Below are 57,671 nucleotides of genomic sequence, written 5' to 3'. Positions count from 1 at the left end.
CTCCTTTTCGGTCTTCCGATAGTTTTTCAAAAGGCACGGGCGTCACTTCAATATGGATATCGATTCTATCCAATAAGGGCCCGGAAATCTTACTTAAATAGCGTTGCATTTCGGCAGGACTTGAGGTTACTGGCGCATTGGGGTCGTTAAAATACCCACCCGGACTGGGGTTCATGCTCGCCACCAACATAAAACTACTAGGATAAGTGACCGTAAATTTCGCTCTGGAAATGGTAACTTCCCTATCTTCCAAAGGTTGCCTTAAGACTTCCAACACGCCACGTTTAAACTCGGGAAGTTCATCTAAAAACAAGACACCATTGTGCGATAAGGAGATTTCACCCGGTTGTGGAAACGCGCCACCGCCGACTAAAGCTACATCTGATATGGTATGATGTGGGCTCCGAAACGGCCGTTGTGCCATGAGTCCCGTATGCGCTTGAACCCGACCAACAACAGAATGTATTTTTGTGGTTTCTAAAGCTTCATGCAAGGTCATCGGCGGTAAAATGGAAGGCAAACGTTTTGCCAACATGGTTTTACCTGCGCCGGGTGGCCCTATTAAAATAATGTTATGTCCGCCCGCCGCTGCAATTTCCATACACCGCTTGATGCCTTCTTGTCCCTTAACATCCGAGAAATCGTGTTCAGGAAAATCCAGATTTTTTTCAAACTCTTCACGGGTGTTGATGATGGTTTGTTCCAGTGGTTCGCCTTTATCAAAATAATGTATGACTTGCTTGATATTATCAACACCAAACACTTTTAAATCGTTTACTATTGCAGCTTCTTTGGCATTCTGACTTGGTAAAATAAAGCCTTCAAAGCCCTCTTCCCGAGCTTTAATAGCAATGGGCAACGAGCCTTTAATAGGTTGTAAACTTCCGTCAAGGGATAGTTCGCCCATTATTAAATATTTCTCTAAGTTTTCAGCTTGAATTTGATTGGATGCTGCCAGAATACCGATAGCTAAGGTTAAATCGTATGACGAGCCTTCCTTGCGTAAATCGGCCGGAGCCATATTAATCGTTATCTTTTTTCCGGGGATTTTATAGCCATTATTCTGAAGCGCGGCAGCAATTCGGTAATTGCTTTCTTTAATGGCATTATCGGGCAAACCTACCAAATGGTAACCAATACCAGCATCTACATTAACTTCCACAGTAATCGTAGTGGCTTCCACACCAAAAACGGCACTTCCAAAAACTTTTTTAAGCATACATGAATTTTATCGCTTAAAAGTAAGAAAAGTATTTTAAATTTTATTCATTACCGTGTTCGCAATGACAAATCTGTTACGCTAAATGTTAAGGTTTTTTATCTGAAATTAAAATAATGTATTTTTATTTTTCCAAATGCTGGACCAATTAAACTAAACACCATGAATAAATCTATTTTATTGCTATCTGCAATCCTGTTTTTAAATTACAGTTGTAAAAAAACAGAAACCAAAAGCGAGCAATCCGAAACCACCGCATTCATTAACGAAACCGTTAAAAAACGTATTGATTCTACCTTAAAAAGTTTTATAGATGAAGGTAAAGTCGCAGGTATATCCACCCTAATTTTTGAGAAAGATAAAGAAGTACATTATGCTCAATTTGGTTATGCAGATCGTGAAGACAGCATTCCCATGAGCAGAAATACCATTGTGCGTATTTATTCCATGACAAAACCGATTGTTGGCGTAGCACTTATGACTTTATATGAAAAAGGGGCGTTCAAATTAGATGACCCACTTACAAAATATGCCCCAGAATTCGAAAATATGCAAGTATATGCTGGCTATGATAGCATCAATAAAAAAGTCCTTCTAGAACCTTTGAAAAGACCTATCACGATTCGTGATATTACAAGATATACCGCAGGTTTTGAAGGACGCATGCCGGGTGTACCTCGCTTACAAGGAAAGGACGACCCAACTAATAAGGAAAACACGTTACAAGAAATGGCAGAAAAATTAGGAAAGCAACCATTGGCTTTTCAACCAGGAACGAGATGGGCTTATGGTGTATCGGTAGATGTTCAGGCTTTTTTAATAGAGCGAATTTCGGGAATCCCTTTTGAACAATACTTAAGAGAAAATGTATTAGATCCGTTAGGAATGAATGAAACCAGATATTTTATTCCTGAAAAAGATAGGTATAGGTTTGCCGCCACTTATAATTACAATCGTGAAACAAAAGAAATGACGAGGATGCCAGACACCATCACCCAAATTTTAAATTATTATAAATGGCCATTAAATCGAGGTGCCTTAGGACTGACTTCTACACTTGATGACTATCAGAAATTTGGACAAATGTTAATTAATGAAGGCTCTCTAAATGGTGTGACGATATTAAAACCCGAAACTGTAAAATTAATGCGAACGAATCAGTTGGATGAGAGCATCAAAGAACGTATGTGGCTTCCAGATAGAGGGCAAATGGGGTTTGGAGTTAATTTTGGTGTGAGAGTAGCACCTCCTGTTGATGCTGAAGAAAACAATGGTGTTGTGGGCGAGTTTTTCTGGGATGGCGCTTTTAGCACCTTATTCATTGGCGACCCCGTAAATGATATGACAGTGGTGATGTTTGTACAATTATCACCATACGATCAAATCCAATTACATAAAAAATTTAGGGATGCTATTTATGGCAATTTTGTCCCTGAAGCTAAAAACTAATCAGAATAAAATCGTCATTGCTAAGAAGGAACGACTGAAGCAATCTTTTTATTTTGAGTTTTAATTAGTGGGATTACTTCACTGCGTTCGTAATGACGTAATACCTGCGTTCGCAATGACGTAAAAAAGAATCCCGCTTTCGCGGGATCCTCAACATTTAAACACTTTTGACCAATAAAATTATTTAACTATGAACAGATTAAAGAATTTTAATTTAAAAACTTAGGCTTTACAACCAACATAGCCCATGCCCAGTTTTGAGTATCTGATGCATTCGCTTCGGTGACCCCTTTTAACTCATACATGCCATCGGCAGCAAACATGTGAGAGTAACCTAATACCAAACTATACCCTTTAAATTTCTTTGTATATACTAAATCTACTTCCGTGCCCAAGGATTTTTCGCCACTTGCTAGTTCTTGTTCACCACTAAAGTTAAGTGCTTTGATCATTAAACTAGACGTTTCGCTGAATGTAAAGTTGGCACTAACGTGAACATCAAATAACCCAACAGTATTGGCATGGTTACCTACATAGAAGTAATCCATAAAACCATTGAATTTGTGGTTGGTGCCATATAATGGGAAGAACGACTCATTTTTAGTGGATGTTGGATCGTTACCGCTGATGATTTCGATACCAGCACCCAAACCAACTTTAGGAGATGCTTTATAACTAAAATCCAAACCTAAAAGATAAGCTCCTTTTATTTGGTCTCCTGTTTGAATGAATGCATTAGCAGCGACACCAAAACTTCCTTTTTTATAATCTAAATGTGTCCCCAAAGTTTGTAAACTATTTACTCCATCTGGCGTAACCCCATCAACTTCAAATTTTTGAAAGCCATTATTCAATAATAATAAGCTACCAGAAAGGTTTTCCCAAGACTGTTTTAAATAAGCATATTGCATGGTTTTATAGGTGAAGAATCCAGTAGTGTTATAAACAGTGCTTGCGGAACGGAATCCTGTGGGATCTGAATAATCCTGGCTAAAAGCCAAGGCCACATCTAGCATAAATTTATCTTTTCTGTATTGAATTAATGCGGCATCATGGTTACGTGCTTGCTGTGCCCAATCTAACCCCCCAAAAATACGTTCATCATCATAAGAAATGATTTGTCGTCCTAATTTTGTAGAAAACCCAGACCCTAAAGCAAGTTCTCCCCAAGCTTCAAAAACCGCAAAGGAATTATTTTGGTCATAAGGTAAAATTTGTCTGTTTTCACCCCAAACCATCACATCTTGTAAGCTTAAGTAAAATTTATAGGATTCAGTTGCATAACCTGCGTTTAAACGTATTCTGGTTGAAATACCAAAACCCGCATCTGCTGCATCTGGAATCAATGTCCCAAAACCATGGCGGTACTCTGTTCGTGGTCTGAATTCACCATCAAGTGAAAATTGTGCATTTGCAAATTGAACTATCCCTGCCAACATGCATACTAAAAGATATTGTTTTTTCATTTGTTTGATTTTAAGTTAATTATTTGATTGTTTTTGAGTTAGTTTTTTAGCTAATGTATAGGTAGTTATTTTTTAGTTTTATGATAATTATCATGCTTTTTAATGTTCTAAAAAGTCTATAAGATGCTTTCTGTATTTATAATAGTCGTCGTGATCCAAAACCGATTTTCGAGTTCTAGGCCGTTCAAAATCGATGTTTAAAATGTCACCTATTTTGGCTTTTGGTCCACTAGTCATCATCACCACCCTATCCGCTAAAAAAATGGCTTCATCAACATCGTGGGTAATCATAACAGCAGTGATTTTTTCTTTGTTCCAGATTTCAATAAGAATATCCTGAAGTTCACCTCTGGTTAATGAATCCAACATGCCGAAGGGCTCATCCAACAATAATACTTTTGGTTTAATGGCGAAGGCTCTTGCGATGCCTACACGTTGCTGCATACCTTGTGAAAGTTCAGTTGCTTTTTTATTGAATGCATCCTCAAGCCCTACTTTTTGCAAATAATACTTAGCAATATCTCTACGCTGCGATTTGGGTACATGCGGAAATACTTGATTTACTCCAAGCAACACATTTTCAAGTGCTGTCATCCACGGCATTAAACTAGGTGACTGAAAAATAACACCTCTATCAGGACCTGGCCCTTTGATGTGTTTTCCCAAAACTGAAATAGCACCTCCTGAGATATTGTTAAGTCCGGCAATCATAGACAACATGGTTGTTTTACCACACCCAGAATGCCCAATGATGGTCACAAACTCTTCCTTCATAATTTGAAGGTTCAAATCTTCCAAAACAATGTAATCGCCTTTTGGCGTTGGATATACTTTTTTGAGATGTACCAAATCCAACATCACGCCACTGGAAGGGTATACTATGCCATTTTCTGAATACGCATGCGTTTGATTATTTTCTAGTATGGTTGTGTTCATAATTTTCTTTTTTTAGTTACCAAACAAAACTCTTAGGCGCTACATCTGGCAAAGCATATTCCTTCTGTATTTGGGATTTACGTTCGTTTCCTATATCCATTAAATATTCGATGATGGCGTTACGTGTCTTTTTAAAATTAGGGTTATCGTTTAAAGCGGTTTTATCCCTTGGGCGTTCAATATCTATTTTAAATTCTGGTCCTAAAGTTGCTCTTGGTCCTGGACGTAAGGGAATAATCCGATCTGCCATATAAATACCCTCATCTACATCATTGGTAATCAATAAAGCCGTGCGTTTATCTTTACCCCAAATTCTCAAGATTTCATCCTGTAAATTGCCACGGGTTAATGCATCTAATGCCCCTAAAGGCTCGTCCATAATAATCATCTCCGGTTTCATGGCCAATGCCCTAGCAACCGAAACCCTTTGGCGCATCCCCCCAGATAATTCCTTCGGGCGTTTGTTTATTGCTGGTGTTAAGTTTACCATGTCTACGTATTCGGCAACAATAGCTTGTAAGTCTGATTTGCTTTTCTTAGGAAATGCTTCTTTTACCGCCATATATACATTTTGACCAACCGTTAACCAAGGCAGCAATGAATAGTTTTGAAAAATAACACCGCGCTCATGACTGGTTCCAATAACAGGCTCGCCTTTAAACAATACCTCGCCTTTTGTTGGTTCTAACAAGCCGTTTATAAGATTGACCAATGTGGTCTTGCCGCTTCCTGTAAACCCTACAATCGCCACAAACTCGCCTTCCTCAATCGTTAGGTTGATATTGGAAAGCACCTCGGTTATGTTGTCTCCTTGTCCGTAGGTTTTGTAAATATTATTTAATTCTAAGTATGCCATTTCCTTTTCTGTTTATTCGTTGATTCGTGTATTTGTTGATTTGTTAATGACGCATAAACGATTAAACAATTCCACAATTAAACACATTTCTAAAATCAATCATTTTTATTGAACGATACCATCTTTTGAATGGTTAACATAATTCTATCCAGCATAAAACCGATCAGACCAATAACAAACATAGCTGCTATTATTTTTGAGTTGGAATCATTTGCGCCATTTTGAAATTCCTCCCAAACAAACAAGCCTAATCCCGGACTTTGAGCCAAGAGTTCGATAGCAATAAGCACCATCCACGCCACCGACAACGTAATACGAAGTCCTGTAAAAATTAATGGTAATGACGATGGCAATATCACTTTGAATACTTTTTGCATGGGTCCTAACTTCAACACTTTAGCCACATTGATGTAATCTTTATCTACCGAAGAAACACCCATAGCCGTGTTTACTAATGTTGCCCACATAGAACATAGGCCAACACTTATAAAACAAATGATGAAAGCACTATCTGAACTGGAGTTTTTAGTGAATGTTTTTACAATCATAAAAACCAATAAGAACCAAACTACGGGCGATACAGGTTTAAAAATTTGTATCAACCAATTAACGGAGCTTCTTAATGTCGGACTTAAGCCTATCACTATTCCAATAGGAACAGCAATGAAAAGTGCCAATAAAAATCCTGCAAATACCGTAATGATACTGGTGAAGATTTGGTCGACAAATGATGGTCTTCCCGTATAAGTGATAGGTTTTTCACCATTAGCAATACGTTTTTCATTAATTGCGGCCGTTTTTTCTATAAATGCTTTCTTATCGGCACTAATCAAATAATGATCTGCCAATAATGTTTGATAAGCACCCCACACTTGTACTGGTGATGGCAATGCGTTTGGCTGACATGATTTATCACCAGAAGCAATACATGCTCTTAGTTTTTCGGCTTCCGCTGGACCTTGCTCTACCAAGGCTTTATTTATTAAATGATCTGCCTCTATCTCATGAAGCTTATTAGCACCCAAATACCACACTGCAAAGAATAATAAAACCGAAGCAAGGGGCATTATTACTTTGCGAAATATGTTTTTTAAGTCTTCTTTATCAAGCTTCCCTGTAAACACATTTTTTATTGTTTCTAAAAATCCTGCCAAACCTATAAACTTGGTCACGCTTCCTAATGTTATGCTCTGCTTCATTTTTTTTAAGTTTGAATTATTTATTAGAATTATATATCCTTGTTTCCGATTTTAAAGCTATTGATGTAACCAATAGGGTCTTTAGCATCATACTTGGTACCATCAATAAAGTCTGTTGTTGCTGGTTTATACCCGTCTGTATTAGGCACATCGGCAGCAGGCATGTGTCCTTCTTTCACCAACATATCAGCGGCCTTTTTCCAGATATCTGGGCGGTAAATATTTTTAATGGTTTCTTCGTACCATGCAGCTGGTTTCGCTTCAGGAATTTGTCCCCAACGACGCATTTGGGTCAAAAACCAAATACCATCAGAATAGAAAGGATACGTTGCATTGTATTTATAGAATACGTTGAAATCTGGTAAGTCACGTTTATCACCTTTTTCAAATTCAAAAGTTCCTGTCATGGAGTTTGCCAAAACCGCTTCATCCGCACCTACGTATTGTGACATCGATAATATTTTTACTGCTTCAGCCCTATTGCTTGGCTCATCCAACCATTTTCCAGCTCTAATCAATGCTTTTGTAATGGCGATAGCGGTATTCGGATTTTCCTCAACAAACTTTTTAGTCATTACAAAAACCTTTTCTGGGTTATTTTTCCATATATCATAATTGGTAACTACAGGCACACCAATACCTTTAAAAACAGCTTGTTGGTTCCAAGGCTCACCTACGCAATACCCATAAATAGTTCCTGCTTCTAAAGTTGCTGGCATTTGTGGTGGTGGTGTAACAGACAATAAAACTTCGGCATCAATTTGACCTTGTACATTATCTGCTGTATACATACCTGGATTAATTCCGGCTGCTGCTAACCAATATCTTATTTCATAATTGTGTGTAGACACAGGAAATACCATTCCCATTTTAAATGGTTTCCCAGCATTTTTATATTGTGTAATTACAGGTTTTAAAGCATCTGCTTTGATGGGGTGAATGGGTTTACCATCAGAATCAACTGGTACATATGGTTTCATTTTAGACCAAACATCGTTTGAAACGGTAATGGCATTCCCATTTAAATCCATTGAAAAAGGCGTTACCAATTCAGCTTGTCTACCAAAACCAGCACCAGCTGCAATAGGCTGTCCAGCCAACATGTGGGAACCATCTAATTGTCCGTCAATCACACGATCCAATACGTTTTTCCAGTTAGATTGCGCTTCTACCGAAACGAACAACCCTTCATCTTCAAAAAAACCTTTTTCTTTAGCTATGGCCAAAGGCGCCATATCTGTTAATTTAATAAACCCAAAGGTTAATTGTGGTTTTTCGATTGTTAATTTGCTTTCTACAGCAGTTTCTGTTACCGCTTCTTTCTTATCAGCTTTGCCACCGCAAGAAAATAACACTACAGAAAGAGAAAAAAGTAATGATGCTTTTGTAATTAGTGTTTTCATTTTTTGAATATTTTAAGTTAACTAAGTATTTATACTTATTTTTTACAAATATATAAGTAGTTTAAAATAATTTATATGATTATAACCATTAAAAAATAACTTTTTAAACCACTAAAATACCTGCAAAAAAATAGGTTTATTACATAATAATCTAATAAACAAATAATTAAATCGAATTTAGTTCTGAATTTAAATACTGATTTTTCTAAGTATATTTTGTTTGATTACTTAGTTTTACTAAAATAAATAAGGGATAATTATTTTTCTAGGGACTTCAACCATTCATCTTGGGACAAACCAATATATTTTTTATTGGTTCCATAAGGATCTTCGCTTCCTTTGAAATAATCCTGAATCGTTTTCATTGGAATCGTGTCCTTTAGTTTGGTTGGCACTTTATAGGTGTGGTTACCATGGAAATCATGGCATTGGATACATGTAAACCATTCTTCGTTGGCAATGAGTGTTTTATGATCTATATCCAGTGGATCATTCTCTACTTCTAATTTTTGATGGCAATTCATACAGTAATCTATGGAAGCTACCGTAACACGTTCTGAATGATGTTCAGAATGGCAAGTAATACATGTTCTGGCATCTATTTTCTTTACAGCTTCCTTAAAACGAGGTTCTGAAAAGCGGTAATTTGGATGACGGTCATTGGGCCTGTCATGGCATCCCAAACAATTGTTTAGAGTAACATCTTGTGTCCCGAAGTCAACGCCATCTTTTCTGGCACCAACAGCATGGGAGATATTTGACTGTAATTGCTGCCAAAGATTCCCTTTAGCATCTGCGTGGCATGTGAAACAAGACAAATCCTCATGACCTGCATTCATAGGACCAAGAGAGATATAGGTTTCTGAGGATTTCCTGGTAAAAAAATAGAAAATTGAAATCCCCAAAACCAATCCAATGATGCCTCCTAAAAACTGTCTTTTTCTTAACGGACTTACTTTAAACATAAAAAAAATAAATTTATACCAATTAAAACTCCAGAACGACCGCTTCGCTTTCCGGATAACTGATACAGGTTAAAATATGGCCTTTAGCGACGTCTTCTTCACTTAAAAAGTGCCCGTCAATCATTTTAATGTCCCCAGAAACACAGGTAGCTTTACATGTAGAACACATACCCGCCCTGCACGAATAAGGCAAAACAATGTTGTCTGACATGGCTTGTTGCAATATCGATTTATCGCCCCTTACTTTAATTTGATGTATTTTGCCTCCTAATTTTATGGTAACATCACTAATTAAGTCTTTACCAAACATTTTGACATGTGGACTTTTAAATACTTCAATCTTTATTTTTTCCCTAGAAATGCCATTATCATTTAAAATTTCCTTCACCTTTTCCATATAGCCAAACGGTCCGCATATCATATAAACATAATCACCATAAAAAAGACCATGTTTTAAGAAAATTTCATCAATGAGTTCTTTTGTTGCCAATCCAGAATAATAATTATCAATATTCTTATTAAGTGATGACACAATATGTGCAACATGAAAATTATCAGGATATTTGTTTTCAAGAGCCATTATTTCATTTTTAAAAATAATAGACCCGATATCCCTATTTGCATAAACCAATAAAACCTTTGAATTGGGTTCGTTTGCCAAAACCGATTCAGCAATGGAGTAGATTGGAGTAATGCCACTACCCCCTGCAAACAGCACATATTGCTTTTGTGAGTTTTTATTGGGCTCAATATAAAAGGAACCAGCAGGCTTATCTATTTCCAGTGTATCGCCCACTTTAATATGGTCGTGTATATAATTGGAAACCAATCCTTTTTCTACACGTTTGACCGTGATTTTCAAATCCTTATCCGTATAGGGATTACTGCTGAACGAATATGCTCTTTTATGCACAACGCTATCGATAGGTACATGAATGGTTAAAAATTGCCCCGGCTTATAAGATAACTTACTAAAGATATTGCCGTTTTTGAAACTCAAGCTTAATGCATCATCTGTTTCCTTTATAATATTTTTTATCTGAAGTTTCATAGGTTAGATTTTGTAAAAATTATTTATAATAAAACACCACACCTATGTGGAAGAACATGACTATGGTGACCATGATAGACAATGCCACATGCGCAATCATCCAACCTTTAAACAACCAATCGCTATTGTTTTTAATGACATCTAAATTGAGATAACCCAACAATGTATTTGAAAAAAATACATATGATAAAAACAACAAATAGCCATAACCTAAGCCCATACTGTGGATGTAAAATAACAACGGACTCAATGCACCAGCCCATTTGTGTATGAGCAACATGGTTTGAGCTTTAGTTCTGAATTTTTTAATGATTCTACTTAAGGATAAAAACCATTGCAATGTTATAAATAATGCTAATCCCAGACCAGACCAACGTTTATACATTTCGTCTTGCTGCAACGTTTTAAGCCATGTCCATTCCAATTTTAAAAAAAACTGTAAAATAAATAGAGATAACAGTATGAAGCCCAGTAGTGTAGATTTGTTATTTTTTAACATATTAATGTCAATGCTTTAGTTTTGATTCAAGGATTTACAGGTTTAAAATGACCTCTGTTTACTATTTTACCACGACTAATTTTTTCATTGTTTCGTAAGCTGTTAATTTCCTAACGCTATCCAAAAACACTTCTGCTGTTGGCAAATATTTACCATCCTTAGGCCATTTATTGCCAATTTCTGGTTTTTCACTATTTACAAATGCTTCTATCTCACTTAAATATTCCTTATAGGTATCTAAAGTGCCTTTAGCATAAGAATCTAATATCGCAACGGTTTCCTTATAGCTCAACGAGTCTTTAGGATATTGCCATGTGGTTGCCCCCATGACATCACCAAGTTTCCAATCCTTTTTAGGTGATTGCTTATGATCGTTATGGCAAGTAACACATGCTGCAGCACTAGCTAAATCCACAAACATGGCGGTGTGTAACTTGGTGTCCTCCTCATAGAAAAATTGGGGTTTTTGGTCGGCTTTTATTTTTTCAAATAATTCAGCCTGTTTACCAACAAATTTATTGGCGGCATTTACTGGAAAATCTGAACCTAAATACAAACCCAGTGGCACAGGGCTTTTTTGAATACTTGTCGCAATACCTCTTAAAAACAAGGCTGGTAACGGCCCCGCTTCCACATCATCCTTTCTCCAATCCTCATCAAACTTCATTCCTTGTAGTTTACCTTGACCCACAATCGCGGATGTATATAAAGTCCTGGTAATATCATTTTCTTTGGCAACCATTTCCAATACTTCGTCTACCGAAAATACAGGCTCATCAACTAAAGCACTTGATTTCTCCTCTGGAACACCTCCACAAGAGGTTAAAAAAACATTAATAGCAAATGCAAAAACGCTTATAAACGAAAACTGTTTTATATTTTTCATAGATGTAAAATTTATTTGTTTGTTAAAGGTCATGTGGTTGATTTTTAAGTTTATTAATTAATTTTTGTATGAAGCGTCTATCATAACTGTTGTCATGGTTCCATACACCGTAGCCCAAGCTTCTTTAACCTCAGGAGTGAAATCCTCACCCAAGCCTACTTTCAACGTATCTAATAATGCAGCGCCAACGGTATTGTAATGAGCTGGTTCTACTTTATAATCTACATGCCTTTTTCCTAAATTTTGGAGCACAGGAACTAATGCTTCCAGATTGCTTAATCCTGCTACTGCAGCAGCTAGCATGGTCATCAACTTATTACCTTGAACTTTCATCGCCTCTTCGCTATTAGGAAACAATGCTTTTAATGTGGGGTCTAATTCAAATAATTTTGAGTAAAATATGTCAGCTGCTGTTGCCGCAATTGGTTTTACTTTTTCAAATGAATCTTGTACGAGCGTGATTGTTTTTTGTTCCATTTTTAATATTATTAGTGGTTGTTAAGTTTACTTACAAATACGTATTAATACTTATTTTGAACAAAAATAAAAGGAGTTTATTAGAATAATAATGAAATAAGGCAGTGTAAAAAAAGTTTTTTTACATGCAAAAAACTACAAAAACGCAGTTTCCATATAAGCAGAAAGTCGTTTTTAAGTATTGTCCTGAAAAAATAAAATGAATACGTAGTGTAGAACGATTAGCTATCTAAAAAGTAGTTATGCTCGCTAATCTCTTTTTTAAGAAGTTCGATGTTATTAATACCTATTCGTTTGCCTTTTGCAATAATGAGATGTTCCTTTTTTAAGATTGAAAATATACGAATAACCTGTTCTTCGGTAGTTCCCGCATAATCCGCATATTCCTTCCTGCTTAAAACAACGTTTAAAAAGCCTTTGTTTTCTCCAAACTTTCTATTAATATATAATAAGGTATCAATAACGCGTTCCCTAACGGTCATTTGGGAAAGTGATTTTACTTTTGATTCGCTCCTATTGAGTTCATTAGCATAAAAAAGCATCATATCATAGGTAAACTCAGGAGTTTTATACAGTGCTTTCTGCAAACTGCTTTTGGAAAAATAGCAGAGTAAGGTGTCTTCAAGCGCAATAGCCCCAATAGAATAATACTCTTCTGTTCCAAAACCTCTGTGTCCAATGATTTCCCCTTCCTTAGCAAATCTTACTATTTGCTCTCTCCCATTGATGCCTGTTCTAAAAACTTTCACCTTACCCTTTAAGACAAAGAAAAGTCCGTTTACCGGTGCACCTTCCATAATAAATTGATGACCCTTTTTACAACGTATGTTATTTTTTTCATAAGGTAAATCAGATTCGGAAAGCGCCGTATAATTGCGTTTTATCAAGCAAGATCCATTTTCACAAATACTACAACTCAACCCTGAGAAAGGTCGTCTTATTGAATTTGACGGATGTGATTTTGCTACTTCAGAATCCATAAAAACTTAAAACAAAGTTATTTTGACAAAACAAATATACGTATTAATACTTATATTTTTATAAAAATACTTATTTTTTTGTAAAAAATATTAAATTTTCGTTATGTTTGTATATATATAACGAATTGTATGATTTCCATAGATGAGGCCATAAACCTAGTTAAAAGCAAAAGCAAACCATTATTTAAAGAAACGGTATTGCCCATTGAAAAATCGGGAGGCTACTTGCTGTCTAAAAATGTTTCATCTCCAATAGACATGCCTCCGTTTAGGCAATCGGCCATGGATGGTTATGCGTTGCATTTACATGAGGATTTAACATATACTTTAATAGGTGAAGTAAAAGCGGGTGATGGCCATCAACCTATAATAAATAAAGGTGAAGCGGTTAGAATTTTTACTGGGGCAGCGGTTCCAGATACTGCCAATGCGGTTATTATGCAAGAAAAAGTCATAATAAATGGCGCTGAATTGGTTATAGAAAATCCATTATCCGAACATCATAATATCCGTGCCATTGGTGAACAAGTTAAAAAAGGCGATTTGGCACTTTCAAAAGACACCAAATTAACGCCAGCAGCTATTGGTTATTTAGCTTCCCTGGGCATCTCGAAGGTGACTGTCTATAAAAAACCATCCATTGCATTAATTACCACGGGTAACGAACTTATAGAAGCTGGACAAGCATTAAGTCACGGGAAAATATATGAAAGCAATTCAAAAATGCTTCAAAATGCCCTTTACAATTTAAAATTTTATGATATTCATTTTTATAAAGTTGAAGATGATTATGTAAAAACTCTATCGGCTTTAAACGAAGTTATTTTAGAAAATGATTTAGTCATTATTTCTGGCGGAATTTCGGTTGGGGATTATGATTTTGTTGGGAAAGCACTCCAAGAATTACAAGTTGAGGAACATTTTTACACCGTAAAACAAAAACCTGGAAAGCCATTGTTTTTCGGAACAAAAAACGACACGCTTATTTTTGCGCTTCCTGGAAATCCAGCTGCTTCGCTGACTTGCTTCTACATATATGTTTACATCGCTTTACAAAAAATGATGAATAAAACAGACGTTGAATTACCAAAAGTCAAAGCAAAATCAACTAACGCATTTACAAGATTTGGAGATAGGCCACAATTCTTAAAAGCGATCTATAATCATGGTGAAGTAACGATTTTAGAAGGTCAGAGTTCCGCCATGTTACAAACATTTGCACTTTCAAATGCCCTCGTGTTTGTCCCTGAGAATGTTTCAAAGATAGAGATAAATGATACTGTTGATGTTATTCAACTACCAAATTAACTGATTATGGATTATAAAATCAAGAGCAGAATATGGATTGAATCTGAAAACAATGTGCTTTTGGGTGAAGGACGTGTGCAATTATTGAAAGCTATTAATGAAACTGGTTCGCTTTCAAAAGCAGCAAAATCCATTCATATATCTTATAAAAAGGCTTGGGGATTATTAGATTCCATCAATAAATCTGCTAAAAAACCAGTGACCATAAACAGTATTGGTGGAAAAGGTGGCGGTGGCGCCGAATTAACCGATTATGGAAAGGCATTAATTCTGGCATTCGATGATATTAATAAAAATTGCTGGAAATTTTTGGATAAGCAGTTGGAGAAAATCGAAAATCTATAAAATGCTAGAGATAGAAAACATATATTTATTTTTGTTACTACTGCCCATAGTGTCATTTTTATATGCAAGTGTGGGACATGGTGGTGCGAGTGGCTATTTGGCATTGATGGCACTATTTTCGTTTGCGCCAGAAGTAATGAAACCAACGGCACTCATACTCAATTTGTTTGTCGCAGGCATTTCGTTTTTCTATTATTATAAAGGTGGACATTTTAAAAAAAACCTCTTTATTCCGTTTGCTATAGCTTCCATTCCCTTGGCTTTTTTAGGTGGAACGATTGAAATTGATGCTTCCATTTACAAAAAAATCCTAGCAATTTTATTGGTGTTTGCCATTTTAAAGATGCTGAATGTTTTTGGAAAAGAGAAAGAAGACATAAAAAAAGTGAAACTCTGGCAAGGCTTGGTTGTTGGTGGTATTATTGGTTTCTTTTCAGGACTCATTGGAATTGGAGGCGGCATTATTTTAACGCCTATTATTTTATTGCTTCATTGGGGAAACATGAAAGAAGCTGCCGCGGTTTCGGCTTTATTTATTTGGGTAAACTCGGCTTCTGGACTTGTCGGACAACTAAGTAGCGGTGTCCATTTCGAAATTGAAACATTCGTATTGGTAGCTGTCGCTTTAATAGGCGGCATACTTGGCGGCTATTATGGCAGTAAAAAAATAAATAATCAAAAATTAAGATACATATTGGCTTTTGTTTTAGCCATTGCCTGTTTTAAATTATTTTTTACTTAGTATGATGGACAAAAAAAACATAACAGGTATCATTCTTTCCGGCGGAAAAAGCAGCCGTATGGGAACTGATAAAGGCTTTTTATTGTTTAATGAAAAATCTTTTATACAGCACAGCATTGATGCCTTAAAACCTTTTGTTGAAAATATTATGATTGTTTCAAACAATACAGATTATGATGTTTTTGGTTTGAAACGTTTAGAAGATACCATTGAAAATGCAGGACCTTTAGCTGGTGTTTATTCTGGATTAAAACAGTCTAAAACCGACTATAATTTAGTCTTGAGTTGTGATATTCCATTAATTAATTCAAATATCTTAGAAAAACTGATTGATGCTATTGATTATGATTCTGAAATCATTCAAATTGAAAGCCATGGAAAAACCATGCCATTAATCGCCCTATATAAAAAACAATGTGAATATATATTTTCAAAGTTTTTAAATGACGGAGAACGCCGATTGCAATATACAGTAAATCAATGTAAAACGAAAAATGTGGTATTAAATGATGAAGAAACTTTTTTTACGCAAAACATCAACACACCAGAACAATTAAATGCCATTTTAAAATGATAATTACCATAAAATATTTCGGACTTATTGCTGAAGTTACAAGTCAAGAAGAAGAAACTATTGATTTTTCTGGAAATACAATTGCCGACATTATAAACTTTTTGAATTCAAAATATCCTGATTTAAAAAACAAGGATTTTCAAGTGGCGCAAAATCAGGAATTGATTTCGGAAAAAACCAAAATAACTGGACAAGAAATTGCCTTATTACCACCGTTTTCAGGTGGATAAATAAAAATAAGAAGGAATGACGAATAGATACAGCAGACATATTATTTTATCGGAAATCGGACAAGCAGGTCAAGATAAACTATCTCGTGCTAAAGTGTTAGTGGTTGGTGCTGGTGGCTTGGGCTGCCCTGTTTTGCAATATGTAGCAGCTGCTGGAATTGGTACGCTAGGAATTATTGATTTTGATGTGGTTGACATATCCAACTTGCAACGTCAAGTGTTATTCGGAACCTCATCATTAGGAAAAAATAAAGCCTTAGCGGCTAAAATACGGTTGGAAGATTTAAATCCAGAAATTTCCATAATCGCTTACGCGGAAAAACTCACTTACCAAAATGCTTTAGAATTATTCAATAACTATGACATTATAGTAGATGGGTCCGATAATTTTGAAACCCGTTATTTGGTAAATGATGCCTGTATCATCACCAACAAACCTTTGGTTTTTGGTGCGATTTATAAGTTTGAAGGTCAGGTTTCTGTATTCAATTATCAAAACGGACCGAGTTACAGATGTTTGTTTCCAAATCCGCCACAAAAAGATACTGTACCAAACTGTTCTGAAATTGGGGTTTTGGGTGTTTTGCCGGGCATTATTGGCAGTATGCAAGCTAACGAGGTTTTAAAAATCATATTAGGCATTGGAAATGTATTATCAGGTAAATTGTTTTGCTACAATGCATTAACCTCGCAAACATCAAATTTAAAAATTAGCAAGTCAGAAGAACAATTTGAAAACGTTCTAAAAGAAAAACATCATTTCAACGAGAGACAATTAGAGATTGATTGCGAATTTCAATCTGATGACATCTCTATTGAAGATGTATTGGACTTTAAAAATATTCAATTCATTGATGTTAGAGAAGCTCATGAACAACCAAAAGTTAAAGGTTTAGAAATCATTAATATTCCTTTAAATCAATTGGGAAATAATCTCGAAAAGATTGATTTATCAAAAGAAAAAATGATTTTTTGTCAATCAGGAATAAGAAGTAAACACGCTGTTTCTTTATTAAGAAACTCAGGAATATCAAAATGTTACAGCATTAAAGAAGGTGCTTCAAACATCATTGAATTTTTAAAAGAAAAACAAGTACCCAATGACAGATAAAAAACCAAAAAACGTCTTTAAGCAAGGCCCTATTCCTTCGGAATTTATTGGAGAATCGATTGCCAAACACCAAACCAAAACGAGCATAGGCGCCCATAATATTTTTTTGGGACAAGTAAGAGCGGATGTTATAGATGGAAAAACAGTCTCCGCAATTGAATACACCGCCTATGAAGACATGGCAAACGTTAAATTTGATGCCATTCGCGAAAGCGCTTTTGAAAAATTCGAACTCACTTGCATGCATATTTACCATAGCTTAGGTATTGTAAATGCTGGAGAAATATGTCTGTTCGTTTTTGTATCATCGCCCAGAAGAAAAGTCGTTTTTAAAGCTTTGGAATACATCGTTGAAGAAATAAAAGCGCAAGTACCCGTGTTTGGAAAAGAGATTTTTGAGGATGATACGCATCAATGGAAAATAAACAATTGATTATTGTTTATTGACTATTTATTATTCAAGTACTATGAAAGAACAATTGAAAATAAGAACCAAAATATTTGCGCACAATTGCGTAAAACTAACACAGTCATTCCCTAATACCTATCTTTCAAACCATATTAAAGGACAATTAATTCGCAGCTCAACTTCTGTTGCGGCAAATTATAGAGCCACTTGTATTGCACAATCAAAGCCTAGTTTTATCGCGAAAATCAGTATTGTGATTGAAGAAGTTGATGAATCTCATTTTTGGCTGGAATTTGCTATAGATGAAAACTTAATTTCCAAAGAAAATGTGACGCTGTTGTTAAAAGAAGCTAGTGAATTAACATCCATTTTCATGGCATCCAGGAAAACCGCTAGCTCTAATAATCAATAAAAAATAATCAATATTCAATATAAATGGTCGATATTACAAACAAAAACACAACCCTAAGAACAGCAACGGCTCAAGCCATCGTCAAGGTGAGCAAACCCGAGACAATTGCTGCGATACAAAACGACACCGTTCCCAAAGGGAATGTGTTTGCTATGAGCAAAGCTGCTGGTCTATTAGGCGTAAAACGAACGCCAGATATTTTGCCTGATTGTCATCCCCTGCCTATTGAATTTACGGGAGTTGACTATGAAATAAACGGATTGGAAATTACCGTTTTGTTTACCGTAAAAACCATTTACAAAACGGGTGTTGAAGTCGAAGCCATGCATGGTGCGAGTGTGGTAGCTTTAAACATGTATGATATGCTGAAGCCTATTGACAAAGGCATCGAAATTCATCACATCAAATTATTGAATAAAAAAGGTGGTAAATCTGATTTTAAAGATCGTTTTAGAAAAGATTTAACCGCTGCGGTTATTGTGTGCTCTGATACCATTTCGGCTGGACATAAAGAAGACAAAGCAGGGAAAGCTATTATAAATATATTAGAGGCATGCGACGTTAAAATTTCGGATTATATTATTATTCCAGATGAAAAGGAGACTATTCAAGAAAAAGCAAAAAGCTATCAAAGTCAAGGCATCGATTTAATTATTTATACAGGTGGCACGGGACTTTCAGTAAGGGATGTGACCCCAGAAGCACTAATTCCGTTGCTAGACAGACGCATTCCCGGTATTGAAGAAGCCATTCGCAATTACGGACAAGATAGAACGCCTTACGCGATGCTATCAAGAAGTGTGGCTGGTACTATAAAAAATACTTTGGTGCTGGCATTACCGGGTTCAACCAATGGTGCCAAAGAATCTATGGAGGCTATTTTTCCATCGGTGCTGCATGTATTTGGGATATTGAGAGGGGCGAGACATGACTGATTGTTAGTTGTTAGTTGTTAGTTGTTAGTTGTTAGTTGTTAGTTGTTAGTTGAAAAATAAGTAATGGAAAATAATTCAAACATATTACAAGATTCATATGGCAGAGACCATGCGTATTTGCGTATTTCGTTGATTGAGCGTTGTAATTTGCGTTGCACGTATTGCATGCCCGAAGAAGGCGTACAACTATCGCCTAAAAGTCATTTAATGACTTATGAAGAAATATACGAGATTGCCAAAACCTTTGTTAAACATGGTGTTACCAAAATAAGATTGACTGGGGGCGAACCATTAATAAGAAAGGATATTCCAGTCATTTTAGAAAAATTGGCAACGCTTCCAGTAGAACTTTCTATTACTTCAAACGCTATAATCATTGATAAATTTATTGATGTCTTAAAAGTCAATAACGTCAATAAAATTAATGTCAGTTTAGATTCTTTAGATCGCGAAAAGTTTAAACACATCACACGTCGTGATCAATTTGAAAAAGTTTACAATAATATATTGCTTTTGGTAAATGAAGGCTTTAAAGTAAAAGTTAACGCTGTTTTAATGAAGGATTTTAATGATAATGAGATCATTGATTTTATAAATTTCACTAAAGACTTACCAATCTCAGTGCGCTTTATTGAGTTCATGCCTTTTGACGGTAACAAATGGGACATGAGCAAAATGGTGTCTTATAAAGAAGTAATGACTTATGTAAACGCGTCTTTTTCTGAAGACCAAATTGAACGCTTACAAGATGCGCCAAACGACACGTCTAAAAACTATAAAATAAAAGGGTATAAGGGGAGTTTTGCCATTATCAGTTCTGTTACCAATCCGTTTTGCGATTCCTGTAACAGATTACGCTTAACGGCAAACGGACAATTAAAAAACTGCTTGTTTTCTGCAACAGAATCCGATTTATTGACTACACTTCGACAAGGAAATCCCATTGAACCCATCATTCAAAAAGCAGTTCAAGCTAAGTTTAAAATCCGTGGTGGCATGGATACCTTAGAAAAACTTCAAGAGCCAAAATTGCACAACAATAATAGGAGTATGATTACGATTGGGGGTTGATTCGTTTGCTGCTGAGTTGTTTGTTGGTTAGATGATACTATTTCATCATTTTTAAAAATAAATGCAACTTTAATTAGGATAAATTTGTCCGTTATTATTTTGTGCCTTACTTTTGCAACGTTAATGATTAAATAAATTTAAACAGTCACGAATTAAAATAGGACATTTTTATCCTATTTTAAAGAAAGCATCACCAATGGTATACCACGTAAACATTATAAGCACCAACAACAAACGGATTGAAATTCCATTTAAGCGATTTCAATATCCAAATTTGATGGAATTGATTGTTGACACGTTTTACGAAGATATTGGTGAATGCTTGGGAAGAGGTTTATGTGGTACCTGCCATGTAAAACTCGAATCGGGTTCCATAAATGACAACATAGAACCAGTTGAAAAAGAAACGCTATTAAAACTTTACAATTCTGATATAAAGAGTCTGTTGGCATGCCAAATCATGCTGGATGAAAAAATAAATAATATGACTTTTAAAATAATAACTGATAATAAAACAAATCCTAACCCATGAACATAGCATCATTAGTAGAACAGCTTGTCTACCAAGAAGACAAACCAGCAGTGACCCCATTACTTACAACAAAAACAACCAAAGAAATAAGAATTGTCATGAAAAAAGGACAAACCATGAAAGAGCATAAAGCCCCCTACCCCATAGTTATTGAACTATTTGAAGGCAGCATCGATTTTGGTGTCAATGGTATAAAACAACTGCTCAAAAAAGGCGATTTAATTGCTTTGGATGAAAACGTACCACATGATTTAACCTGCGTTTCAGACAGCATCATTCGTTTATCACTTTCAATTTATGATGATGTTGAACGCGTCAATAATGTAAATAATTAATATAAACCAACTAATCAACATTCCAATGAAAAAAATATGGATTACATTTATTAGTGTTGTGTCAATATCCTTCATAATACTAATTTGGATAGGAACAGAAGTATACCAAACACAACCTCCCATTCCAGAAAGCGTTATTGTAAAAGAAACACAAGACATACTTTATACCAAAGAAGACATTCAAATCGGACAAAACGTTTGGGAATCTATTGGAGGTATGGAAGTCGGTTCCATTTGGGGACATGGTAGTTATGTGGCTCTGGATTGGACAGCCGATTGGATTCATAAAGAAGCCACATTTATGCTGGAAGCATGGGCTCAAAATGATTACAGCACCAATTACGAGGCATTAGATGTAGAAAAAAAGGCATCATTAAAAGCACGTTTAATCAAAGACATTAAAACCAATACGTTTAATAATGCTGACAAGTCAATCACCATATCAGAAAGTAGATCAGCTGCTATTAAAGAAAATATTAAGCATTACACTAATATTTTTTCTGAAGGCAAGGAAGAATATGCCATTCCCAAAGGCGCTCTTGTAGATCCCGAAAAATTAGAACAACTAAATGCCTTTTTGTTCTGGACGTCTTGGGCTGCAAGTACCAACAGGCCACATAAAGATTATACCTATACGTCCAATTGGCCTCACGAACCTTTAATCGATAATAACATAACAAGCGATTCATTAATCTGGTCGGGTTTATCTATTGTATTGCTATTATTATTCATTGGTATTTTAACATATTACTATTTATTAAATCACGAAAAAGGTGAATTACTTACCAAACCAGAAAGTGATCCGTTAACAAATTTAAAATTGTTTAAATCCCAAAAAGCGATATTAAAATATTTTATAGTCATCTCATTGCTCATTGGCTTACAAGTTATATTAGGCATAATTACCGTACATTACACCGTTGAAGGACAGGCCTTTTTCGGATTCGATTTATCTAGTTTTCTACCTTATTCGGTTACAAGAACTTGGCACACCCAATTGGCCGTCTTCTGGATTGCCGCTACATGGTTGGCTACAGGGTTATTTTTAGCGCCTATGATTTCTGGAAAAGAAATGAAATACCAACGCTTCGGCATTAACTTCTTATTTATCGCTTTACTTCTTATTGTATTAGGCTCCATGCTAGGCGAATGGTTGGGTGTGCACCAATTTTTGGATTTAACAACCAATTTTTTCTTCGGACATCAAGGTTATGAATACATGGATTTAGGTCGGTTCTGGCAAATATTCTTAGGTATTGGTTTAGTGCTTTGGGTAATCATGGTAAGCAGGCATATTTTTTACGCCATTAGTAAAAAAGATGAATCTAAACACCTTCTAATTATCTTGTTAATTTCCGTCATGGCCATTGGTATGTTCTTTTTCTCTGGCTTAATGTATGGGGAAAATAGCACCTTACCAGTCATAAATTACTGGAGATGGTGGTTGGTGCATTTATGGGTAGAAGGCTTCTTTGAAGTATTCGCAACCGTAGTTATTGCCTACATCTTCTCAAGACTAAAAATTATATCTGTAAAAACCGCAGGTCGTGTATCCATCGCTTCAGCATCTATATTTTTAGCTGGTGGCATCATAGGCACATTACATCATTTATACTATTCAGGAACTCCTGTTCAAGCGATTGCTTTAGGCGCTACGTTTAGTGCTTTGGAAGTAGTTCCATTAACACTTATGGGTTTTGAAATCAGGGAAAATTGGAATCTTTTAAAAAGTAAAGAATGGATGCAAAAATATAAATGGCCCATCTTTTTCTTCATTGCCGTTGCTTTTTGGAATTTTGTAGGCGCAGGTGTTTTCGGTTTCTTAATCAATCCTCCAATTGCACTATACTACATTCAAGGTTTAAATACCACCGCAGTACATGCACACACCGCTTTATTTGGGGTATATGGGATGCTGGGTATGGGCTTTATTCTAATATGCTTACGCTTTTATTCTGACAGAGTTTGGCAGAATAAAAAATTAACCCGTGCCTTTTGGTTATTAAATATAGGTTTGGTTGCCATGGTAGTTTTAAGCTTATTACCCATAGGTATTATTCAGGCTTACACATCTATTACAAAAGGTTATTCGTTTGCTAGGGATGCCGATTTATTATACTCACCAACGGTGCAAACATTAAAATGGATGCGTATGATTGGTGATATTATATTTTCTGTGGGTATCTTTTACTTTTGTTGGTTTACTATTGATGAAACCATTTATAATTTTAAAAGGAAGAATATCAAGTAATTTGATAATTGAAAAAAAACCTTATAAATGAACTATTTATAAGGTTTTTTTTATTGGATTTGTTTGGTTCTTTATTGAATTGTTTAGTCGTTTGTCCTAAGACGTTAAGTCGACAGCTAAACAATAAACGACTCAACAACTAAACATTTTTAACTAGAGTTTTCTTTTCAAAATTACTTTTTGGTGCTTCACAAAGTGAACATTCGTAGCTTTCAGGAAGGTCTTTAAATGGCGTATTTGGTTTTATGTTTTGAGTAATGTCACCATAGGTTTCATTATAAATCGTTAAGCAATCCTTACACTGATAAACTTTGAGTTCTACTTTTTCCTTTGAAACTGATTTTAAGGTATCGTGATCTTTCTCCGTACCTAATTGTTCAAAATACAGCTTACTTAATTCCATTAACAATTTAGGCAATTCCTCTTTATCAACATCTTGCACGTGCATGACATAATCCCGCGTATTTGGATCGAAATTTTTGGCATAAAGCAAATTATAGGTTGCACGAATATTAAAATCTTCCAATTCTTTTGGAATGGCGTTTTTCTTAATGACTATCGACGTGAAATAATTTGATTTTTTTGAGTAATCGGTAATTCCGAATGTTAATCCGTAGGTGCTTATATCATTCTTATCAAAATTTGAAACCAGATATTTTTTTAATGTAATCGCTTCTTTATTATTTACTGGTAGATGCCAATTTAGTTCTAGCATGGAATGGCGCACATTAATACCATAGCGTCCCAAAAACTTTTCCCATTGAAGCTTGGCGTTAATGGGGATGCCTTTCACAATAAATGATTTCCAAGGTGTGATGGATATTTTACCTATTTTACATTCATCACAAAGTTCGCACATGGCTTTTAAGAATGAAATATCATATTTATTGTTTCTCCAATAGAGTCCCAACCAATATTTATCCATCCCAATTCTATTCATCCCTTCATAATAAGGAAACGGATAAAAAGGGACATCCAATGGTTTATCAACTGTGCGGTTATTGGTATCGATAGCGTCACTGACCAATTCAAAAACGGTTTCTATGTCTTCTGGTTCTTCCTGTAAAATATGCTCAATGGCAGTTTCTATTTTATCCAGATCCCAACTATAAATAAGTGCTGGGTACATCTCGGTTTTATCCCATTCTGGCAATCTCACATATAAATACCAATAATCTTCATGCTCTGAGGCTATAAAATTTAAATGACCCGTAAATAAAGGGACCAAACGTTGTTTCGGATCGGTTATATTGACTTTTAATTTTAGTTTGGACCGAAATTGTTCCAAAATATACAAATACCGATCACTAGTAAGCCATGCAGTACTCGGAAAAATATCTGAACACACATAAGACGATACTATGTTTTGAATTTGCTCATGGTCCTTACCAACAATTTGAAGTTTATCAAACACCCCCAATTGTTCCTTTTCAGTCTCTTTGGGAAGCAAAATATCTTGCCTAGAACCAAATGAAATCGTTTTTAATCCTAAACTTTCAACACATTCGCAAATGTATTTTAGTTCGCCCGGCGATAACACTCCTCCTTTAATTATTAATCTGTTTAACCGACCCATTATAAAAGTACTTTTGTGTTCGTTAATATCTCCCTGACTTCTGTTTTACAACTTCCGCAGCCCAAACCTGCTCCCGTTTTATTACAAAGCTCTGCAAAATTCGTACACCCTGATTCAATCGCTTCTCTAATGTTCCCTTCACCAACCTGGCTGCAAGAGCATACCAATTTCCCTAATATGGGCTTGGTATTAGAGGAACCTCTCAACAAGGTATCTCTTTTATCCGCCATTTCAATCTTGCTTTCAATCATGGTCTTGAATTCGGCAAATTCATTTTTATCGCCCATTAAAACCGCCCCAATCAGCAAATCGTCTTTAACAATGCATTTTTTATAATAACGTTTGGAAATATCCGTAAATATAATTTCTTGGTAACTATCATCATTTTCGGGTACTTCAATATCTCCAATACTACACAGATTAAGGTCGTTAAACTTTAGAATATTCATAAGGACTGAACCATTGTAAGAACTGCTGATGTCTCCTGCTATAAAATTAGCCAATATGCTAGCCTGCTCTTCTGCTGCCGATGTAATACCGAATAATTGATTGTTATATTCTGCTATTTCACCAATCGCAAAAATATCTGGATTTGAGGATTGTAGATGCTGATTGACCCGAACACCGCGTCCACAAACAAGACCATTCTCTTTAGCCACTTCAATATTTGGTTGCGTTCCAATAGCATACACAATGGCGTGCGAGGTAATTAATTTACCACTTTTTAAGCTGATATTTAGTTGCTCTGTCTCCTCATCTTCAAACACCGTGCTCACTTCATTATCAAAATAAATTTGTATACCCCGCTCTTGAACATCTAAAGCCAATAATTTACTGGACACCTTATCCAATTGGCGTTCCATAAGCCTCGATGAACGCTGTATGATGGTTATTTGTATGTTTTTATGTTTCAGAGCAGCCGCTAACTCTAGTCCTAATAAACCACCACCAACAATGGTAACATGTTGACTTTCTGGAGGCAACCCTGTTTGTTCCAGATAGGCTTTAAATCGATCGGCATCACTTTTATTTCTCATGGTGAACCTGCCCGGTAAATCTATTTGAACATCTTTGGGTATAAAAGCGCGACTTCCTGTTGCCAAGATTAGTTTATCAAAATTGTGTACGTCACCATTGCTATCTACAACTTCTTTTTTTTCTTGATCTATTTTGGTTATGAATGTTTCTGGATACGCTTTTATATTGAGCTTACTCAACTCTACTTTTTTAATCTTTAAAAGTTGTTCCCAAGTCAGTTCTTCCGTAACATATTCCGGAAGCAACACCCTATTATAAAATAAATTAGGTTCTTTAGAAAACACCAAAATCTCATCCTTTTCGTTGTTCTCTCTATAATTTTGAATAAACCTAAAAGCGGCAGCGCCTGCACCAACCACAATTATTTTTTCTACAGGTTTTTTGTATTTAGAAACCGAAACGGTTGTAAATTTAAAATCTGGTTCTTTTGAAAACGGATCTACAACGGTATTGGTTAAATTATTCACCCGATTTAGGTCGTTCTCCAATTGTTTGCCCCAATGCATCGGTAAAAACACAACGCCTTTTCTTATGGAATCCGTTACTTTTGACCGTACCCTAACAACGCCATTTTTACTTTTTATTTCGGTAATATCTCCATCCTTAATCTTATTTACAAAAGCATCTACAGGGTTGATTTCTAAAACAGGTATGGGATAATGCGTCTTTAACCTCGACACTTTGCCTGTTTTGGTCATGGTATGCCACTGGTCACGAATACGCCCATTTGTTAATATCAATGGGAATTCCTCATTTGGCATCACTGAGGTATTTACAATACTTTTTGGAATGTTAAAAATAGCTTTTTGGGAAGGTGTATAAAACTTTTTATCTTGAAAAAGTCTTGGTGTTCCTTGGTGCCTGTATTCTGGAACCGGCCATTGAAAAGTACCTTCATTTTTTAGTCGGTCATAATTCAAAAATGAAATATCCATATTGGTTCCTTTGGTCATGGAACAATACTCGTTATAAATTTCTTCAGCACTATTAAAATTAAATCCTCTGAAACCCATACGCTGCGCAAAATCGCAAAGTATTTCAACATCAGGTCGAGCCTCTCCCGGTGGCTCGATTTCTTTAGGCAAATAAGAAATTCGTCTTTCGGAATTTGTCATCGTACCTTCCTTTTCCAACCATCCCGCGGCTGGCAATACCAAATCGGCATAAGCTACTGTATCAGACTTATGGGATATTTCCTGAACCACCACAAATTTGGCATTCACCATGGCCTTTTCTATTTTATTGATATTTGGTAGGCTGACCAACGGATTGGTACACATAATCCAAACAGCTTTTAATGTCCCATTTTCAAGCGCATCAAACATTTCTGTGGCCGTTAAACCTGGTTTAGGAGAAATTTTATCAACGCCCCAAAACTGTGCGACTTCTCTACGATGTTCTTCATTAGCTAAATCTTTATGGACAGCCAATAAATTAGCCATACCTCCTACCTCGCGACCACCCATGGCGTTTGGTTGACCCGTTAGTGAAAATGGTCCAGAACCCGGTTTACCGACTTGTCCTGTAATAAGCGATAAATTTATAAGGGACACATTTTTATCAGTTCCTACGGCACTTTGGTTAAGTCCCATCGCCCACATACTGATAAAACCTTTTGAGAGCCCGATGATATCGGCCGCTTTTCTAATATCTTTTTCAGGAACACCACATAAATTTGCCGCATCCTTTACGGACGTTGAAAAGATTAAATCCTTATATGCTTTAAAACCTTCCGTATGGTTTTTTATAAAATCTTCATCAATCAAACCACGTTCGAACAAACGTCTTCCAATAGCATTATAAAGAATCACATCGGTTCCCGGAATGAGTTGTAAGTGCAAATCGGCAAAACTTGCAGAATCCGTTTTACGTGGGTCTATGACAATAATTTGTACATGTGGATTTTTCTCTTTGTGCTTTTCAATCCTTCTGAAAATGATGGGATGACACCAAGCTGGGTTAGCTCCCGTGATGAGGAAACAATCAGCTAATTCTATGTCCGCATAAGAAACGGGCACAATATCCTCTCCAAACGCTTTTTTATAGCCCACTACGGCTGAACTCATACACAGTCTAGAATTGGTATCTATATTATTGGTTCCTAAAAATCCTTTGGTAAGCTTATTGGCAATATAATATTCCTCGGTTAAACTTTGTCCAGACACATAGAAAGCAACACTATCTGGACCATGTCTTTTTATGATGGATTTAAAAACACTACTCGCTCTATCCAATGCATCATCCCAACTAACGCGTTCACGTGGATGCGATCTGCTCCATCTCATTTCTGGATATAAAATCCTATCAGAAGTATCATTTACAACATAGTGCAGGTTCATCCCTTTAGAACAAAGCATCCCTTGACTGACTGGATGATTGGGGTCAGCTTCAACCAAAACCTTATTATCTGTATCTTTTTTTATGATAATACCACAGCCTACACCACAATATGAACACGTTGTTTTAGCTTCATTTTTTATCATTACAACTCTGGATTTTACACTAATTAAGAGAATAAATTAACGCTAAACAAAAATAACCTACATTATTCTGAATACTTTAAAAACAATCAAAAAAACTTATAATTTGACGGTTATTAAGATTCATTTTTAACTTTTATTGGGATAAGGTTTTCCAAGGATATATTGCCACTTTCAGCAGACACTTCTTCATCTTTCCTAGAAAAACGAATTGATAATGCTGAAATTGCAATGACGACAACCAAACATCCAATTAACAAATAACCACTTGAAACTGCAGCTGATGAAGCTGACGATTGAGCTGCATTCACAGCATCTGCAACTAACCCCTCACTGGAAGCGATGGCTGCTTTTTCGGCAATAGCCGATTTATATTTAAGTAATAATGCCGCTAAAAAAGCACCAACATTACCGCCCGCCCCAACAATTCCAGAAACCGATCCTATAGCCTTTTTATTAATGAATGGCACTACTGAGAATGTGGCACCTTCTGCCATTTGAACTGATAAACTAAATAAAATTAAGAATAAAATTCCTGGCACAATACTTGTAATTCCGGAAAAAGCAACCAACATAATCCCTTGTACGGCCAATATAAATGATAAAAATATGACCCTGCCACGCAAGCCTTTTAGTTTACCAAATTTATCTCCAAAATAACCACCTAACGTTCTTGCAAAAATATTCATCAAGGCAAATGACAATACAATGTTTCCTGCCATAATACGATCCAATTGAAATGTATTTTGCAGATAATCATCCATAGTGCCATAAACAGTCAATTCAATTCCAAAACAAGCGGCATAAACCAAAAACAGAATCCAAATTCTATAATCTTTTATGACTTTCTTGAATCCTATTTGATCTTTTTTAGTAGGTATCATTGTCCCAGAAGCTCTTAATTCCTTAAAGTTTCCTTCAGGCGTATCTTGCGTAAAGAAGAAGTAAACAAGTCCCATTAAAAAACAAATAAGTCCTGCAAAAATCATGGAATATCGCCAAGCTTCTGCTTCAGCAACACCAAAACCAACAACCATCGCAGCTATTAAAGGCATTCCTAAGCGGTTAGCACCGCCACCTAAATTTCCCCATCCAGCCGAAGTAGCATTGGCAGTACCAACAATATTAGGCGCAAACATTAACGAGGTGTGTACTTGTGTAATGACAAAAGAAGCTCCAATAAAGCCTATAAAAAGCCTACAAACTAAAAACTGGAAAGGTGTTTGTGCCAAACCACATAAAATAACAGGAATGGCACCTAAAACCAAAAGCCACGTATAGCATAATCTAGGTCCGTATTTATCACATAATTTACCAACTAACAATCTGGCGAACACCGTACCTGCAACTCCCAAAATAACGGAATTCCATTTTTGATCTGGAGTTAATCCTAAATCCTTAACCACATCTGGCATAAATGGCACAATACCAAACCATGCAAAAAAGCACATGAAGAATGATATGGAGGTAATCCAGAATGTTTGGGTTGGAATACTTTTGAAATTAAAAAGTTCAAGTTTAGTTGCTTTAGCAGATTCAAAATTTTTCATGTCAAACTATTTTATACTTACAAAAATAAGTATAATTACTTAATTTTTGACATTAAAAATACGTATTTTTAAATAAATATTAGATTATCAATAAAAAAATACGTTTCTGAGAATATTACAATATAATGACAGCAATTATTGATTTTTTTGAATTATAATGAAGATTTAGAGCATTAAACTAAATAAGCTGAAATTGATTGGCTTTATGATTTAGTTCCATGATATTTTTCACATCCAATTTCTTCATCAAATTGAAACGATGTACTTCTGCCGTACGTCTGCTGATATTAAGTTCTTCAGCAATATCCTTATTGTTTTTAAGTTGAAGTACCAGATTTAAAATTTGCTTTTCTCGTTTAGTAAGATTAAAAGGATCTTCAACAACTTCTTTTTTTGGTGTGTTTTTGACAACACCATTAACAAAATTATTCATGATGATTGAAGATACATCCCCAGTGAAATATTTACCCCCGGCAGCAACAGTATGCAATGCTTTTAAAAACTCATCTTTACTAGCGCCTTTAAGTAAATACCCATCTGCTCCTGCCTGTATTGCTTGAATAACATATTCTTCGGAGTCATGCATGGAAAGCACAAGTGTTCTAATATCTTTATATTTATTATTGCTATTAATGATTCTGACCACCTCAATACCATTAAGTTCCGGCATTCTTATATCTACAATCAGTATGTGTGGTTTGTTTTTAATAATGACTTCAATGGCTTCTTTTCCATTGGAAGCTTCATCAATTACTTTAATGCCTTGTTGGTCTTCTAAAAGTGCTTTTATGCCATCTCGAACAAGTACATGGTCATCTGCTAAAACAACATTAATAATATCCATTTTTTTACTTTTTATAAAAATAATTATAGCAAATTTAGTAAAATTTTACGTAGTGATACTTAATTCTTGTAAAGGTATGTTTAGTGTGACACGCGTGCCTTTATTCAACTCGGAATTAAGAAATAAACGTCCGTTAATATACTTAATACGCTCTTTCATAAATGTCATCCCCATACCGCCATCACCATTCTTAACATTCTTAACTTTATTGGGATCAAAACCCTTTCCATTATCATCAATCACAATACTTAGTATCTCATCACTATTGGAAATGGATACTAATATATGAGTAGAATCGGCATATTTTATGGCATTGTTAATAGCTTCCTGTGTGATTCTATAGATGTTTATTTCTGCAAGGGAATCCAGTCTTTGGCTAAAATCGGTCTTATTATATAGTACAATATTTTTTCCTGTTAATTTGGTCAACTCCGTTGTAAGTTTAGTAAGTGCAGGAACAATACCATGGTCGGCCAATTCAGGAGGTGTTAAATTAAACGTAGCTGTTCTAACCCCTTTGATGATGTTAGATGTCAGTTCCTTTAAATGTTCAATTTTTTTGGCCGTTTTGTTAATATCCGATATATCGATGCTTTCTAAATTAAACTTTAAACCCGTTAACATTTGTCCAATTCCATCATGAACATCTTTTGCAATGCGGTTTTGCTCTTTTTCTTGATTCTCGATAATCTTACTGGAAATAACTTTTTGCTGGTTCATACGTTCTTCAAAACTTTCTTTTGTTAAACGTTCAATCTCCATTTGGCCTTCTTTACGTTTTGTTATTTCGGAAGCAATGATTAATAATTCCGTTTTATCATCTGTCGGACTAAAAGGAATGATTGCCATTTCCAACCAAACAGGCTGATTATCTTTGGTAGTGGCCTTAACCTCTCCTTGCCATCCCGTTTTTTTATGGCTTTTAATCAAACCTTCAATGGCCATGCGCTCACTTTCTACAATGGATAAAACATCATAAAAATTCGTGTTGGCATTAAAATTATTGAATTTGAATAACCTTGAAAATTTATTTCCCATGTGTACAATAACACCATTTGATGTAATGCGGGCAAATAATAAGGTATCATCCATGGCCTGACTTAATGCCCTTAACTCTTTAATGGATTTTTCTTTGGCGACACTAAGCAAATCGGCATCATAAGCCATTTTTTTAGCTTTCTTTTCGGCTTCAATCAATTCGGCAAGACTTTGCTTTACCGTTTTTGCAGTTGGCCAAAAAATAAACAAAAACTCGGCTAATAAGAGCCCTAAAGTAACGAACATAATGAACATCTCCAGTTTTCGTAGCCACGTTACCTTTCCATCAGCTTCAAAATCATATTGATTTACAATGTCATCCATGATGGTTAAAAAACCGCTTTCCGTTTGTTTAACAGTATTAATTTCTTGCGCCAGCATATCTATAGGAAACGGTGGTATATTCTCGGTTTTTTCAATTATGGATTTAGCGGCATCTCTAATAGTATTGAACTTCGGATTTAATTCACTAAACATTTTTGAAATAGCAACACTATTATTTCCTGGCAAACCCAAACTATCATTCCCAATTTGAAGCCCATTATGTGAAAGCTCCCAAAGCGCAAGCGTTTCTTTAAGTTCGTCTTTTAATGCAATTCTCTTTTCTAAGTCGGTTTCTGTTGACATAGAAACAATTTCCTTTGTTAATTTCTGACTTAGCATACGTTGCCTACCAGCCACATTTATAATGGACGAATCACTTTCTTGATCGTGAAGATGTTTTCTTATAAGAATCTGACTAATAACTACCGATAGCGCTATGGTACTTAACGCAATAATGTATAAACGGCTTAATCGTTCAAAAGTACGTTGGTCTAAGGAGGAAATACCTTTTTTAGTCATTTAATATTGTGTTTATGCTATTGCTTGCTTTATTAATGACATGCTTTTTTCCGAAAAACTAATTTTTAATGCGGCATCATGACCTTTTTCGGACATCTTCACCCATGTTTTTTGAAGGATATCAATCACTTTGTCATCGTTATGTTTCTCTGCAAATTCTTCAAAATAATATTCTAAAAATACCAGACAAATCACATCTTCCAAAGTTTGGCTCCCATCATCTTTTTTAATGAGCTTTTTGTGGATTAAAAAGGAAACCCTATCGATAAATTCAGCATCATATCCTACTTCTTTTAAAATATCCGCTGCCAAATCAGCGTGCATTTTTTTTAATGTTTCCCGCCATTTTAAATAACCCACTCTATCCATAGGATATTCATCCCTTGCAATTTTCCATCTACAAATGTGTTGTGCACGTGCTGCAATTTGCAATTCTTCCGAAGCATGAGGTTCAAACTGCAATAATTTTTGGGACATGCGTTGGGAATATAATAATTCCTTGGAAATCTCTAAACCATGTACTTGATAGGTATTTATATCTTCTGAATTTTTGTTATCTATTAAAATAATGGCACTCTCAAATCGTGTTGGCTTCATAATGTTTTGTATTAATCTATAAAGCCAATATACACATTTTCATCTTCAATTTTAACAGGATATACCGCAATTTTTAAGTCGTCACCACCAAGATTGGAGCCATCCTCCAACGAAAAATTCTTTTTATGCATGGGACAAGCTACTTTAGGAATCCCTTCCTTATCGCCAATCATTCCAAAAGCCAAAACCATTTCCATTTTATGGGGACATAGATTTTGGCAAGCGTACCATTTAGATAATCTGGTGAAATTATAAACCGCTATTTGTTTGGTTTTATATTTTATACAAGCGCCGCTATTTTCTGGGAAATCTGAGACATGCCCAACATGAAACCACTCTTTGGCACTTCCTTCCGTCACTGTTTGGTACTGATTTAATATATCTTGCATTTTTGTTGATTTGTTTATTCGTTGATTTGTTTAATCATTTAACTGTGTAATTGTGTAATCGTTTAATTGTTTAATCGTGTAATCGCAAGTGCTAATTCAACAATTAAACGATTCAACTTTTAAACATCATTTACCAAGCTTTCGGCATTTTCATTTCCCGCATCGGCACAAATACCAAATTATCATCCGTATCATCCGAATTCACAAAATGTTTAAAGCGTTTTACCATATTTGGGTCTTCAATAGCTTGTTTCCATTCACACTCATACTTATTGACAAGGCTTTGCATTTCTCTGTCAAGCTCTTCTGCAATTCCTAAGGAATCCCCAATAACCACTTTCTTTAAATATTCAATACCGCCATCCAATTTTTCCAACCATGGTGCTGTTCTTACCAATGGCCCAGCCGTACGGATGTAGTACATTAAAAATCGGTCTAAATATTTAATAGCGGTGGCGTCATCCAAATGTTCCGCAAAAAGAATGGCATGCTTTGGTGTTGCTCCACCATTACCGCAGATATAAAGATTCCAACCACCATCTACCGCTATCAATCCAAAATCTTTTCCTCTAGCTTCTGCACATTCACGGATACAACCCGACACACCGCCTTTGAGTTTATGTGGCGAACGCAAACCTTTGTAACGATTCTCTATTTCTATGGCAAACGTGACACTTTCGTGCATGCCATAACGACACCATGTAGAACCGACACAACTTTTTACGGTTCTAAGTGATTTCCCATAAGCATGGCCGCTTTCAAATCCAGCATCAATCAATTCCTTCCAAATAAGTGGCAATTCATGTAATTGTGCACCAAATAAATCAATGCGTTGGCCTCCAGTAATCTTTGTATATAAATCATACTTTTTAGCCACCTGCCCAAGAACAATCAACTTGTCTGGCGTAATTTCTCCACCAGCAACACGAGGTACAACGGAATAGGTTCCGTTTCGTTGGATATTTGCTAAAAAGCGATCGTTTGTATCTTGAATGGTATGTTGTTTATTTGGTGTTTCCATCGTGATGGTCGCAAATATGGAAGCTAAAGCAGGTTTACAAACCTCGCAACCATGACCCTCTCCAAATAAATTAAGAGCCTCTTCATAATCAGCTACACGGTTGATTTTAACTAAATCATACAACTCTTGTCGGTTAAAACTAAAATGCTCACAAATAGTTTGTTTCACTTCCTTGCCCAACGATTTTAAGGTTTCGTTTACCAAATCGACCACCATGGGTTTACAACCGCCACAGCCTGTTGTCGCTTTGGTTTTGGCTACTACTTCTGATAAATTATTGCATCCATCTTCTGTGATTGAGCAACAAATAGCCCCTTTCGTAACACTTTCACAAGAACATACTTGAGCGGCATCGGGGATGTCGAGAACGCTTCCAAAAGAAGAACCGCCTTCACCTCTAGCGCCTATAATCAGTTCTTCAGCATCTTCTGGGATTGGTAAACCGTTCAAATATATTTGATGGAACATGTTATAATCGGAAGCATCTCCAATTAAAATACCACCCAATAATTTTTTACCATCGTGACTGATATTGATACGCTTATATAAATTTTTGGTTTTATTTTCATAAATGATGGAATACCCCTTTTCAATGGGCATGTAAGGTTCACCGTAACTGGCTACATCAACGCCAATCAACTTTAATTTGGTTGACATATCAATTTCACTCGGCATCACAATGTCTTTGTTTCCTATTATTTGATTGACAGCGACTTCTGCCATATCATAACCCGGAGCAACCAAGCCGTAAATCATATTATTCAACAAAGCCACTTCGCCAATCGCATAAATTTCAGGATCGGATGTTTGCATTTTGTTATTTACAAGAATACCGCCCCTGACTCCCATGGCTAAGGCACAGGTTTTTCCCAATTCATCGCGAGGCCTTATACCTGCTGAAATGACGAGCATTTCCACATCAATCTTATCATATTCGCCAAACTCCATGCCTGCAATACTATCATCACCCAAAATTTTGTTGGTGGCCTTTGATAAATGCACATGAATACCTAAGGATTCTATTTTTTCTTGAAGCACTTTACTGCCCCTTGTATCTAATTGCCTTGGCATTAATTTGGAAGCAAATTCCACAACATGGGGTTCAAATCCCATATCTTTAACGGCTTTTGCAGCTTCTAAACCTAGAAGTCCACCACCTAAAACAGCAGCTTTAATAGTTTCCTTTCTTTTGGTTTTAATTTTATCGGCGTACGCCAACATGCCTTCCAAATCCTCAATCGTTCTATATACAAAAACGCCCTTTTTTTCAACCCCAGGTATATTAGGCACAAAAGGTGCCGATCCAGTAGCTAAAACTAAGTAGTCATATTTATAATGTAAATCTTTGGTAGTAGTCACTTTTTTGGAAGCACGGTGGATATCCGTAACCAGTTCACCGGTAATCAATTCAATGCCATGCTCTTCATACCAAGAACGAGGTGCCATTTCTAATGCTTTGGCATCTCTCTTTTCAAAGAATTCACTTAGGTGAACCCTATCATACGCTGGTCTGGGCTCTTCTCCAAAAACAGTAATTTTAAATTGCTCTATATGGGATTTTGATACAAACTTTTCACAGAATTTATACCCTACCATACCATTACCGACAACTATAATTTTTTTCATGACTACGTATTTTAAAATACAAATATAAGTATTATTACTTAATTTTGTATACGTAGTTTTAAAAATTTACGTAAAAGTTTAATTATTGCTGATTTCTTAAACTGATACCACTTTAATTGATTTTTAAATAATTGAATAGATAATTATTTAATACGTAGTAATTATTAATAAATAATTATTTTTTCCCTTTAAACTTCCTTACTGTATCTTTTAAAACAAGAATGAAGCGAATAATAAGGTTTCTTTTCATCCTTCGAATCTCTCTTTGAAGCTTTGTTACTTCAGATTTTGCCAATTGTAATTGATGCAATAGATACGCACAACGCCTATCATTCACAGTTATATCATCCAGATTTAAATAGATGTCATGGAGTCGCCCTTTCATAATAGAGCCTACGGAGTGAAAGGATAATTTCTCTTCTACATAAAATTTGGCATTCATGGCTTTTTCAGTTCTCAATGTTACATTTTCATAAACTTCCCATAGATTTTCAATGGCATCTTGCATTATCGGATTTGCCCATAAGGTCTTTGAAGAAAAATTAATGTCTGGGTTTTCTATAAAACCGAGTTCATAATCGACTAAAAAACTATTGTTTTCATTCATGAATTCCGTATTTCCAGAATAATTGGTCGCCACCGTCGGTTTACCAAAGTACATAGCTTCAGCAAGCGTTAAACCAAATCCTTCAGAATGATGCATGGACACATAACAGTCACAATCGTTTATGAGATGATTGACGCTATTTTTATCCATATCTACATTCATTATTTTTATGTTTTTCTTGTCGGAAATGAATTGATTTAAAAGCCGTTCCTGTTTTTTGAACTTCTCGGCGCCGACAGTTTTAATAATTAATTCCACATCCTCATTTGCACCAAAAGCCTTTGAAAAGGCCTCCATTAAGAAAACTGGATTTTTCCTTTCTATGGAACTGTGATAATTAAATATAAATAGAAAACTAAATTTGTCCTTATCAAAAAAAACTTTGGTATTTTGATTTTGAATAGGTTTCAAATTTACTTCCACCGGATGGGGAACCGTAATGATTGGACCGTTATATATACTTTGAAATAGCTCTTTGCAATAGGTAGAAGCCGTCCATATCTCATTAAAAAGATTGACGGTTTTTTTTAGATGTGAAGGAATGTATTCAGATTCCCATATTAAAAAAAGAATATTGTATTTATCATTAAAAAAGTCGGTGTCAATAACACTAAAAAATCTATCAAGGTCATTTAATGATATTTGCACTAAATTCACATCATATTTGAAGTTATACTTATAATTTTTTTCATGCTTCACTTTTTCATAATTGATGATATTGAGCGGAATATCAAGTTTTTTTGCTGCCTTCATATTCAATCTTACAGCTTCACCTAAGCCAGACATAGCATTTGTATATCCAACTATATTAAGTCCGAAATTATGGGGATTCATTCTATTTTGGGGGATTTTAATTGACTTCCAACGATTGAAGTGATACTAATTTATTGTAGGTTCCGTTCATTCTCAATAGCTCTTCATGGGTGCCTTGTTCTACAATTACGCCCTTTTTCAATACAACAATAAGGTCTGCTTTTTGTATGGTTGAAAGTCGGTGCGCAATAACAATGGACGTACGGTTTTCCATCATATTTTCAAGGGCATCTTGAACTAATTTTTCAGATTCGGTGTCCAATGCCGATGTGGCTTCATCAAGAATCATGATGGGCGGATTTTTCATTACGGCCCTTGCTATGGCAATACGCTGTCTTTGTCCGCCAGAAAGTAAGCTTCCGCCATCGCCAACATTGTTTTGATACTTATTGGGGAATTCCGAAATAAAGTTGTGTGCATTGGCTATTTTGGCGGCATCCATGATTTTTTCTTCACTAGCATCTTCAATTCCTAAAGATATGTTGTTCGCTATGGTATCATTAAACAAAATGGAATCTTGGGCTACGATGCCCATTTGTTCTCGCAAGGATTTTGAAGTAACGTCCTTAATATCAATACCATCAAAAGTAATACTACCTTCGTTGACGTCGTAAAAACGCGTCACTAAGTTAGCTAAAGTCGACTTCCCACTTCCAGATTCCCCTACCAAGGCTACGGTTTTCCCTTTGGGAACGGTCAGGTTAAAATGCTTCAACACATAATCATCCTTATATTTAAAAGACACATTATGAAACTTTATTTCTTTATGGAAACCTGTAATGATTTTAGCATTTGGCTTATCCTTTAACGGGTTTTCGGCATCTAAAATGAATGCAATCCGTTCATAAGCGGCATTCCCACCCAGCAATGCGTGATGTGCCTTGGTGATAGCCTTCGCTGGCGTTAAAATCTGATACGCCAAACCCATATACGCCATAAAAGCCCCGCCACTTAGCGACTGTTCCACAAGCACCAACATCCCCCCATAAACAAGCAACACCGAAATAACAAAAATTCCCAAAAACTCGCTTACCGGAGCCGATAAACTCATTTTTTTTCCAACGGAATTATTGAGTGTATTGATGTTTTCGGTAAAATCATTGAACTTTTTGGAAAAATAGGATTCTGACGTAAAGTTTTTAATGATTTTTATGCCTCCTAAAGTTTCCTCTATATTGGACAACAGACCGCCTTCCAAAGCAAAAATATCCCCTGATTGGCTTTTAATACTTTTCCCTGCTTTTGAAATAAAATATCCTGAAATGGGAATAAAGAACAGTACAAAAACGGTTAATTTCCAGCTTATGGCAAACATCCCTATGAGCGTAAAAAATATTGTTAAAGGCTCCCTGACCATCATTAAAATACTCATAAAAGATACTTTTATGGTATTAATATCGGAAGTCATCCTAGCAATTAGGTCACCCTTACGTTCATTAGAAAAGAACCCTACGTTTAACGTGATTACTTTATTATAAACGTCTTGCCTAAGGTCTTTTAAGATGCCATTATTCAAATATGTCATATATAAAACAGACAGATAATTAAATAGGTTTTTTAACAAAAACGTACTCAATACCAAACCCACTATGGTTATCAACGTCATCAAGGGACCCTTAGAATCCCGGGTTGTGGTAATAAAATAATTAAGGTAGTTTTCTATATAGTTTAAATCAATATCCCTAATCCCATTAAAATCAGGTTTCACCCTTAATTTTTCGCCTTCATCAAAAAGCACTTTGACCATGGGCAATAAAGACAGCATGGATATGGAAGAGAAAAGGGCATATAGGATATTAAAAACAATGCTTAGAATTTGGATTTTTTTGTAGGGTATAAGGTATTTAAGGAATCTTTTAAAATTCTTCATTGATGTGAAATCTTCAATTTATTAAGGGAATTACTAACTATGAGGTGCGGGTTTATAAAATGCTTTTATAAATTTCAATATACTGCTTGGCGGCATTCTCCCATGTAAATTGTTGTGAACGTTGTATGTATTCGGCCGTAAACATGTCTTTATTGTTTTCAAACATGGTCATGCCTTCTACAAAAACACTTGCCATGTATTCCGCTTCAAAATTTTCCCAATAGAAAGATTTTTCCCCTCCTATTTCAGGTAGCGATGTATTGATGGATAAAAACACGGGCTTACCAAAAGTCATGGCTTCCAAAACGGGCAAACCAAAACCTTCCCTTAAGGAAGGAAACGCAAACGCAAGACAATTTTTATAATAGAATATTTTTTCTGATTCCGTGATATTGCCAAGCAAAAAGACTCTTTTCTCTAACTTGTATTTTTGAATCATGCGTTTCAAAATTTCGGCATATCCAGTCTTCATTTCTCCGGCTATCACCAAATCTATATCCGTTAAAAACAGCAACATTTCAATGAGTGTGTGGAAGTTTTTCTTCTCCACCAATTTCCCAATTGAAAATATAAAAGGCTTGTTTGGAATAAAATTGGTAAATGTATCTGTCGATATGGTGGAATGATTATTAAACGTGTTTCCGTTATAAATCACGTATTCTGGAATATCTGGAACTTTAAAATAATTGTGCGTACTTTTCTTGGCAAACTCTGAAATATACACCACGGCACGACTCCTTTCTAATTTGCTTTTAAATTGATTGATTCTAAAATTCAATTTTTTGCCTTGTTCTTCATTCAAAAAATTGACATCATGCACTGTTAATAAATAAGGAATCTTATTCGAAAAGGGTTCAATTTTAGTGTTTTGATTTACAGAATGCCACAAGTTGAATTTTTCCTTGATTCTAAAAAGTGGGTACCTTGTAATGGGCCAATATTTATTATACGATAGTCTTTTGCCCAATTCTTTTTTTGCTACGTCGCTATTACAATTAATAACGACTTCATGTTCGTTTAGAAATTCATTTTCACCGCTTAACGCTTTAGCCAAATTAAAATTGAATTGTCCAAAACCGGTATATAAATTTCTAATGTTGTGTGTTTCTAAAAAAATACTTCTCATAGCAAGCTTTTTATGTTTTTATTTTTTCTTTTTCATTAATATTTAGTTAAAGCCTATTTCAACTAAACATCATAATCTAGATGTGAAAAACATAAATTGGTTGCTTCAATTAGTGCTTTAAAATAATTAAAGTAATATTAAAAGAAGAAAAATAAAATATGGATATAAGAAACCACTAATTGGCTGTATTGGCAATTACCCTAACAACCACACTTTTTGAAGCAGGGGTTTTGGCGGTATGCGCAAAACTATCAATAGGAACCAATACATTGGTTTCAGGGAAATACGTCGCACAGCAGTTTTTAGGAATGTCATAACCAACTACTTTAAAATTTTTTGCTTGTCTGATATCGCCATTAAATTCCGATTGCAAATGAACTACTTGCTGATCTTTTAGATTTCTGGATGCCATATCATCCCGATTCATAAAAATGATGCGACGTTCATTAAAAATACCTCGGTAGCGATCATTCAATCCGTAAATAGTAGTATTGAACTGATCGTGACTGCGAATGGTCATCATAATCAATTCATCATCTTTTAATGTCCATTCGGGAAGTTTATTGATGCTAAAATTAGCTTTCCCAGTATTTGTTTTAAATTGACGCTCTCTTGCTCCATTTGGCAAATAGAATCCGGAAGGTTGTTTTAGTCGGTTATTATAATCTTCAAATCCTTCAATAACCTCTTGAATATCATCACGCACCAAATTATAATCGTCTTTGTAATTTAGCCACTTAATCTTAGTTCTACTTTTTAAAGTAGCATTAGCAATGCCACAAACAACGGCAACTTCGCTCATCAAATCGGATGAACACGGTTCTAAAATCCCTTTGGTAGAAGACACCACACCCATTGAATTTTCAACACTTTGTACTTGCACGCCTGTTTTTTGATAATCTTTTTCCGTACGTCCCAAACAGGGTAAAATCAGGGCTTCTTTGCCTGTCACCAAATGTGAACGGTTTAATTTGGTACTGACATGAACCGTTAAATCACATTTAGACATTCCAATTGCTGAATAGGTAGTATCTGGTACAGCCGAAATAAAATTACCTCCCATCCCAAAAAAGACTTTGACTTTGCCTTCGTTCATGGCTTTTACGGTATCAATAACCGAATAGCCGTGCTGTGATTTGGGCTTAAACCCATATTTACTTTCAATCTTATCCAAAAAAGCTTGGGGAGCGGCTTCCCAAATACCGACTGTTCTATCACCTTGCACGTTGGAATGGCCGCGTACCGGACACGTTCCAGCGCCTTCCTTGCCAATACTGCCTTTCAGTAATAGTAAATTAACTAATTCCCTGATATTATCCACGGCATTTTGGTGTTGGGTCAAACCCATCGCCCAACAGATAATGATTTTATTTTTTTTTAAAATTAATTCGAAAGCTTCATTAAAAACCGCTTCGGAAATTCCTGCCGCTTGTAAACATTCATCAAAATCATAGGTTTTTAAATCCAAAATAAAATCATCAAAACCATGTGTATATTCTTTGATAAAATCCAAATCAAATACTTCGCCTATGTCTTCTTCTTTTTCCAGCAATTTAATCAACAAAGCTTTAAAAAAAGCCACATCGCCGTTGATGGTAATCGGCACAAAAACATCGGTCAACTTCGTGCCTCCCTTCAATAATCCAAGAAAACTTTGGGGATTGGTAAAACTTATCAAACCTGCTTCTGGTAAAGGATTGACCGTTATTATTTTACCACCATTGTTTTTACATTTTTCCAAAGCAGACAACATTCTTGGGTGATTCGTTCCCGGATTTTGTCCAACAACCATGACTAATTCCGCTTTATATAAATCATCTAAAGTGACCGAACCCTTGCCTATTCCTAAGGTTTCAGACAAAGCGCTACCACTGGCTTCATGACACATATTGGAGCAATCGGGTAAATTGGATGTTCCAAATTCACGCACAAATAATTGATATAAAAAAGCAGCTTCATTGGTGGTTCTTCCCGAGGTATAAAACACGGCTTCATCAGGATTTTCCAAAGCGTTTAAATGGGTCGCCACTTTATTAAAAGCGTCTTCCCAAGAAATAGGTTGGTAATGCGTAGCGCCTTCTGGTAAATACATAGGTTCTGAAAGCCTTCCTGATTTACCGATTTCAAAATCTGATAATTCTGCGAGTTCATCAACGGAATGGTTTGCAAAAAACTCCCGATTAATGAGTTTGTTTTGCATTTCTTCCGTCATCGCCTTAATGCCGTTTTCACAATATTCACCTATGGAAGAACGCTCATCATCGGGGTCAGGCCACGCACAACCTGGGCAGTCAAAACCACCTTTTTGGTTCATTTTAAGGGATGCTTTTATAGCATCCAATGGCTTGGTATATTTTAAAACATGGGTAACGGAAGACTTCAAAGCATCAAAACCTACACTATTTTGTGATGGTGCTTTAATCTTTATATCTGTAAAATTTTCTGGTGTTTGCGCTTTCTTTTCTGCGGAAGAACCCATAGTTATTGTTTGAAATTGGATGGATACAAATTAGTATAATCTAACTTGGTATCCAAATCTATGTTTTCTGTTGGTGGAGACATGGGTATAACTGCGGAATGGTATTTTTTCAATACTAATTTGGCACCAAAATCGTCATTCAATTGTGATAATTCTTCAAAATAGGATGCATCAAATAGTGCTGGTACACCTAGTTTATCATCGCCGTAAGACGTCGCGATAATCTGATTTCTATTAATTTGAAATTTGGAAATCATTAATTTTAAAAAATCACTCGTTATAAAAGGTTGGTCGGCTAAAATAACCAGGACACCATCAACGCTTGATCGTGACTTTTGAAGGTATTCAACAGCACAAGCTATCGATTTACCTAAGCCATTTTCCCAGTAAGTATTGTTTAATATGGGAATTTCTGAATTTTCAATATTCTTTTCAATCAATTCAAAGTGAGCCCCTAAAACGAGAATAATTTCTTTGGAATTAACCTCAACAGCCGTATTTATGGTATGATTAATTAAAGTAGTATCTCCCCATTTTAACAATTGCTTTGGTTCTCCCATACGTTTGGAAGCACCTGCAGCCAATATAACGATGACGATGTTTGATTGGGATTCCAACATTAAAATTAGTTAGAATGGATTTTTCCAGATTTTTTGCTAAGTGATATGGTATCTCTTTTTCTAGTGACCGCCAAGATTTCAGCCATGATGGAAATGGCAATTTCTTGTGGTGTTTCTGAACCGATATCGATTCCCGCAGGTCCGTGAATACATTCCAAAAAAGTATCTTCAACATCCGGACAATATTCTATGAATTGTGCCAATAAATCCTCGCGTCTTTTGGTCGGTCCCAAAACCCCAATATAATTCGGATTCGTATTTTTTAATGCGACCAAAAAGCGTAAATCGTTAGCAAAACTATGCGTCATTAACACGATGGACGTTTGATTATCAATTGAATTTACATCAATCTCTTCTGGTGAAATAGCATGAAAATCTGATGCTCCGGGAAAATTATCAATGGTTTTAGCCTCTTTAACTCCTGCAATGATAGTGACATCCCAACCCGTTAATGCCGCATATTTACAAAGTTGAACCGCATCATGTTCCGCACCAACAATAACCAATTTAGAACACGCTGGCAAGGTTTGTTTAAATACAGATAGATGTGTGCTTTGTGCTTTGGAAAGATTTCCCAAGCTGAATGTGGTGTCCTTCAATTTTACAAAGGATCCTAAACCCGATACACTACCTTCATGTTTAGTAAAATAAGAATGAATTTCGAATACGTATCTTTCTTTAATACATTCTGAAAAAGCGGTTTCAAAAGCTTCATTTGGTTGAAATGATTCCAATAAAATGTATAAAATACCTTCACATCCCAATCGGTACCTACCATCATAAGTCATTATTTTAGATTGACCCGTTTTAAAAACAGATTGCGATTGTAATAGAATTTCCTTTTCAACACAACCACCGCTAACGGCTCCAACCATGCTATTATTTTCAAGAATCAGCATCCTTACGCCTGGTCGGCGATAAGACGAACCATCCAATGCCACAACAGATGCTAAAACCGATTTTATTCTTTGTCGCTTAGCTTCTAGTCCTTGTTGAACGATATCCTTAAATTCGTGGGTCATAGTGTTGTTGAGTTGTTTAGATGTTTTTTGTTCAGTCGTTTGTTGTTAAGTTGACGAACAGCTTAACAACAAACGACTTCACTAATAATTAGGAAACAACTTCAGTAACTTGTTCCATGTATTTAAGGTAGGGTTGAATTCTATAACGTTGTCCCGTTGCCGCTTTAATGGCATTGGCAATGGCGGCACCTACAGGAGGTAACGACGGTTCCCCCAAACCAGTTGGATCTTCATTACTATCTACAAAATAGGTTTCAATCAAAGGGGTTTCCATCATTCTTATCAAGCGATAACTATCATAATTTAAAGATTGTGGTTTTCCTTTTAGGAATCGCATTTCACCATACATAGCATGCCCAATTCCATCAATAATACCACCTTCAATCTGGTTTTTCGCTCCGAGTGGATTCACAACAATACCACAATCTACCGCACAGTATACTTTTTTAACTACGGGTTTATTGTTTCTTAAAACAACTTCGGCAACCTCAGCCACATAAGAATTATGACTGTAATACACACTAAACCCTTGATATACGCCCTCTTTGGCTTTACCCCAATTTGCTTTTTCGGCAGCCAATTTAATAACACCAATCATACGTTCTGGCGACCATTCCAAATCAGCTTTATTTTTTTTAGCTTTTTCCAATAGCTCCAAGCGCAATTTTACAGGATCTTGGTTTAATTCTTCGGCAATTTCATCGATAAACGTTTGTTCTGCTGTTGCTAAAAAATTACAAACTGGTGCACGCCATGGTCCTGTTGTGATTTCACTCGGCAATTGTGCAGCTTCTACTTTATAATTATCTATACAGCCTGCTGGAAAATAACTGGCTCTGGATTTATTAATACTACTACCAACAGCGGTTTCTTTTAAATGATAGCCCACAAGCTTTGAGTTCTTTATCGCTGCACTTATTCTATACTTTACAATAGGCCTATAAAATCCGCCAGCCATATCATCTTCCCGAGTATAAACCAATTTTACAGGTTTTTTTGAGATATTGGATATTTCAGCAGCCTCAACCGCATAATCACCTATTAATCGTCTACCAAACCCACCTCCGATTCGGGTTAAGGATAAATGCACCTGCTCTATGTCCCTTTTCAACAATCCAGCCACTTGTCTTGCCGTGCCTTCTGGAGTTTGAATGGGTCCTGCTAATTCCACTTTAGCATCAGTAACATGCGCAAAAAAGTTCATGGGTTCCATACAGCTATGCGGCAAAAATGGTGCTTCATAAGTGTATTCAATCACCTTATCCGCACTATTTTTTGCTGCATTTATATTACCATCAGATCGTACTACCTTTAGTTTATCAGAATCAAACAAATTAGTGAGTTCCAAGTCATGTTCTTCAGTGCTCATCAGTTTTTCATCAGAGCTCCATTCTGCAATCAATGCCTTTTTCCCATTCATTGCAGCCCAGGTATTTGTTGCCAAAACAGCTACTTTGTCTCCAAACTGAAATACATCCGTAACACCATTTACTTTTCTTGCTTCCGTGTCATCAAAACTAACTAGTTTCTGACCAAAAGCTGGAGGTCTTAACGATACGGCATATACCATATCATCTACTTTATAATCCAACCCGAATAATGGTTTACCCGATATGATTTTATCGATATCCACATTCACGATATCTTTTCCTATAATTTTAAAATCTTTAGGATCTTTTAATTTGACATTATCTGGAACTTCCAATAGTGCTGCTTCTGAAACAACAGCGCCATAACTTAATTTTTCATTTCTAGAATTTTTTATAATGCCTGCTTCTGTATAACATTCTGAAGGATCAACGCCCCATTTAACGGCAGCAGCATTAATAAGCATTTGTCGCGCTGTAGCACCTGTTTGCCTTAATGGCATCCAAGAAGCACGTATGGATTGGCTGCCCCCTGCTACTTGCCTTTGGTAATTTTTTGTGTCTAAATCTGCTTGTTTAACTAAAACATGTTCCCAAGGCACATCCAATTCTTCAGCTATCAACATAGGCATGGATGTTTTAACGCCTTGACCAACTTCTGGATTTGGAGAATAAATGGTTACCATTCCATTTTCTGCGATTTTTATAAAAGCATTAAAGTCTTTGTAATTTAAGGTTTCAAGGTCTATCATTACCTTGCTATCGGGTTTACATGCTTCAAATAATGTAAATCCTATCATTAAACCACCAGTGGATAGACCAATGGTTTTTATAAATGACCTTCTATTAAACGATATCGAATTAGTTGTTTCCATGGTTATTTACTTAGTTGGTTTACATTTTAGCGGCTAAATTCACAGCTTCCTCAATGCGATTGTAGGCACTGCATCTGCAAATATTGCCATGCATGGCAGACCTTACTTCTTCTTTTGAAGGACTAGGGTTATTTTCTAAAAACGCTGAAGCCGTCATGATTTGTCCGGCCTGACAATAACCACATTGCGGAACATCAACCTCTTTCCATGCTTTTTGAACAGGATGGCTATTATCTTCGGAAAGTCCTTCGATAGTGGTGATTTTAGCATCTCCGACGGATGAAATGGGCATTAAACAACTTCTTGAAGCGACACCGTCAAGATGAATGGTGCAGGCTCCACATTGTCCGATTCCACATCCAAATTTGGTTCCCACCAAATCCAAAAGATCTCTTAAAACCCATAATAAAGGCATGTTTTCATCTGCCTCAACAGTATGGTTTTTCTTGTTGACATTTAAGTTATACGTTGGCATTGTGTTGGTTTTTAAAGTTTTTAAAATAAGAACGACCCTGAAAGAAACAGGTCATTCTCTCTAAAAATACAAAAAAGGAACCTGAATTTGAAGTTTTAACTTTTTTTTATGAAACAAATTCAAGCGCTCTGCGTTCGTTGTAATAGATGTTTTTTTTACCAATAAACCCCACATGCCCACCATACTGTGGCATTTCCAAATATAAATTCGGATTGTTCTTAGCTTCTTTTATGGGATAACATTCGGGGGATAAAAAAGAATCATTCAACGCATTAATAATCAAAGTTGGTATTTTAATATTGGGCAGGAATTGTCTGCAACTACATTTCGCATAATAGTCGGCCGCATTCATAAATCCGTGCGCTTTGGAAGTGTAAACTTCATCAAAATCCCTTAATGAAAGAATGGAGCAATAATCCTGAACTGATAAATCGTCTGGATAATTATTCATTTTGCTAAGCAGTTTTCTTTTTAAATGATTCAGAAAACGATTGGCAAATGGTCGGTTTTTTAATTTATGTAATTCCTTGCAAGAACCATTTAAATCGGCTGGCACCGAAATGGCGATTGCGGATTTTATTTCATTGGGAACAACTTCCCGTTCCCCTAAATATTTTAATATGAGATTGGCTCCCAAACTCACACCATATAAATAAATCTCAGTGTATTTATTAGACGCTAAAACATGTTCAATAATTTCTTCTAAATCTTCCGTAGAACCCGAGTGGTAGGTTCTGTATTTTAAATTGTCTTCACCACTACATCCTCTAAAATTCACACAAATAGCGTCCGCATTATTCTCGTTAAAAAGCTTGGCAACACCAGTCACATAAGGTCGCTGTCCATGACCTTCCAATCCGTGAAAACATAAGATAATTTTATCGGTTTTCTCTTTGGAATAACTCCAATCCAAATCCATAAAATCCCCATCGCTCAATAAAATGCGTTCTCGTTCTTGTTTTAAACCGGACACTTTCCTAAATAAACCAGAATATACCGTGGCAACAAATCCGTTTCTGAAAAAAAATAATGGTTTGTATGTGGAATCTATTACGGGCATGTTGGTTGATGGATGTTAGTTATTGGTTGATGGTTTGTGGTTGTTGGATATTAGGTCTTGATTCTTGGATCTATTGTCTTTCGTCTATTGTCTTAGATCTAGTATCTTATATCTCCAAAGGGACAAATTTAAAATCATTTCCGTTAAAAAGACCTTTGTCGCTTAATTTTAAAGACGGAATTACCAATAATGCCATAAAAGACAGAGTCATGTAAGGCGCATTGAGTTTTGAGCCTAATTGTTTTGCCATCTTGTCAAGCTCAGAATAAGCATTTCCAACGGTTTTTCCATCTTTATCGCTCATGATACCAGCAATAGGAAGTGGAAGGATTTTCTCCATGTACCGATGGCTATCGGTATCTAAATCTGAAACCGCACAAATACCGCCTTGATGTTCAATGATTAAATTAACTGCTTTGCAAATGGCTTCATCAGAAACACCAACAACAATGATATTATGTGAATCATGAGCTACCGAAGAAGCAATGGCTCCTGATTTGAATCCGAAATTCTTAATAAACCCAATGGCTGGTTTTTCATCATGATACCGATTGACAACGGCGATTTTTAAGATATCCGTTTCCGTATTTGAAATTAAATGTCCGTTTTCAATGGTTGCGTTTTCTATGAATTCATTCGTTACCAACTGCCCTTCCAACGCTTCAATGACCCTTATTTTTTTTGCTGATGATTCAATTCTAAAATCAGACACGTGCTTTTTGTTAGTTTTAAAGTTATTTGGACGTTCAAAGGAAACTGATTTTATTAATGTCTTTCCTTTATCGAAAACCAAGTCGCCATTAATATAAGTTTGCATTGTTTTAAAATGTATCAAATCTTCAACCACAATAAAATCGGCTGCATCGCCTTCCTGCAATAAACCAACATCCAATTTATAATGCTTTACCGGATTGACACAAGCCACTTGGAGCACTTTAAAAACATCCATGCCTTTAGCAACAGCTCTCGCACAAAGTGCATTGATGTGACTGACCAATAAATCGTCTGGATGTTTATCATCGCTACAAAACATCATGTTTTCAAAATGTTCTGGAAGCAAATCAATCAAGGCTTCAAAATTTTTGGCGGCACTACCTTCACGTATCAACACCTTCATGCCTTTTTGAAGTTTTTCAAAGGCTTCTTCATAGGTGAAAGATTCATGGTCGGTTGAAATTCCTGCAATGATATATTTTGTCAGGTTGTCTCCTATTAACCCCGGGGCATGGCCATCAATGGGTTTGTTGTAATGCTTCGCCCAAGCTAATTTTTTGAATACGTCTTCATCATCAAATAATACGCCCGGATAGTTCATCATTTCGGTTAGATACTTGATATCTGGATTTTCCAAAAGTGTTTTGATGGCTTCGGAATCTATCACCGCTCCCGCAGACTCAAAAGTAGTCGCCGGTACGCAAGATGGTGCGCCAAAATTAAATTTAAAAGGCACTTGCTTGCCATTTTCAACCATGAAGTGAACGCCTTCAACACCCAAAACATTGGCAATTTCATGGGGATCGGATACCGTAGCGACCGTGCCATGTGTCACTGCCAACTTAGCGAATTCGCTCGGCACCAACATGGAACTTTCTATATGGATATGAGCATCAACAAACCCTGGAAGGATATAGTGATTTAGGTTATGTTCTTTTTCATCAACGGAAACGATTTGGCCGTTTTCAAAGGTTATTTCTCCTTTAAAAATACGTTTGTTTGGTATGTCAACGATGTTGCCTTGTAGTTTCAAACTATATTTATTCTTAATTGTGGATTCCTGCGAAGGCAGGAATCCATTACTTTAATTCAATCTTCAGAATTTGTTGAGTGTTTTCAATGACTTTAAAACGTTCATCGGCTCGCTTTCCAACAACCCAAACAATATCAGTTCCAGAACACAATAACCAGGTGTTTTCTTTATCCAACAACGAGAATTTCTCGTCTTTGAAATATTTGCTGAGTTTCTTTTTACCAGACATACCTAATGGAAAAAACACATCACCTTCTTCCCATGTCCGTAATATTAATGGAAATCGAAATGTACTTTTATCAACATATATGATGTTTTTTGCGGTTTCTGAAATCAAATCCACATCATTAAATAATAACGTTCCAATAGGTGTTTCTACGTTTTTATCTGTTTCAGAAATGATTATTCTCTCATATGTTTTTGAATTTATATCACTTAACAATAAATAATCCCGGTCTTTAATCAGTCGCCAATGCTCAGAAAGAACTTGCTTTCCCGATTGGGCATCCAATAAATTCAGTACATCGTTCCATTCGGTAAAGCCATAATCCTTAAATATTTCGAACAAATAGGACTTGGGATTGTTCAATGCTTTAAATTCAGAAATCTTAAACTTCGTTTGATTTTTATCTGAAGTATCCTCAGCACGTTTCAAAAAATCAGCAATGCGTTCTTCAACAATATCAGCCGAATCCTGTAAATGATTCATGGTATTTTGGAAACTTTGCAGCAAACTGGGGTTTAGTTCCTTTAAAATAGGAATCACATCGTGTCGTAACTTATTCCGTAAATATTTTGTGGATGCATTACTGCTATCATCCCGCCACCGAATGTGTCTTTCCTTGGCAAACGTTTCAACATCCTCCCTAGAAAAGAACAAAAGCGGTCTTACGAATTTTCCATTAATTTCAGGAATTCCCGTTAAGCCTTCCAAGCCAGTGCCTCGGGTAAAATTGATTAAAAACGTTTCTAAATTATCATCGGCATGGTGAGCCGTTAAAATATAATCAAAACCCAATTGCTCTGCCAATTCCTCAAACCAATCGTAACGCAATTCGCGTGCTGCCATTTGAATGGATTTCTTGTTGTCTTCGGCATACCGTTCCGTATCAAAACTTTCAATAAACACCTCCAACTCCAAATCTTCTGCCAATTGCAAAACAAAGTCCTCGTCACCATCACTTTCATCACCTCTTAGGTTAAAATTACAATGCGCTAAAGCAATCTTTAACTGTAATTCATGGCATAAATAGGTTAGCACTACACTATCTATCCCACCTGAAATAGCAATGAGCAACTTTTTATCCTTTAAAAAAGGAAACTTCGTGTTTATGTGGCTTTGAAACTTGTTTAACATCCTTCAAATATACAATATTGCCTTTTTAAAAAGCGTGGCATTTTATCTTAAAATCACTTAAATCATAGTTTTTGAATTTAAAATTCAGTATCTTTTATGGGTAAATTTTAATACGTGACGTTATGAGCTCTTTTGAAAAAATAACCGACAAGAAAACACAATTGGCATTCGACAAAAAAGTCCTTTCCGCCAGCCAACAATTGCATCCTTATGTAAAACACAGACTTTACATTGCAGAATCTACAGGTGTGCTTCCTAAAAATATGTTTTCTTCCAATGGTATTATAGATGAAAGCATTGCCACATTTTACGAAAATGGCTATGATATTGACTGCGACACCAACAGGATTAAATTGAAACTTTTTAAGATTGTGGATGCTGAATTAGACACCCTTTTTAAAAAAGAAGCGTTTCATAAAAACACAATTAGCACAAACACTATTTTGGAAGAAGAACTGGATGGCTTGGACGAGCAATACACCATTGATGATGACTGGGACTTTATTATGGGCGAAGAGTTAAACGATATTTCCTATCATCAACCTGATAAACACAACCATGTGTTTTTATATGATGATAATAACAGTTCCATTTTAAATGCTTTCAATATGAAAGATGTTTCGGCTGACAGATCGCAAAAAGCTCTAGGAAACCTTTACACATGGCTACCGCTGAATATTTCGAATATTGTGGATTTATATATTTTTGGAAAACTGAGTTTTGAGGACATTTCGAAAGTTAAAAACATCGAACCAAGCCGCGTAGAACATATTTTTGATGAAATCATCAAGAAATTTAAGGACCATATTGACTAATTTTCCAAAACCTCACGCATGGCTTTGGCTTTTAACAAACACTCTTCGTATTCCTTTAAGGGGTCGCTTTTTGCAGTAATGGCACCACCAACGGAATAGGACACATAACGCTTGGTTTCATTGTACAAAATACTGCGAATTACCACATTAAAATCGAAATCGCCCGCAGGTGTAAAATAACCAACCGCTCCAGAATAAAGGCCTCGTTTGGTTTCTTCCAAGGCTTCTATAATTTTCATGGCCGAAATCTTGGGCGCACCCGTCATACTTCCCATGGGAAATGTGCTTTTAATAATATCCACGGGATGCGTGTTTAATTCGACTTCTGAAGTCACCGTAGAAATCATTTGATGCACTTGTTTAAAGGTATAAACACGGCATAATTCCTCCACATGTACTGTGCCTTTAATGGCGGTTTTGGATAAATCATTACGGATTAAATCGACTATCATGGTATTTTCACTGCGCTCTTTATCGCTTTCGGCTAAATCCGATTTTAATTGGGCATCTTCTTCCAAATTAGTGGCACGCTTAGCCGTGCCTTTTATGGGCTGGGAAACAATGCGGTTGCCTTCTTTCTTTAAATAGCGTTCTGGTGAGGCTGATAATAGGTATTTATCGTTGCATTTTAAAAAGGTCGCGAATGGCGGTTTGGATATGGCATTGAGTTTTAAATAGGTTTCTAACGGATTGATAGCTGTATCTTCAGCATAAAATTCTTGGCAAAAATTAGCTTCATAAATATCGCCTCGGTGGATGTGGGATAGCAAGGTTGTTACTTTTTCGAAGTATTGGTCTTTGTGGATTCTTAGTTTGATTTTTATATCATTGGGCAGATTACTTCGTCGTGCCTCCTCGCAATGACGGATGGATTCTAAATCTGATGCTAACTCATCTGCAACCGCATTTAAGTAGTGGATGTCAACTTGATTGCCTTTAAATAAAAACAGTTTATTGGGTTGAAAAAAATAAAGGTCTGGAAACTGCAAACCATCAAAATTTTGGGAGGTTAAATCCTCAACATCATTTTTTAAATCGTAAGTCAAATATCCAAAAATCCAGTCTTTGGTGATGGATTGGTATTCCTTTAATTTTTCAAACCCTTGGTGTACATCCGTTTGAATGCTGGTAAACGCATCTACCGCCAATACGGCATCAAAATTCGAATATTTCTGCTCGTAATTATTGGAATCCAACCAAACCACATCATCAAATTGTTGACTCCATAATAATAACTTATGCTTAAAATCTTCGGTGTCCGAAATGGTATGGATGTGCTGCGTTCTCAATCAAAAAATTTATGCCACAAAGTTAGTTAGAATCCTTAAAAAATTAAGAATTTTACGTTTTAGTTTGAACTGAATGACAAATAACCTCAATGTCACTTCGAGTGATTTTCGAAGCATGATAAAATTGTATCGAGAAGCAACTAACTAATGTTCTCGATACAATTCGCTTAGGGCGAATCACTCGAACTGACAGCAATATTTAAAATAAAACTCCAATAATCATGCAATACACCATACAAAACAACAAACTCAACATAGCCATTAAAAAAACAGGGGCTGAGCTTTGCAGCATCCAATCCGTGAAAAACAACACGCAGTTTATGTGGGATGCCGACAGTTCGATTTGGGGAAATTATGCGCCGAATTTGTTCCCGATTATTGGGTCTTTAAAAGAGGATACCTATATTTTTGAAGGGAAAAAATACAGCTTACCCAAACATGGTTTTATAAGGGGTAACACCGATTTTGAACTCCACGAACACACCGAAACCAGCCTCACGCTTAAATTAACGTATAACGAGGCCACACTAAAAGTATATCCGTTTAAGTTTGAGTTTTACATGACTTACAAACTCACCGATAACAAATTGGATATCATACATACCGTTAAAAATCTGGATGATAAAACGATGTATTTCTCTGTGGGTGGACATCCTGCTTTTAAATGCCCGGTGTTTGAGGATGAACAGTACTATGATTATGTTTTGGAATTTGAACACCCCGAAAACTCCAAAACACATTTAATCAATACGACCAACGGCCTCATTTCCAACAAAACGAAACCTGTTTTTAATAATACCAACATACTACCCCTCACCCACGACTTGTTTAATGATGATGCCCTTATTTTTAAAGATTTAAAGTCGAAACAAGTAAGTTTAAAAAGCAAAAAACATGGCACCATCTTAACAGTGAGCTACCCAGATTTTGACTATTTAGGCATTTGGGCAAAACCCACAGGCAATTATGTGTGTATAGAACCGTGGTTGGGGATTGCCGATAACGACGATACCAACCAAGATTTTAAAATCAAGGAAGGGATTCTAACTTTGGATGCTGGAGAGATTTTTGAGGTTGGGTATGGGGTTGTAGTTGATGGGGGGATTTTATTTTAACCTATATTTTGGAAGTTACGCTTATCGGTCTTGGCTGTAAGTAATTGTTATAGGTAGTTTTTTTTTAATGATTTTTGAGTTCCGACTTCAGTTATGTAAGCAATTTCATTTCCAGATAAGAATTGCTTATTAATTTCTAAATTTAATTTTTCCTTTTTTGTATTTATAATGTTATTTCCTATTTCAGTAAGATTTAATTTAAGAAGGTTTTCAATAATCCCTAAACTTGAATTAAGTATTAATTCGAGTTTATTATATGCTATTTGCTTTGAGTGGTACTTTAATTGTTTTTCATAGTCCAGTAGCATAAATTCTAACTTTTCTTGAATTTCTTTTGTAGAATAATTTTCTATGGCAACATCATTTATCCAATTGTTTAGTTTTAGATATTTATGTCTTAAGTCATTATCTGATTTTATTTCAATAATTTGACTCCATTCAGTTTGATATTTTAAAGAAGGAAATTTATTAAGTGTTAAGTTTATAATTTGAGATTTATTTGAGATTAAATCTTTATTAAAACTCAAGTTTTGTGAATAAAATACAATTGGTGTTGTTTCAAGAATGCCTTCATAGTTTGAAATAAAGCTCAAATATAAAGAGCTTAAATCACTGATTTCTGTAGAAGAAGCAAAAACTCTTTCTAATCTATTTTCAATATTATTTGCAAAATTAACGTCTAATAATTTAGTTCTTTCTGTTGTTAATTCAGTGATTTTTTTATGTAAATTTTTTAATTGTTCAGTGTTTACTAAATCTTTTATAGCCGAACCATTTGAAATTTCAATTCTTTCAAATTCCTTCAGTAAATTATTGCTTGATAAGAAATCAATTTCTTTCATTTTCCCTTCAAACATTTTTCCAGTTCTATCACACATTGATTTAGATACTAATTCTGCGAAAGGTAAAATGGATTTTAATTGTAAAGGGTCATATCTGATTTCATCAAAGAATAAAAAATCCGATTTTAAGCTAGAAGAGTTTAGGAAGTAAAGCAGATCAAAATTTTTTATTCCAATTTTCTTCATTTTCTAATTTTTTATTTGGTTCCGAAAATTACCTACAACGTTAAGGATATGAATCCGTTTCAATGTTTTATATGCACCGATAATCAAATTTACTTTTTCAAAAATAAAAATCAATATTTATAGTAAGAATTTACCCGAAAGTTATAAACAAAAGGCAAACATTTTCAGTATGTCGATTGAATCGACATAAAACAAAAGAATGTCTAAAAAATTTAAAAAAATCGACATAGATTAATACGATGTCGATTGAATCGACACTGTCATTTTTTAATTATTTTGTAAGAACCTCTATCAATTTCTTGTTTATATAATAAATTTCATTGCCAATTTTAACAGAATCAAGAATGTTATGGAATTCTAGTTTCTTTAGATACTCACTCGCCGTTTGCCGTTTGGCTATATTGTTTTCTTCCAACACCTTTATTTTTATATACGGATGACTAAATAATAAATCAACCAACTCTTTGGAATAAGAAGATTTTAGCACGTCTTTAGCTCTTAATTCAGTATTGATTTTTAATTCTAAAATGGCATTAATTTTTCTTAAAGTCATTTCAGATGTTTCAGCAACGCCGTTTACAACAAACAGAACCCATTCTTCCCAATTATTGTCTTCGGTAATCGATTTTAGCAAACGATAGTAGTCTGATTTGTTTTGAATAATATAATGACTCAAATACAAAACTGGCAATCCCAATAATTCCTGCTGAATGAGATACAGTACATTCAATATTCTGCCTGTACGCCCATTACCATCACTAAATGGATGAATGGCTTCAAACTGATAATGAATAAGAGCCATTTTTATCAAAGGGTCTAAATCGGAAAATGCGGGGTCATTGATGAAAATTTCTAGTTTTGATAATTTATCTCGAATGATATTTTCACCTTCGGGTGGCGTATAAACAATTTGATTATTGGTAGGGTTTCCTAATTTTGTGCCTGTATTTTTCCTAATGTTTTCCGACGAACCACGCAAACGTTGCATTAAACCAACTAACAAATTGGTGGTTATCAACTTGTTTTTTTGCAATTGCTCAATTCCCCAATAAATGGCTTCACGGTATTGCAATACTTCTTTGGCTGCTTGGTTTTTTATGTTATCGCCCATTAATGTTGCTTTGTACAACTCATCTTGTGTGGTTACAATATTCTCGATAGCATTAGATTCTTTACTTTCTTGTAACACTATCGTGTTAAGCAGCAATTGCGGGTAAGGCAAGGTTTGACAATATCCTTTTAACTCTGCCAATAGTTTATTTGCCCTAATGGTTGCCTTAAAAATTGGTGTAGTTTCCAAATTGTTTTTTGGTGGTAAATCCGGCAACTCGTTGTATGGAATATTCTTGTCGTATTTGATTTT

The 57,671-nt window shown here is 35.6% G+C and carries 50 protein-coding genes (2 of these 50 running past the window's edge); 16 read left to right on the top strand and 34 right to left on the bottom strand.

All coding sequences use genetic code 11. The features are described 5' to 3' along the window. A protein-coding gene (locus CDH50_RS13115; RefSeq protein WP_100612738.1) for a YifB family Mg chelatase-like AAA ATPase crosses the window boundary here: on the bottom strand, window positions 1-1,219 show its 5' portion. Its footprint begins 320 nt before the window's first position; only the first 1,219 of its 1,539 coding nucleotides appear in the window; the start codon lies at window positions 1,217-1,219; its stop codon lies beyond the left edge, outside the window. A 162-nt stretch (window positions 1,220-1,381) separates the two neighbouring features. On the opposite strand from CDH50_RS13115, the gene CDH50_RS13110 reads away from it, so the two are divergent. Continuing rightward, window positions 1,382-2,668 (top strand): serine hydrolase domain-containing protein, encoded by a 1,287-nt coding sequence (locus CDH50_RS13110; RefSeq protein ID WP_100612737.1) that lies wholly within the window; start codon window positions 1,382-1,384, stop codon window positions 2,666-2,668. Window positions 2,669-2,877: 209 nt separating this feature from the next. On the opposite strand, the gene CDH50_RS13105 is transcribed toward CDH50_RS13110, so the two are convergent. From CDH50_RS13105 to CDH50_RS13055, 11 genes are all read right to left on the bottom strand, one after another. Continuing rightward, complete coding sequence (locus CDH50_RS13105; RefSeq protein ID WP_100612736.1) at window positions 2,878-4,134, bottom strand: alginate export family protein; 1,257 nt, start codon at window positions 4,132-4,134, stop codon at window positions 2,878-2,880. Window positions 4,135-4,233: 99 nt separating this feature from the next. Further along, window positions 4,234-5,070: an ABC transporter ATP-binding protein gene (locus tag CDH50_RS13100; RefSeq protein ID WP_100612735.1), complete on the bottom strand. Its 837-nt coding sequence runs from the start codon at window positions 5,068-5,070 to the stop codon at window positions 4,234-4,236. Between the two features lie 16 nt (window positions 5,071-5,086). After that, window positions 5,087-5,926, bottom strand: a complete 840-nt coding sequence (locus CDH50_RS13095; protein ID WP_100612734.1) for an ABC transporter ATP-binding protein — start codon at window positions 5,924-5,926, stop codon at window positions 5,087-5,089. A gap of 95 nt (window positions 5,927-6,021) precedes the next feature. Then, window positions 6,022-7,125, bottom strand: a complete 1,104-nt coding sequence (locus tag CDH50_RS13090; protein ID WP_100612733.1) for an ABC transporter permease — start codon at window positions 7,123-7,125, stop codon at window positions 6,022-6,024. A 29-nt stretch (window positions 7,126-7,154) separates the two neighbouring features. After that, entirely contained in the window at window positions 7,155-8,528 is a 1,374-nt protein-coding gene (locus CDH50_RS13085; RefSeq protein ID WP_100612732.1) for a CmpA/NrtA family ABC transporter substrate-binding protein, read from the bottom strand. Window positions 8,529-8,785: 257 nt separating this feature from the next. Then, on the bottom strand, window positions 8,786-9,493 hold the full coding sequence (locus CDH50_RS13080) for a cytochrome c3 family protein (RefSeq protein WP_100612731.1): 708 nt from the start codon (window positions 9,491-9,493) through the stop codon (window positions 8,786-8,788). Window positions 9,494-9,515: 22 nt separating this feature from the next. Further along, a complete protein-coding gene (locus CDH50_RS13075) occupies window positions 9,516-10,544 on the bottom strand; it encodes a ferredoxin--NADP reductase (RefSeq protein ID WP_100612730.1) in 1,029 nt (342 codons plus the stop codon). 19 nt (window positions 10,545-10,563) lie between these two features. Further along, window positions 10,564-10,968 (bottom strand): hypothetical protein, encoded by a 405-nt coding sequence (locus CDH50_RS13070; RefSeq protein WP_232732013.1) that lies wholly within the window; start codon window positions 10,966-10,968, stop codon window positions 10,564-10,566. A gap of 136 nt (window positions 10,969-11,104) precedes the next feature. Further along, a complete protein-coding gene (locus CDH50_RS13065) occupies window positions 11,105-11,929 on the bottom strand; it encodes a c-type heme family protein (protein WP_100612728.1) in 825 nt (274 codons plus the stop codon). A gap of 57 nt (window positions 11,930-11,986) precedes the next feature. Next, complete coding sequence (locus tag CDH50_RS13060) at window positions 11,987-12,406, bottom strand: globin family protein (RefSeq protein ID WP_100612727.1); 420 nt, start codon at window positions 12,404-12,406, stop codon at window positions 11,987-11,989. A 221-nt stretch (window positions 12,407-12,627) separates the two neighbouring features. Further along, the gene (locus CDH50_RS13055; protein ID WP_100612726.1) at window positions 12,628-13,386 is read right to left on the bottom strand and encodes a Crp/Fnr family transcriptional regulator; all 759 of its coding nucleotides are present in this window, start codon (window positions 13,384-13,386) and stop codon (window positions 12,628-12,630) included. Window positions 13,387-13,515: 129 nt separating this feature from the next. Here CDH50_RS13055 and CDH50_RS13050 point away from each other — a divergent pair, with 129 nt between their 5' ends. The 13 genes from CDH50_RS13050 (at window position 13,516) to CDH50_RS12990 (ending at window position 23,641) form a co-directional block, all read left to right on the top strand. Continuing rightward, complete coding sequence (locus CDH50_RS13050) at window positions 13,516-14,694, top strand: molybdopterin molybdotransferase MoeA (RefSeq protein ID WP_100612725.1); 1,179 nt, start codon at window positions 13,516-13,518, stop codon at window positions 14,692-14,694. Between the two features lie 6 nt (window positions 14,695-14,700). Continuing rightward, entirely contained in the window at window positions 14,701-15,039 is a 339-nt protein-coding gene (locus CDH50_RS13045; RefSeq protein ID WP_100612724.1) for a winged helix-turn-helix domain-containing protein, read from the top strand. 1 nt (window position 15,040) lies between these two features. Then, window positions 15,041-15,781: a sulfite exporter TauE/SafE family protein gene (locus tag CDH50_RS13040; protein ID WP_100612723.1), complete on the top strand. Its 741-nt coding sequence runs from the start codon at window positions 15,041-15,043 to the stop codon at window positions 15,779-15,781. A gap of 1 nt (window position 15,782) precedes the next feature. After that, a complete protein-coding gene (mobA, locus tag CDH50_RS13035; protein WP_157804989.1) occupies window positions 15,783-16,355 on the top strand; it encodes a molybdenum cofactor guanylyltransferase in 573 nt (190 codons plus the stop codon). Next, complete coding sequence (locus CDH50_RS13030) at window positions 16,352-16,585, top strand: MoaD/ThiS family protein (protein WP_100612721.1); 234 nt, start codon at window positions 16,352-16,354, stop codon at window positions 16,583-16,585. Before mobA ends, CDH50_RS13030 begins: the two co-directional genes overlap by 4 nt. A gap of 16 nt (window positions 16,586-16,601) precedes the next feature. Further along, window positions 16,602-17,696, top strand: a complete 1,095-nt coding sequence (gene moeB / locus CDH50_RS13025) for a HesA/MoeB/ThiF family protein (RefSeq protein ID WP_100612720.1) — start codon at window positions 16,602-16,604, stop codon at window positions 17,694-17,696. Continuing rightward, the gene (locus tag CDH50_RS13020; RefSeq protein ID WP_100612719.1) at window positions 17,686-18,129 is read left to right on the top strand and encodes a molybdenum cofactor biosynthesis protein MoaE; all 444 of its coding nucleotides are present in this window, start codon (window positions 17,686-17,688) and stop codon (window positions 18,127-18,129) included. Before moeB ends, CDH50_RS13020 begins: the two co-directional genes overlap by 11 nt. A gap of 34 nt (window positions 18,130-18,163) precedes the next feature. Further along, window positions 18,164-18,517 carry a four helix bundle protein gene (locus CDH50_RS13015; RefSeq protein ID WP_100612718.1) on the top strand — a complete coding sequence of 118 codons (354 nt, stop codon included), beginning with the start codon at window positions 18,164-18,166 and terminating at the stop codon, window positions 18,515-18,517. Between the two features lie 23 nt (window positions 18,518-18,540). After that, complete coding sequence (moaCB, locus tag CDH50_RS13010; protein WP_100612717.1) at window positions 18,541-19,452, top strand: bifunctional molybdenum cofactor biosynthesis protein MoaC/MoaB; 912 nt, start codon at window positions 18,541-18,543, stop codon at window positions 19,450-19,452. Window positions 19,453-19,515: 63 nt separating this feature from the next. Further along, complete coding sequence (gene moaA, locus CDH50_RS13005) at window positions 19,516-20,523, top strand: GTP 3',8-cyclase MoaA (RefSeq protein ID WP_100612716.1); 1,008 nt, start codon at window positions 19,516-19,518, stop codon at window positions 20,521-20,523. Window positions 20,524-20,719: 196 nt separating this feature from the next. Beyond that, the gene (locus CDH50_RS13000; RefSeq protein WP_100612715.1) at window positions 20,720-21,055 is read left to right on the top strand and encodes a 2Fe-2S iron-sulfur cluster-binding protein; all 336 of its coding nucleotides are present in this window, start codon (window positions 20,720-20,722) and stop codon (window positions 21,053-21,055) included. Continuing rightward, window positions 21,052-21,390, top strand: a complete 339-nt coding sequence (locus CDH50_RS12995) for a cupin domain-containing protein (RefSeq protein ID WP_100612714.1) — start codon at window positions 21,052-21,054, stop codon at window positions 21,388-21,390. The genes CDH50_RS13000 and CDH50_RS12995 overlap by 4 nt, the downstream gene beginning before the upstream one ends. Window positions 21,391-21,415: 25 nt before the next feature. Then, a complete protein-coding gene (locus CDH50_RS12990; protein ID WP_100612713.1) occupies window positions 21,416-23,641 on the top strand; it encodes a nitric-oxide reductase large subunit in 2,226 nt (741 codons plus the stop codon). A gap of 139 nt (window positions 23,642-23,780) precedes the next feature. On the opposite strand, the gene CDH50_RS12985 is transcribed toward CDH50_RS12990, so the two are convergent. From CDH50_RS12985 to tilS, 19 genes are all read right to left on the bottom strand, one after another. Further along, window positions 23,781-25,217, bottom strand: coding sequence for a rubredoxin (locus CDH50_RS12985; protein WP_100612712.1), 1,437 nt, complete (start codon window positions 25,215-25,217; stop codon window positions 23,781-23,783). Continuing rightward, complete coding sequence (locus CDH50_RS12980; RefSeq protein WP_100612711.1) at window positions 25,217-28,738, bottom strand: nitrate reductase; 3,522 nt, start codon at window positions 28,736-28,738, stop codon at window positions 25,217-25,219. Before CDH50_RS12980 ends, CDH50_RS12985 begins: the two co-directional genes overlap by 1 nt. Window positions 28,739-28,851: 113 nt before the next feature. Further along, window positions 28,852-30,285, bottom strand: a complete 1,434-nt coding sequence (locus tag CDH50_RS12975) for an MFS transporter (protein ID WP_100612710.1) — start codon at window positions 30,283-30,285, stop codon at window positions 28,852-28,854. 178 nt (window positions 30,286-30,463) lie between these two features. Then, window positions 30,464-31,129: a response regulator transcription factor gene (locus CDH50_RS12970; RefSeq protein WP_100612709.1), complete on the bottom strand. Its 666-nt coding sequence runs from the start codon at window positions 31,127-31,129 to the stop codon at window positions 30,464-30,466. Window positions 31,130-31,174: 45 nt separating this feature from the next. Then, window positions 31,175-33,010: an ATP-binding protein gene (locus CDH50_RS12965; protein ID WP_100612708.1), complete on the bottom strand. Its 1,836-nt coding sequence runs from the start codon at window positions 33,008-33,010 to the stop codon at window positions 31,175-31,177. Window positions 33,011-33,022: 12 nt separating this feature from the next. After that, window positions 33,023-33,607: a DUF4202 domain-containing protein gene (locus tag CDH50_RS12960; RefSeq protein ID WP_100612707.1), complete on the bottom strand. Its 585-nt coding sequence runs from the start codon at window positions 33,605-33,607 to the stop codon at window positions 33,023-33,025. 11 nt (window positions 33,608-33,618) lie between these two features. After that, on the bottom strand, window positions 33,619-33,996 hold the full coding sequence (gene nirD / locus CDH50_RS12955) for a nitrite reductase small subunit NirD (RefSeq protein ID WP_100612706.1): 378 nt from the start codon (window positions 33,994-33,996) through the stop codon (window positions 33,619-33,621). 130 nt (window positions 33,997-34,126) lie between these two features. Beyond that, entirely contained in the window at window positions 34,127-36,643 is a 2,517-nt protein-coding gene (gene nirB, locus CDH50_RS12950; RefSeq protein ID WP_100612705.1) for a nitrite reductase large subunit NirB, read from the bottom strand. A gap of 175 nt (window positions 36,644-36,818) precedes the next feature. Beyond that, complete coding sequence (locus CDH50_RS12945; RefSeq protein ID WP_100612704.1) at window positions 36,819-38,084, bottom strand: glycosyltransferase family 4 protein; 1,266 nt, start codon at window positions 38,082-38,084, stop codon at window positions 36,819-36,821. A gap of 16 nt (window positions 38,085-38,100) precedes the next feature. Further along, window positions 38,101-39,933 carry an ABC transporter ATP-binding protein gene (locus tag CDH50_RS12940; RefSeq protein WP_100612703.1) on the bottom strand — a complete coding sequence of 611 codons (1,833 nt, stop codon included), beginning with the start codon at window positions 39,931-39,933 and terminating at the stop codon, window positions 38,101-38,103. Between the two features lie 52 nt (window positions 39,934-39,985). Next, window positions 39,986-41,059, bottom strand: a complete 1,074-nt coding sequence (locus CDH50_RS12935; protein ID WP_100612702.1) for a glycosyltransferase family 4 protein — start codon at window positions 41,057-41,059, stop codon at window positions 39,986-39,988. Window positions 41,060-41,234: 175 nt separating this feature from the next. After that, window positions 41,235-43,538: an FdhF/YdeP family oxidoreductase gene (locus CDH50_RS12930; protein WP_100612701.1), complete on the bottom strand. Its 2,304-nt coding sequence runs from the start codon at window positions 43,536-43,538 to the stop codon at window positions 41,235-41,237. Between the two features lie 2 nt (window positions 43,539-43,540). After that, a complete protein-coding gene (locus CDH50_RS12925) occupies window positions 43,541-44,158 on the bottom strand; it encodes a nucleotidyltransferase family protein (RefSeq protein ID WP_100612700.1) in 618 nt (205 codons plus the stop codon). A 5-nt stretch (window positions 44,159-44,163) separates the two neighbouring features. After that, a complete protein-coding gene (locus CDH50_RS12920; RefSeq protein WP_100612699.1) occupies window positions 44,164-45,180 on the bottom strand; it encodes an XdhC family protein in 1,017 nt (338 codons plus the stop codon). An 88-nt stretch (window positions 45,181-45,268) separates the two neighbouring features. Beyond that, complete coding sequence (locus CDH50_RS12915) at window positions 45,269-47,422, bottom strand: xanthine dehydrogenase family protein molybdopterin-binding subunit (protein WP_100612698.1); 2,154 nt, start codon at window positions 47,420-47,422, stop codon at window positions 45,269-45,271. Between the two features lie 19 nt (window positions 47,423-47,441). Continuing rightward, window positions 47,442-47,897 (bottom strand): (2Fe-2S)-binding protein, encoded by a 456-nt coding sequence (locus tag CDH50_RS12910; RefSeq protein WP_100612697.1) that lies wholly within the window; start codon window positions 47,895-47,897, stop codon window positions 47,442-47,444. Window positions 47,898-48,003: 106 nt separating this feature from the next. Continuing rightward, window positions 48,004-48,957 (bottom strand): YheT family hydrolase, encoded by a 954-nt coding sequence (locus tag CDH50_RS12905; protein WP_100612696.1) that lies wholly within the window; start codon window positions 48,955-48,957, stop codon window positions 48,004-48,006. A 106-nt stretch (window positions 48,958-49,063) separates the two neighbouring features. Then, window positions 49,064-50,704 carry an adenine deaminase gene (gene ade / locus CDH50_RS12900; RefSeq protein WP_100612695.1) on the bottom strand — a complete coding sequence of 547 codons (1,641 nt, stop codon included), beginning with the start codon at window positions 50,702-50,704 and terminating at the stop codon, window positions 49,064-49,066. 46 nt (window positions 50,705-50,750) lie between these two features. Further along, window positions 50,751-52,061 (bottom strand): tRNA lysidine(34) synthetase TilS, encoded by a 1,311-nt coding sequence (gene tilS / locus CDH50_RS12895; RefSeq protein ID WP_100612694.1) that lies wholly within the window; start codon window positions 52,059-52,061, stop codon window positions 50,751-50,753. A gap of 122 nt (window positions 52,062-52,183) precedes the next feature. Here tilS and CDH50_RS12890 point away from each other — a divergent pair, with 122 nt between their 5' ends. Beyond that, window positions 52,184-52,876, top strand: coding sequence for a hypothetical protein (locus CDH50_RS12890; RefSeq protein WP_100612693.1), 693 nt, complete (start codon window positions 52,184-52,186; stop codon window positions 52,874-52,876). On the opposite strand, the gene CDH50_RS12885 is transcribed toward CDH50_RS12890, so the two are convergent. Next, the gene (locus tag CDH50_RS12885) at window positions 52,873-54,165 is read right to left on the bottom strand and encodes an anthranilate synthase component I family protein (RefSeq protein WP_100612692.1); all 1,293 of its coding nucleotides are present in this window, start codon (window positions 54,163-54,165) and stop codon (window positions 52,873-52,875) included. The genes CDH50_RS12890 and CDH50_RS12885 overlap by 4 nt on opposite strands. 221 nt (window positions 54,166-54,386) lie before the next feature. Here CDH50_RS12885 and CDH50_RS12880 point away from each other — a divergent pair, with 221 nt between their 5' ends. Next, on the top strand, window positions 54,387-55,280 hold the full coding sequence (locus tag CDH50_RS12880; protein ID WP_100612691.1) for an aldose 1-epimerase family protein: 894 nt from the start codon (window positions 54,387-54,389) through the stop codon (window positions 55,278-55,280). Window positions 55,281-55,327: 47 nt separating this feature from the next. On the opposite strand, the gene CDH50_RS12875 is transcribed toward CDH50_RS12880, so the two are convergent. After that, the gene (locus tag CDH50_RS12875; protein ID WP_100612690.1) at window positions 55,328-56,308 is read right to left on the bottom strand and encodes a hypothetical protein; all 981 of its coding nucleotides are present in this window, start codon (window positions 56,306-56,308) and stop codon (window positions 55,328-55,330) included. Window positions 56,309-56,579: 271 nt separating this feature from the next. Beyond that, a protein-coding gene (locus tag CDH50_RS12870) for a Fic family protein (protein WP_100612750.1) crosses the window boundary here: on the bottom strand, window positions 56,580-57,671 show its 3' portion. 3 nt of this gene lie beyond the right edge of the window; 1,092 of the gene's 1,095 nt are visible here — the last part of the coding sequence; the start codon falls outside the window, past its right edge — the gene reads right to left on this strand; it ends in the stop codon at window positions 56,580-56,582.

Source organism: Confluentibacter lentus (assembly GCF_002806995.1).
Taxonomy (GTDB): Bacteria; Bacteroidota; Bacteroidia; order Flavobacteriales; family Flavobacteriaceae; genus Confluentibacter; species Confluentibacter lentus.
The sequence above is the reverse complement of the archived record's forward strand: the minus strand, read 5'-3'. Positions and strand labels throughout refer to the sequence as shown.

Coding starts and splice junctions, on each gene's coding strand:
- CDH50_RS12935 (WP_100612702.1), bottom strand. CDS start 41,059: ATGAGAAGTATTTTTTTAGAAACACACAACATTAGAAATTTATATACC.
- CDH50_RS12925 (WP_100612700.1), bottom strand. CDS start 44,158: ATGTTGGAATCCCAATCAAACATCGTCATCGTTATATTGGCTGCAGGT.
- CDH50_RS13110 (WP_100612737.1), top strand. CDS start 1,382: ATGAATAAATCTATTTTATTGCTATCTGCAATCCTGTTTTTAAATTAC.
- CDH50_RS13000 (WP_100612715.1), top strand. CDS start 20,720: ATGGTATACCACGTAAACATTATAAGCACCAACAACAAACGGATTGAA.
- CDH50_RS13045 (WP_100612724.1), top strand. CDS start 14,701: ATGGATTATAAAATCAAGAGCAGAATATGGATTGAATCTGAAAACAAT.
- moaCB (WP_100612717.1), top strand. CDS start 18,541: ATGGTCGATATTACAAACAAAAACACAACCCTAAGAACAGCAACGGCT.
- CDH50_RS13090 (WP_100612733.1), bottom strand. CDS start 7,125: ATGAAGCAGAGCATAACATTAGGAAGCGTGACCAAGTTTATAGGTTTG.
- CDH50_RS12915 (WP_100612698.1), bottom strand. CDS start 47,422: ATGGAAACAACTAATTCGATATCGTTTAATAGAAGGTCATTTATAAAA.
- CDH50_RS12890 (WP_100612693.1), top strand. CDS start 52,184: ATGAGCTCTTTTGAAAAAATAACCGACAAGAAAACACAATTGGCATTC.
- nirD (WP_100612706.1), bottom strand. CDS start 33,996: ATGCAAGATATATTAAATCAGTACCAAACAGTGACGGAAGGAAGTGCC.
- CDH50_RS13085 (WP_100612732.1), bottom strand. CDS start 8,528: ATGAAAACACTAATTACAAAAGCATCATTACTTTTTTCTCTTTCTGTA.
- CDH50_RS12985 (WP_100612712.1), bottom strand. CDS start 25,217: ATGGGTCGGTTAAACAGATTAATAATTAAAGGAGGAGTGTTATCGCCG.
- CDH50_RS12875 (WP_100612690.1), bottom strand. CDS start 56,308: ATGAAGAAAATTGGAATAAAAAATTTTGATCTGCTTTACTTCCTAAAC.
- CDH50_RS13030 (WP_100612721.1), top strand. CDS start 16,352: ATGATAATTACCATAAAATATTTCGGACTTATTGCTGAAGTTACAAGT.
- nirB (WP_100612705.1), bottom strand. CDS start 36,643: ATGAAAAAAATTATAGTTGTCGGTAATGGTATGGTAGGGTATAAATTC.
- CDH50_RS13060 (WP_100612727.1), bottom strand. CDS start 12,406: ATGGAACAAAAAACAATCACGCTCGTACAAGATTCATTTGAAAAAGTA.
- CDH50_RS13015 (WP_100612718.1), top strand. CDS start 18,164: ATGAAAGAACAATTGAAAATAAGAACCAAAATATTTGCGCACAATTGC.
- CDH50_RS12980 (WP_100612711.1), bottom strand. CDS start 28,738: ATGATAAAAAATGAAGCTAAAACAACGTGTTCATATTGTGGTGTAGGC.
- CDH50_RS12920 (WP_100612699.1), bottom strand. CDS start 45,180: ATGACCCACGAATTTAAGGATATCGTTCAACAAGGACTAGAAGCTAAG.
- CDH50_RS12995 (WP_100612714.1), top strand. CDS start 21,052: ATGAACATAGCATCATTAGTAGAACAGCTTGTCTACCAAGAAGACAAA.
- CDH50_RS12975 (WP_100612710.1), bottom strand. CDS start 30,285: ATGAAAAATTTTGAATCTGCTAAAGCAACTAAACTTGAACTTTTTAAT.
- CDH50_RS13040 (WP_100612723.1), top strand. CDS start 15,041: ATGCTAGAGATAGAAAACATATATTTATTTTTGTTACTACTGCCCATA.
- CDH50_RS13050 (WP_100612725.1), top strand. CDS start 13,516: ATGATTTCCATAGATGAGGCCATAAACCTAGTTAAAAGCAAAAGCAAA.
- CDH50_RS12960 (WP_100612707.1), bottom strand. CDS start 33,607: ATGAAGCCAACACGATTTGAGAGTGCCATTATTTTAATAGATAACAAA.
- CDH50_RS12990 (WP_100612713.1), top strand. CDS start 21,416: ATGAAAAAAATATGGATTACATTTATTAGTGTTGTGTCAATATCCTTC.
- mobA (WP_157804989.1), top strand. CDS start 15,783: ATGATGGACAAAAAAAACATAACAGGTATCATTCTTTCCGGCGGAAAA.
- CDH50_RS13105 (WP_100612736.1), bottom strand. CDS start 4,134: ATGAAAAAACAATATCTTTTAGTATGCATGTTGGCAGGGATAGTTCAA.
- CDH50_RS13100 (WP_100612735.1), bottom strand. CDS start 5,070: ATGAACACAACCATACTAGAAAATAATCAAACGCATGCGTATTCAGAA.
- CDH50_RS13095 (WP_100612734.1), bottom strand. CDS start 5,926: ATGGCATACTTAGAATTAAATAATATTTACAAAACCTACGGACAAGGA.
- CDH50_RS13020 (WP_100612719.1), top strand. CDS start 17,686: ATGACAGATAAAAAACCAAAAAACGTCTTTAAGCAAGGCCCTATTCCT.
- CDH50_RS13080 (WP_100612731.1), bottom strand. CDS start 9,493: ATGTTTAAAGTAAGTCCGTTAAGAAAAAGACAGTTTTTAGGAGGCATC.
- CDH50_RS12965 (WP_100612708.1), bottom strand. CDS start 33,010: ATGACTAAAAAAGGTATTTCCTCCTTAGACCAACGTACTTTTGAACGA.
- moeB (WP_100612720.1), top strand. CDS start 16,602: ATGACGAATAGATACAGCAGACATATTATTTTATCGGAAATCGGACAA.
- CDH50_RS13075 (WP_100612730.1), bottom strand. CDS start 10,544: ATGAAACTTCAGATAAAAAATATTATAAAGGAAACAGATGATGCATTA.
- CDH50_RS13055 (WP_100612726.1), bottom strand. CDS start 13,386: ATGGATTCTGAAGTAGCAAAATCACATCCGTCAAATTCAATAAGACGA.
- CDH50_RS12905 (WP_100612696.1), bottom strand. CDS start 48,957: ATGCCCGTAATAGATTCCACATACAAACCATTATTTTTTTTCAGAAAC.
- CDH50_RS13065 (WP_100612728.1), bottom strand. CDS start 11,929: ATGAAAAATATAAAACAGTTTTCGTTTATAAGCGTTTTTGCATTTGCT.
- CDH50_RS12880 (WP_100612691.1), top strand. CDS start 54,387: ATGCAATACACCATACAAAACAACAAACTCAACATAGCCATTAAAAAA.
- CDH50_RS12945 (WP_100612704.1), bottom strand. CDS start 38,084: ATGAATCCCCATAATTTCGGACTTAATATAGTTGGATATACAAATGCT.
- CDH50_RS12910 (WP_100612697.1), bottom strand. CDS start 47,897: ATGCCAACGTATAACTTAAATGTCAACAAGAAAAACCATACTGTTGAG.
- tilS (WP_100612694.1), bottom strand. CDS start 52,061: ATGTTAAACAAGTTTCAAAGCCACATAAACACGAAGTTTCCTTTTTTA.
- CDH50_RS12940 (WP_100612703.1), bottom strand. CDS start 39,933: ATGAAGAATTTTAAAAGATTCCTTAAATACCTTATACCCTACAAAAAA.
- CDH50_RS12930 (WP_100612701.1), bottom strand. CDS start 43,538: ATGGGTTCTTCCGCAGAAAAGAAAGCGCAAACACCAGAAAATTTTACA.
- moaA (WP_100612716.1), top strand. CDS start 19,516: ATGGAAAATAATTCAAACATATTACAAGATTCATATGGCAGAGACCAT.
- CDH50_RS12970 (WP_100612709.1), bottom strand. CDS start 31,129: ATGGATATTATTAATGTTGTTTTAGCAGATGACCATGTACTTGTTCGA.